The 57,416-nt window shown below is 72.4% G+C and carries 44 protein-coding genes, 3 tRNA genes and 2 pseudogenes (1 of these 49 only partly in view); 28 read left to right on the top strand and 21 right to left on the bottom strand.

The window, feature by feature from the left end; all coding sequences use genetic code 11:
• Positions 1-341: the start of a nitrite reductase large subunit NirB gene (gene nirB, locus ACFVDP_RS26160; protein WP_383494232.1), read on the bottom strand. The gene continues 2,212 nt to the left of window position 1, outside the view; only the first 341 of its 2,553 coding nucleotides appear in the window; it begins with the start codon at positions 339-341; its stop codon lies off the left edge, out of view.
• Positions 342-942: 601 nt separating this feature from the next.
• Between nirB and ACFVDP_RS26155 the strand changes: the two genes are divergently transcribed.
• Genes ACFVDP_RS26155 through ACFVDP_RS26145 form a run of 3 tightly spaced genes read left to right on the top strand, consistent with a single transcriptional unit; the run spans position 943 to position 3,450 of the window.
• The gene (locus ACFVDP_RS26155; protein WP_383494574.1) at positions 943-2,397 is read left to right on the top strand and encodes a ferric reductase-like transmembrane domain-containing protein; all 1,455 of its coding nucleotides are present in this window, start codon (positions 943-945) and stop codon (positions 2,395-2,397) included.
• Between the two features lie 20 nt (positions 2,398-2,417).
• Positions 2,418-2,654 carry a hypothetical protein gene (locus ACFVDP_RS26150; protein WP_383494229.1) on the top strand — a complete coding sequence of 79 codons (237 nt, stop codon included), beginning with the start codon at positions 2,418-2,420 and terminating at the stop codon, positions 2,652-2,654.
• Positions 2,655-2,664: 10 nt separating this feature from the next.
• The gene (locus tag ACFVDP_RS26145; RefSeq protein WP_383494226.1) at positions 2,665-3,450 is read left to right on the top strand and encodes a sulfite exporter TauE/SafE family protein; all 786 of its coding nucleotides are present in this window, start codon (positions 2,665-2,667) and stop codon (positions 3,448-3,450) included.
• 46 nt (positions 3,451-3,496) lie between these two features.
• On the opposite strand, the gene ACFVDP_RS26140 is transcribed toward ACFVDP_RS26145, so the two are convergent.
• The 3 genes from ACFVDP_RS26140 to ACFVDP_RS26130 form a co-directional block, all read right to left on the bottom strand.
• The gene (locus ACFVDP_RS26140; protein WP_383494223.1) at positions 3,497-4,198 is read right to left on the bottom strand and encodes a class F sortase; all 702 of its coding nucleotides are present in this window, start codon (positions 4,196-4,198) and stop codon (positions 3,497-3,499) included.
• 165 nt (positions 4,199-4,363) lie between these two features.
• Complete coding sequence (locus ACFVDP_RS26135) at positions 4,364-4,885, bottom strand: hypothetical protein (RefSeq protein ID WP_383494220.1); 522 nt, start codon at positions 4,883-4,885, stop codon at positions 4,364-4,366.
• 253 nt (positions 4,886-5,138) lie between these two features.
• Positions 5,139-6,776 (bottom strand): M4 family metallopeptidase, encoded by a 1,638-nt coding sequence (locus ACFVDP_RS26130; protein WP_383494217.1) that lies wholly within the window; start codon positions 6,774-6,776, stop codon positions 5,139-5,141.
• A gap of 113 nt (positions 6,777-6,889) precedes the next feature.
• Between ACFVDP_RS26130 and cutA the strand changes: the two genes are divergently transcribed.
• Positions 6,890-7,225, top strand: a complete 336-nt coding sequence (gene cutA / locus ACFVDP_RS26125) for a divalent-cation tolerance protein CutA (protein ID WP_383494214.1) — start codon at positions 6,890-6,892, stop codon at positions 7,223-7,225.
• Between the two features lie 462 nt (positions 7,226-7,687).
• On the opposite strand, the gene ACFVDP_RS26120 is transcribed toward cutA, so the two are convergent.
• A complete protein-coding gene (locus ACFVDP_RS26120) occupies positions 7,688-8,359 on the bottom strand; it encodes a vancomycin high temperature exclusion protein (protein ID WP_383494211.1) in 672 nt (223 codons plus the stop codon).
• 325 nt (positions 8,360-8,684) lie between these two features.
• Here ACFVDP_RS26120 and ACFVDP_RS26115 point away from each other — a divergent pair, with 325 nt between their 5' ends.
• The 5 genes from ACFVDP_RS26115 to ACFVDP_RS26095 all read left to right on the top strand — a co-directional run bounded on the left by ACFVDP_RS26115 (position 8,685) and on the right by ACFVDP_RS26095 (position 16,046).
• Positions 8,685-9,500: a sirohydrochlorin chelatase gene (locus tag ACFVDP_RS26115; protein WP_383494571.1), complete on the top strand. Its 816-nt coding sequence runs from the start codon at positions 8,685-8,687 to the stop codon at positions 9,498-9,500.
• A gap of 73 nt (positions 9,501-9,573) precedes the next feature.
• Positions 9,574-10,860 (top strand): deoxyguanosinetriphosphate triphosphohydrolase, encoded by a 1,287-nt coding sequence (locus tag ACFVDP_RS26110; RefSeq protein WP_383494208.1) that lies wholly within the window; start codon positions 9,574-9,576, stop codon positions 10,858-10,860.
• Between the two features lie 205 nt (positions 10,861-11,065).
• A complete protein-coding gene (locus ACFVDP_RS26105) occupies positions 11,066-12,331 on the top strand; it encodes an NAD(P)/FAD-dependent oxidoreductase (protein WP_383494205.1) in 1,266 nt (421 codons plus the stop codon).
• Positions 12,332-12,376: 45 nt separating this feature from the next.
• Positions 12,377-14,275, top strand: coding sequence for a DNA primase (gene dnaG / locus ACFVDP_RS26100; protein ID WP_383494202.1), 1,899 nt, complete (start codon positions 12,377-12,379; stop codon positions 14,273-14,275).
• A 454-nt stretch (positions 14,276-14,729) separates the two neighbouring features.
• The gene (locus ACFVDP_RS26095) at positions 14,730-16,046 is read left to right on the top strand and encodes an RNA polymerase sigma factor (protein ID WP_383494199.1); all 1,317 of its coding nucleotides are present in this window, start codon (positions 14,730-14,732) and stop codon (positions 16,044-16,046) included.
• A gap of 111 nt (positions 16,047-16,157) precedes the next feature.
• Here the strand turns inward: ACFVDP_RS26095 and ACFVDP_RS26090 are convergent, their stop codons facing one another.
• The 4 genes from ACFVDP_RS26090 to ACFVDP_RS26075 all read right to left on the bottom strand — a co-directional run bounded on the left by ACFVDP_RS26090 (position 16,158) and on the right by ACFVDP_RS26075 (position 21,781).
• Positions 16,158-18,086, bottom strand: coding sequence for an ABC transporter ATP-binding protein (locus tag ACFVDP_RS26090; protein ID WP_383494196.1), 1,929 nt, complete (start codon positions 18,084-18,086; stop codon positions 16,158-16,160).
• Positions 18,086-19,825: an ABC transporter ATP-binding protein gene (locus tag ACFVDP_RS26085; RefSeq protein WP_383494194.1), complete on the bottom strand. Its 1,740-nt coding sequence runs from the start codon at positions 19,823-19,825 to the stop codon at positions 18,086-18,088. Before ACFVDP_RS26085 ends, ACFVDP_RS26090 begins: the two co-directional genes overlap by 1 nt.
• Positions 19,826-20,003: 178 nt before the next feature.
• Positions 20,004-21,440, bottom strand: a complete 1,437-nt coding sequence (locus ACFVDP_RS26080) for an FGGY-family carbohydrate kinase (protein ID WP_383494191.1) — start codon at positions 21,438-21,440, stop codon at positions 20,004-20,006.
• A 38-nt stretch (positions 21,441-21,478) separates the two neighbouring features.
• Positions 21,479-21,781, bottom strand: coding sequence for a YtxH domain-containing protein (locus tag ACFVDP_RS26075; protein WP_383494188.1), 303 nt, complete (start codon positions 21,779-21,781; stop codon positions 21,479-21,481).
• A 190-nt stretch (positions 21,782-21,971) separates the two neighbouring features.
• Here ACFVDP_RS26075 and ACFVDP_RS26070 point away from each other — a divergent pair.
• The 3 genes from ACFVDP_RS26070 to ACFVDP_RS26060 all read left to right on the top strand — a co-directional run bounded on the left by ACFVDP_RS26070 (position 21,972) and on the right by ACFVDP_RS26060 (position 22,377).
• Positions 21,972-22,044: transfer RNA gene (locus ACFVDP_RS26070), tRNA-Asn, on the top strand.
• A gap of 5 nt (positions 22,045-22,049) precedes the next feature.
• Positions 22,050-22,122: transfer RNA gene (locus tag ACFVDP_RS26065), tRNA-Asn, on the top strand.
• A gap of 178 nt (positions 22,123-22,300) precedes the next feature.
• Positions 22,301-22,377 (top strand) — tRNA-Ile (locus ACFVDP_RS26060).
• Between the two features lie 113 nt (positions 22,378-22,490).
• Here the strand turns inward: ACFVDP_RS26060 and ACFVDP_RS26055 are convergent.
• Complete coding sequence (locus ACFVDP_RS26055) at positions 22,491-23,807, bottom strand: hypothetical protein (protein WP_383494185.1); 1,317 nt, start codon at positions 23,805-23,807, stop codon at positions 22,491-22,493.
• A gap of 113 nt (positions 23,808-23,920) precedes the next feature.
• On the opposite strand from ACFVDP_RS26055, the gene ACFVDP_RS26050 reads away from it, so the two are divergent.
• Complete coding sequence (locus ACFVDP_RS26050; protein WP_383494182.1) at positions 23,921-25,183, top strand: molybdopterin-dependent oxidoreductase; 1,263 nt, start codon at positions 23,921-23,923, stop codon at positions 25,181-25,183.
• A 307-nt stretch (positions 25,184-25,490) separates the two neighbouring features.
• Here ACFVDP_RS26050 and ACFVDP_RS26045 read toward each other — a convergent pair whose 3' ends face one another.
• The 3 genes from ACFVDP_RS26045 to ACFVDP_RS26035 all read right to left on the bottom strand — a co-directional run bounded on the left by ACFVDP_RS26045 (position 25,491) and on the right by ACFVDP_RS26035 (position 27,660).
• Complete coding sequence (locus ACFVDP_RS26045; RefSeq protein WP_383494179.1) at positions 25,491-26,255, bottom strand: class I SAM-dependent methyltransferase; 765 nt, start codon at positions 26,253-26,255, stop codon at positions 25,491-25,493.
• A complete protein-coding gene (locus ACFVDP_RS26040; RefSeq protein WP_383494176.1) occupies positions 26,252-26,881 on the bottom strand; it encodes a DUF2064 domain-containing protein in 630 nt (209 codons plus the stop codon). The genes ACFVDP_RS26045 and ACFVDP_RS26040 overlap by 4 nt, the downstream gene beginning before the upstream one ends.
• An 89-nt stretch (positions 26,882-26,970) precedes the next feature.
• The gene (locus ACFVDP_RS26035) at positions 26,971-27,660 is read right to left on the bottom strand and encodes a glycosyltransferase family 2 protein (RefSeq protein WP_383494568.1); all 690 of its coding nucleotides are present in this window, start codon (positions 27,658-27,660) and stop codon (positions 26,971-26,973) included.
• A 115-nt stretch (positions 27,661-27,775) separates the two neighbouring features.
• Here ACFVDP_RS26035 and ACFVDP_RS26030 point away from each other — a divergent pair.
• A pseudogene (locus ACFVDP_RS26030) lies at positions 27,776-28,498 on the top strand (response regulator transcription factor); the annotation flags it as partial.
• A 302-nt stretch (positions 28,499-28,800) separates the two neighbouring features.
• A complete protein-coding gene (locus tag ACFVDP_RS26025) occupies positions 28,801-29,913 on the top strand; it encodes a sensor histidine kinase (protein WP_383494173.1) in 1,113 nt (370 codons plus the stop codon).
• On the opposite strand, the gene ACFVDP_RS26020 is transcribed toward ACFVDP_RS26025, so the two are convergent.
• The 3 genes from ACFVDP_RS26020 to ACFVDP_RS26010 form a co-directional block, all read right to left on the bottom strand.
• Complete coding sequence (locus ACFVDP_RS26020) at positions 29,905-30,906, bottom strand: NAD-dependent epimerase/dehydratase family protein (protein ID WP_383494170.1); 1,002 nt, start codon at positions 30,904-30,906, stop codon at positions 29,905-29,907. The genes ACFVDP_RS26025 and ACFVDP_RS26020 overlap by 9 nt on opposite strands.
• Positions 30,907-31,219: 313 nt before the next feature.
• Complete coding sequence (locus tag ACFVDP_RS26015; RefSeq protein ID WP_383494565.1) at positions 31,220-32,575, bottom strand: GAF domain-containing protein; 1,356 nt, start codon at positions 32,573-32,575, stop codon at positions 31,220-31,222.
• Between the two features lie 151 nt (positions 32,576-32,726).
• Entirely contained in the window at positions 32,727-33,764 is a 1,038-nt protein-coding gene (locus tag ACFVDP_RS26010) for a rod shape-determining protein (RefSeq protein WP_383494167.1), read from the bottom strand.
• Positions 33,765-34,181: 417 nt separating this feature from the next.
• On the opposite strand from ACFVDP_RS26010, the gene ACFVDP_RS26005 reads away from it, so the two are divergent.
• Positions 34,182-37,853 carry a S8 family serine peptidase gene (locus ACFVDP_RS26005; protein WP_383494164.1) on the top strand — a complete coding sequence of 1,224 codons (3,672 nt, stop codon included), beginning with the start codon at positions 34,182-34,184 and terminating at the stop codon, positions 37,851-37,853.
• A 355-nt stretch (positions 37,854-38,208) separates the two neighbouring features.
• On the opposite strand, the gene ACFVDP_RS26000 is transcribed toward ACFVDP_RS26005, so the two are convergent.
• Both ACFVDP_RS26000 and ACFVDP_RS25995 read right to left on the bottom strand, forming a co-directional pair.
• Positions 38,209-39,555 carry a carboxyl transferase domain-containing protein gene (locus ACFVDP_RS26000; RefSeq protein ID WP_383494161.1) on the bottom strand — a complete coding sequence of 449 codons (1,347 nt, stop codon included), beginning with the start codon at positions 39,553-39,555 and terminating at the stop codon, positions 38,209-38,211.
• Complete coding sequence (locus ACFVDP_RS25995) at positions 39,548-41,008, bottom strand: acyl-CoA synthetase (RefSeq protein ID WP_383494158.1); 1,461 nt, start codon at positions 41,006-41,008, stop codon at positions 39,548-39,550. Before ACFVDP_RS25995 ends, ACFVDP_RS26000 begins: the two co-directional genes overlap by 8 nt.
• A gap of 157 nt (positions 41,009-41,165) precedes the next feature.
• Here ACFVDP_RS25995 and ACFVDP_RS25990 point away from each other — a divergent pair, with 157 nt between their 5' ends.
• The 3 genes from ACFVDP_RS25990 to ACFVDP_RS25980 all read left to right on the top strand — a co-directional run bounded on the left by ACFVDP_RS25990 (position 41,166) and on the right by ACFVDP_RS25980 (position 44,191).
• The gene (locus ACFVDP_RS25990; RefSeq protein ID WP_383494155.1) at positions 41,166-41,876 is read left to right on the top strand and encodes a FadR/GntR family transcriptional regulator; all 711 of its coding nucleotides are present in this window, start codon (positions 41,166-41,168) and stop codon (positions 41,874-41,876) included.
• 116 nt (positions 41,877-41,992) lie between these two features.
• Positions 41,993-42,781, top strand: coding sequence for a DUF4239 domain-containing protein (locus tag ACFVDP_RS25985; RefSeq protein WP_383494152.1), 789 nt, complete (start codon positions 41,993-41,995; stop codon positions 42,779-42,781).
• A 201-nt stretch (positions 42,782-42,982) separates the two neighbouring features.
• Complete coding sequence (locus ACFVDP_RS25980) at positions 42,983-44,191, top strand: MFS transporter (protein ID WP_383494149.1); 1,209 nt, start codon at positions 42,983-42,985, stop codon at positions 44,189-44,191.
• 326 nt (positions 44,192-44,517) lie between these two features.
• Here the strand turns inward: ACFVDP_RS25980 and ACFVDP_RS25975 are convergent, their stop codons facing one another.
• The gene (locus tag ACFVDP_RS25975; protein ID WP_383494146.1) at positions 44,518-45,114 is read right to left on the bottom strand and encodes a hypothetical protein; all 597 of its coding nucleotides are present in this window, start codon (positions 45,112-45,114) and stop codon (positions 44,518-44,520) included.
• Positions 45,115-45,228: 114 nt separating this feature from the next.
• On the opposite strand from ACFVDP_RS25975, the gene ACFVDP_RS25970 reads away from it, so the two are divergent.
• The 9 genes from ACFVDP_RS25970 (at position 45,229) to ACFVDP_RS25930 (ending at position 54,809) form a co-directional block, all read left to right on the top strand.
• Complete coding sequence (locus ACFVDP_RS25970; protein WP_383494143.1) at positions 45,229-46,002, top strand: IclR family transcriptional regulator; 774 nt, start codon at positions 45,229-45,231, stop codon at positions 46,000-46,002.
• Positions 45,999-46,838 carry an SMP-30/gluconolactonase/LRE family protein gene (locus ACFVDP_RS25965; protein ID WP_383494140.1) on the top strand — a complete coding sequence of 280 codons (840 nt, stop codon included), beginning with the start codon at positions 45,999-46,001 and terminating at the stop codon, positions 46,836-46,838. Before ACFVDP_RS25970 ends, ACFVDP_RS25965 begins: the two co-directional genes overlap by 4 nt.
• 236 nt (positions 46,839-47,074) lie before the next feature.
• A complete protein-coding gene (locus tag ACFVDP_RS25960; protein ID WP_383494137.1) occupies positions 47,075-48,424 on the top strand; it encodes an extracellular solute-binding protein in 1,350 nt (449 codons plus the stop codon).
• On the top strand, positions 48,421-49,365 hold the full coding sequence (locus ACFVDP_RS25955; protein ID WP_383494134.1) for a carbohydrate ABC transporter permease: 945 nt from the start codon (positions 48,421-48,423) through the stop codon (positions 49,363-49,365). The genes ACFVDP_RS25960 and ACFVDP_RS25955 overlap by 4 nt, the downstream gene beginning before the upstream one ends.
• A complete protein-coding gene (locus tag ACFVDP_RS25950; RefSeq protein ID WP_383494131.1) occupies positions 49,362-50,222 on the top strand; it encodes a carbohydrate ABC transporter permease in 861 nt (286 codons plus the stop codon). The genes ACFVDP_RS25955 and ACFVDP_RS25950 overlap by 4 nt, the downstream gene beginning before the upstream one ends.
• A 41-nt stretch (positions 50,223-50,263) precedes the next feature.
• On the top strand, positions 50,264-51,769 hold the full coding sequence (locus ACFVDP_RS25945; protein ID WP_383494128.1) for an alpha-N-arabinofuranosidase: 1,506 nt from the start codon (positions 50,264-50,266) through the stop codon (positions 51,767-51,769).
• Positions 51,770-51,994: 225 nt separating this feature from the next.
• Entirely contained in the window at positions 51,995-53,290 is a 1,296-nt protein-coding gene (locus ACFVDP_RS25940; RefSeq protein ID WP_383494125.1) for a peptidase S8, read from the top strand.
• Between the two features lie 137 nt (positions 53,291-53,427).
• A complete protein-coding gene (locus ACFVDP_RS25935) occupies positions 53,428-54,354 on the top strand; it encodes a sulfite exporter TauE/SafE family protein (protein ID WP_383494562.1) in 927 nt (308 codons plus the stop codon).
• Positions 54,351-54,809 carry an RrF2 family transcriptional regulator gene (locus ACFVDP_RS25930; RefSeq protein ID WP_383494122.1) on the top strand — a complete coding sequence of 153 codons (459 nt, stop codon included), beginning with the start codon at positions 54,351-54,353 and terminating at the stop codon, positions 54,807-54,809. Before ACFVDP_RS25935 ends, ACFVDP_RS25930 begins: the two co-directional genes overlap by 4 nt.
• An 18-nt stretch (positions 54,810-54,827) precedes the next feature.
• On the opposite strand, the pseudogene ACFVDP_RS25925 reads toward ACFVDP_RS25930, so the two are convergent.
• Positions 54,828-56,048, bottom strand: a pseudogene (locus ACFVDP_RS25925) (pyridoxal phosphate-dependent aminotransferase); the annotation flags it as partial.
• A 72-nt stretch (positions 56,049-56,120) separates the two neighbouring features.
• Positions 56,121-57,269: an aldose epimerase family protein gene (locus tag ACFVDP_RS25920; RefSeq protein ID WP_383494119.1), complete on the bottom strand. Its 1,149-nt coding sequence runs from the start codon at positions 57,267-57,269 to the stop codon at positions 56,121-56,123.
• Positions 57,270-57,416 lie beyond the last annotated feature (147 nt).

The raw sequence follows: 57,416 nt of genomic DNA, 5'->3' as shown, positions 1-57,416 counted from the left end.
AGGACGAGCGTGTCGTACGTGAGCGTCAGGCCGGAGCGGGCGCGCACGGTCCGCGCCGCCCGGTCGACGGCCTCGGCCGGGTCCCCGACATGCAGCTCGATGCCGTGCCGCTCGATGAACTCCGGGTCCGTCATGGACAGCTCCTCGGGCGTCGTGCCCGAGAAGTAGGAGGTCAGATGGACGCGGTCGTAGGCCGGCCGGGGCTCCTCGCACAGCACGACCACGCGGTGCGAGGCGGTGAGCCCGCGCTCGGCGGCCGCTTCGAGGAAGCGCTGGCCGACCATGCCGTGGCCGACGAGAACGAGGGTGGGCTGTGCCGTGTCGGCCGAGTCTGGCGCCATGTCAGAGGCCTCCGTCGTGGGTGCGGTGCGATGCCTGCTCCGCAGCGTGCGGGGTGGAGGTTTCTCGGGGGCGTCCCGTCAGTTTCGGCGGGGGAACGGTGGGCTCAGCGGGGTGGTTCGGACGGTGTGAGGGCCTTTGCGGGGTGCGTCGTGGCTGGTCGCGCAGTTCCCCGCGCCCCTTTTCGGGTTGTCGGTCGGGTGCGGGCCGGTGGCCGCTTCTCGCGCAGTTCCCCGCGCCCCTGAGATGCGCACTTCGTGCGGCATCTCATCATGGGCGCGCCCCCCATCAGAGGCGCACCCCTACCCTTCAGGAGAGGCGTGCCCCGCCCCTCATCAGAGGCGCGCGAAGCGCAGCCTCAAGGGGAGGCGGCGCGAAGCGCCTGCCTCAGGGGCGCGGGGAACTGCGCGAGAAGCGGCCACCGGCCGTCAGGTGAAGGTCAACCCTTCAGGGGCGCGGGGAACTGCGCGGCCAGCCACGACGCGACCTGCACCCGCTGACGGACCGTATCGCTTAACCCGTGTTCAGGCCCTCCTGAAGGGGACCTTAAGGATCTCCCCGGCGGTGCTGACCAGCCGAATTTCCGGGCCGGCGGCGCCTAGTGTGCCGGGCGTGACCACCGAGGCCGTCGAACCCGAACTCACCCGCTACCCCGCCCTGTCGGCCTACCGGAGGCAGACGGAGGGCCCGGCGCGGACCCCGCTGATCCCGCCACTCCCCAGGAAAGCCCCGCGCATCCGCCCCGCCACCCCCCTGCGCGTCACCCCGAACGCCCTGCGCGCGGGAATAGCCACCGGCGCCGGAGCCGTGACCGTGCTGTGGGCCGCCCAGGCCACCCCGTCCCCGCGCCTGGACGTGCTGTTCGCGGGCGGCGCGCACCTGACGGGACTGCTCGCCGGGTACGGGATCCTCGTCATGCTCTTCCTGATGGCCCGGGTCCCCGCGGTCGAGCACGGCGTCGGCGCCGACCGCCTGGCCCGCCACCACGCCCGCGGCGGCCGCCACGTCCTCACGCTCTGCGCCGCCCACGTCGTCCTCGCCCTGCTCGGCTACGCCGCGCACACCGGCACCGACCTGGTCACCACGGCCACGGACCTGCTCGGCTACCCGGGGATCGCCGCCGCCGCGGCCGGCACGCTGATCCTCGTCACGGTCGGCGTGAGCAGCGCCCGCGCCGTCCGCCGCCGCGTCGGACACGGCACCTGGCAGGGCCTGCACCTGCTCACGTACGTCGCCGCGGGCCTGGCCTTCGCGCACCAGCTGGCCGGGCCCGACATCGCGTACAGCCCGGCCGGTCTCGGCCTGTGGTCGCTGCTGCACGCCACCGTCGCCGTCCTGCTCGTCTGGTACCGGCTGGTCGTCCCGGCGCGGCAGGCGCTCCGCCACGGCCTGCGCGTCGTCGACGTACGCGTCGAGGCCCCCGGTGTCGTCTCCGTCGTCATGCGCGGCCGCGACCTGGGACTGCTGCACGCCGAACCGGGACAGTTCCTGCGCTGGCGGTTCCTCACCCGGCGGCTGTGGCACACGGCGCTGCCGTTCTCGCTGTCCGCGCCCGTCGACGGCGACCACATCCGCATCACCGTGCAGGCCGTCGGCGCCCACACCCGACGCGTGCGCAGGCTGCGCCGGGGCGTACGCGTCGTCGCCACCGGCCCCTTCGGCGCGCTCACCGCCCACCGGCGCACCCGCCGCAAGGTGCTGCTGCTCGCCGGGGGAGTGGGCATCACGCCGCTGCGTGCCCTGTTCGAGACGCTGCCGGGCGGTCCGGGCGACATCACGCTCCTCTACCGCGCGAGCAACGCCGAACGGCTCGTGCTGTGCGAGGAGCTGGAGTCCATCGCCCGCACCCGCGGGGCCGCCCTGCACTACCTCCTCGGCCCCTCCGACGCCGCCTTCGACCCGCTCGCCCCGCAGGCCCTGCGCAACCTCGTGCCCGAACTGGCCGACCACGACGTCTACTTGTGCGGCCCACCCGGCATGACGGCCGCCGCGACGAGAGCCCTCGCCCGCGCGGGTGTCCCCGAGGACCGCGTCCACGCCGAGTCCTTCACGTACTGAAAGAGCCGGAGAACCGCCCCATGGGCCGCCACAGCAGACCCGCCCGCACCACCCACGTCCCCACCGTCCAGGCCCGCCGCAGACTCACCGCCGGGCTCGCCTCGGCCAGCGCCCTGGTCGCCGCCTGCATCGCCCTGACCGTCGACCCGGCCGCGCCGCCCGCCCCCGACCGGGCCGTCCCGCGATCCGGGACGGCAAGCTCAGAAGACCCTCAACTCGCCAGTCATTCGTGGACGGCACACGTATCTCGTCCATAGGCTCGCGATCATGCCTGACATATCCCTGACCACCACCGTTGTCCTGTGCCTCGCCGCACTCGCGGCCGGCTGGGTCGACGCGGTGGTGGGCGGCGGCGGACTGCTGCTGCTCCCCGCGCTGCTGCTCGGCCTGCCCAACGCCGCGCACGCCGGCCCGTACGCGCTCGGCACCAACAAGGCCGTCGCCATCGTCGGCACCACCGGCGCCGCCGTGACCTACGCCCGCAAGGCCCCCGTCGACGTACGCCTCGCGGTCCGCATCGGCCTCGCGGCGCTCGCGGGCTCGACGGGCGGGGCGGCGCTCGCGGCCGGACTGAGCACGGACGTCCTCAAGCCGATCGTGATGGTGGTCCTGGTCGCGGTCGGCGCCTTCGTCATCTTCCGCCCGTCGTTCGGCACGGCCCCGTCCGCGGCCCCCGCCTCCGCCCGCCGGATCCTGGCCGCGATCGGCTTCGCGGGCCTCGGCATCGGCTTCTACGACGGCCTGATCGGCCCGGGCACCGGCACCTTCCTGGTGCTCGCCCTCACCGCGATCCTCCACCTCGATCTGGTGACCGCCTCCGCCACCGCCAAGATCGTCAACTGCTGCACCAACGCGGGCGCGCTCGCGATGTTCGCCTGGAAGGGCACGGTGTACTGGCAACTGGCGGCGCTGATGGCCGTGTTCAACCTGGCGGGCGGCATGGTCGGCGCGCACACGGCGCTGAAGCGCGGCGCCGGGTTCGTCCGGATCGTGCTGCTGACGGTGGTGTGCGCGCTGGTGGTGAAGATGGCGTACGAGCAGTGGATCGCCTGAGAACCTCAAGACGGGCCTGAGCGCCTCAAGGCCGGGGAGCCGGGGCTCAGCGGCTTCCCGTCAGGTGGGCGAAGACCACGACGTTCCCCTGGTAGCCGGTGCGCCGCGAGTACGGCCCGCCGCACGTGATCACCCGCAGCTCGGGCCGCGCGGCCGCCCCGTACACCTTCTCGTCGGGGAAGGCGTCCGCCTCGTAGACCTCGACGGCGTCGACCGTGAACACCGCCACCGAACCGTCGCGGCGGTCGATCTCGATGGTGCGGCCCCGGGTGAGGGCGCCGAGGTCGTAGAAGACGGCGGGGCCGTCGGCGTTGTCGACATGGCCGGCGACGACCGCCGTGCCGCGTTCGCCGGGCCGGGTGCCGGCCTCGTACCAGCCCGCGAGGTTCTTCTTCCGCGGCGGCGGGACGTCCAGGCTGCCCGCGCGGTTCAGGCCGAGGCCCATCAGCGGGGCGTCCACGTGGATCGAGGGGATGCGGACACGGTCGGGCGGCGACGGGGACATCGGGGCGGCCCCGGGCGCCTCCCGCGCGGTGCCGCCACGGGCCTGCGCCGCGGACGGCTGCGGCGGCGGATGCCCCTCGGAGCCGCTGGCCAGGAGCCAGCCGCCCGCGCACAGGGCGAGCGCGGTGACCGCCCCTATGGCCGCGTTGACCGGGTTGACACGGGTGACGGGTTCGACGCGGTTGCCGTGACCGGCCCGGCGGTGGCGGGCACGGCGGTCGGCGAGATCGCGCAGGCGACGCATGACGACTCCTGAACACTCCTGACGCGGCCTGCCCCGGCCCCTCCGGTCCGCGAGGGGGCGCGGCCGGAGGGGCGGGGAGGTGGCGGTACCGGTGGACGACGGACGGGGTCGAGGACGGGCGCGCGGGCGGCGGAGGGAGCCCGCGCGGACCGTCGGAGCCGTCCGTCAGATCCCATCGCCTCTCGCCCGGCGATGCAGGAGCCAGGTACCGCCCGCGGCGGCGACGGCCAGCGCCGCCACACCCGCCGCGGTCTGCACGGGGTCGGGACCGAGCGCGCCGCCGACCCCCGTCTCTACGTGCCCTCGGGGCATCTGGGCGCCCGGCGAGCCGCCCGCCCCGGCGAGGGACACGATCAGATCGCCGGTGACCAGGGTGCCGCCGGAGCAGCGCGCGACGATCTCGTACGTGCCCGGCTGCGCGGACGCCGGGACGGTGAAGCGGCCCGCGGAATCGGCGTCCGCGGCCTTCGGCGCGAGGGTGAAGGTGCCCGCGCCGACCGCGCTGGCGTCGCCCGAGGCCGTCCCCTGCGCGCCGCAGGCCGTGGTGTCCACGGTGACCGTGCCTCCCGGTGCCGTGGTCGCCGGATAGACCTCGAGGCCGCCCTGCGAGGCAGCCGCGGGGACGACCGCGAGCCCGGTGAGGGCGACGGCGAACGCGACGGCGGTCAGCGGTCTGCCTGTGCGCATCGTTGCTTGCTCCTTGTGCGTCCAGCTCGGGCGGCGGACGCGCCCTGCAAGCACGAGGTAAGTGGCAGTCGCACCGCCGCGCCTCCTGATATGCCGTCAGAAAGGCGTTTCGGGGCGTGTTGCTGACGGTGTGACGGCAACGTTCCAGCAGGTCATCGGCGTGTCGGAGAAGAATTGCCCGAAAGGCGGCGCCCGGCGTGCGACCGGGTGATCCGATCGCCCACCGGGCGCCGCCGACGGGATTGGCGGAGCGTCAGTTCACGGACACCGCCGACCAGGCGGCGGCCACGGCCGCGTACTCCGTGCTGCCCGCCCCGTAGAGATCCTTCGCCGCGCTCAGCGTCGCGGTGCGAGCACCCGCGTACTTCGTCGACGACGTCATATAGACCGTCAGGGCCCGGTACCAGACGGCCCCGAGCCTGTCCTTGCCGATCCCGGTCAGGGACGAGCCGTCGCAGGTGGTGCCGTTGTGCCGGACCCCGCCGATCACCTTCGGGCCGCTGCCCTCGGCGAGCAGGTACGCGAAGTGGTTCGCGACGCCGGAGGAGTAGTGCACATCGAGATTCCCGACGCCCGAACTCCAGCAGTCCGCCGAGTTCCCGTCCTTGCTCGGCTGGTCCATGAAGCGCAGTGCCGCCTTCCCGAACCCGGGTTTGACGATCTTCTCGCCGATGAGCCAGTCGCCGGGGTCGGCGGTGTTGGCCGCGTGGAACTCGACCAGGGTGCCGAATACGTCGGAGGTGGCTTCGTTCAGCCCGCCGCTCTCACCCGAGTAGGCGAGCGCGGCCGTCGACGAGGTCACGCCGTGCGACATCTCGTGTCCCGCCACGTCGAGCGCGACCAGCGGCCCGAAGGTGCTTCCGTCGCCGTCCCCGTACGTCATGCAGAAGCAACTGTCGTCCCAGAAGGCGTTGTTGTAGTCGCTGCCGTAGTGGACGCGGTTGTACGAGCCCTTGCCGTCGCCCGCTATGCCGTTGCGCCCGTGGACCTGGCGGTAGTAGTCCCAGGTCTGGTCCGTGCCGTACTGCGCGTCGACGGCGGCCGAGGCGCGGTCCGCCGTCGTGCCGGTGCCCCAGTGGTTGTCGGCGTCGGTGAAGAGCGTCGCGGGGGCGCGGCTGAGGCAGATGCCGAGGATGCACAGGTCGGTCTTGTTCTGCGCGTCGCCCGTGTACGTGCCGCCGCGGGTGGCGTCCTTGAGCTGGTACGAGGTTCCCTGCCCGGTCGTCTCCAGCGGGACCGTGCCCGAGTAGAGGGAGCGGCCGTCTCCGGTCACCGTCTCGATGCTGTCCCACGCGTCGATCTGCCGACCGGTGACGGCGTCGGTGAGGACGGTACGGGCGACGGGGTTGCCCAGCGAGTCCTGCGCCACGGCATTGGTGCGCCAGGCGAGGGCGGGGGAGCCGTGGGCCGCGTCCACGACGAGTTCCGGGCGGGCCGTGAGGCTGCGCAGGGCCGCCCCCGGGTTCGCGGAGCGCAGCGCGTCGGCGGCCAGGTCGGCCGCGCGCGGGGCGGCGATCTTCGGGGTGACGCTGGGGACGCTCGGCGTGCCCCGCGTCGCCCGGTCGGCGCTCTCGTAGCCGCCGTCGGGCCCGAGATGGACGACGAAGTCGCCGCCGAGCACCGGGAGCTGACGGTAGGTGCGGTCGTAGCGGACGTGCTGGGTGCCGTCCTTGTCGACGATCACGTCCCGTACGGAGGTGTCCTGGGCCTTCGTCAGGGAGAGGATGTCCGCGTGGTCGGCCAGGGCGGTCGCGGCGTGGGCGACGGCCTCGGCGCGGGTGGGGCGCGGGGTGTCCGTGACGGCCGTGGCGTGCGCGGTGGGGGACAGGGTCGCGACGAGCAGGGTGGCTGCGGCCGTGGCCGTCATGGCCAGTGCGGCGGTGGGTCTCATCGGTCTCCTCTGCGGAGGGCGGCGACTCGCTGATGGCGTTTCAGTTTTAAGCGGTCATGACAACTGCCGTCCAGGGTGTCGATGTGCCGGAGCTGTGAAAGCACAATGGCCGCATGCCGAATCCCGAATCCGCCGGCTCAGTGCTGGCCGTCCTGACCACGACCGACGACGCCGACCGCGCCGAGTCCCTGGCCCGCGGCGCCGTGGAGGCCCGCCTGGCCGCGTGCGCGCAGATCAGTGCGCCGGTCACGTCCGTGTACCGGTGGGAGGGGGCCGTGGAGACGGCGCGCGAGTGGCAGGTCCTGCTGAAGACGACCGTCGCGCGGTATGCCGAGCTGGAGGCGTGGCTGAGGGAGCATCACGGGTACGCGGTGCCCGAGATCGTGGCTTTGCCGGTGGTTCGGGGGTCTGCCGATTATTTGGGGTGGGTCGAGACGGAGGTCGACTGACGGTTGGCCGGGGTCGATCGCGCAGTTCCCCGCGCCCCTTTTCGGGTTGTCGGTCGGGTGCGGGCCGGTGGGGGCTGGTCGCGCAGTTCCCCGCGCCCCTGGAGATGCGCACTGCGTGCGCTATCTCCATCGGGGAGGCGCGCCACCTGCCCAAGGCGGAGGTGCGGCCCTGCCCCGGGTGGAGGTGCGGCCCTTGTCCCGGGTGGAGGTGCGGCCCTTGCCTCCGGTGGAGGCGCGCCCCTCGTCTTGGGTGGAGGCGCGCCCCTTGCCCCCGGTGGAGGCGCGCGGAGCGCAGCCTCTGGGGGAGGCGGCGCGAAGCGCCTGCCTCAGGGGCGCGGGGAACTGCGCGAGAAGCGGCCACCGGCCCGCACTCAACCGACAACCCGGGGCCAGCCCCCACCGGCCGTCAGCCGACCGACAACCCGGGGCCGGCCCCCACCGGGCCGCAGGCGAGCGGCAAGGTCAACGGCCCAGCGCCGCACGAACCCCGTTCTCCTGGCGCCCCAGGAAATGCGGATCGGGGCGGAACGCCGCGTCCGCAAGCGCCTTGGTCGCGGCCAGAACCTCCCGCGCACCCCCGGCATACCAGGTCACATCATGCACCTCATCAACCCCGACCCCGTAGGAAGAAACCCCCGCCGCCTCGCACAGAGCCACGGCCCGCCGCACATGAAACCCCTGAGTGACCAGCACGGCCCGGTCGACCCCGAAGATCTTCTTGGCGCGCACGCACGAGTCCCACGTGTCGAACCCGGCGTAGTCACTGACGACGGCCCGCGACGGAACCCCGTGCCGGGTCAGATACGTACGCATGGCGTCGGGCTCGTCGTACTCGGCGCGACTGTTGTCCCCGGTGACGAGCAGCACCCGGACCCGCCCGGAGCGGTACAGCTCGGCCGCCGCGTCGAGGCGATGGGCGAGATACGGCGACGGCTCCCCGTTCCACAGCCCGGCGCCGAACACCACCGCCACATCGGTACGGGGCACGTCCGCCACCGACCGCAGCCGATCGTCCGACGTCGTGAACAGCCAGGTCGCAGGCAGCAGCGCCAGCACGCACAGCGCCATCACCACCTGCACCGTCCGCCGCTGTTCCTGGCGGGTACGGGGCAGACGCGGGCGGGGCAGGCGCATCAGAAGTGACCTCCGGGCAGACAGCGGCTCTCGCAGGCAGAGGACGCCGCCGCGGCCCCCGCGGTTCACGCTCACCGCGCCCGGTACCGCACGGTGAACCCCGTGCAACCACCCGTCACCACCCCGCAACAGCCCGGCAACCCCGCTCCGGCAGGATCGCTCCATGACGGACAAGTCGTACGGCACCCACCATCCCCGCACGACAGAACTCGACGGCACGAGGGAAGCTGAAGGCACCACAGAGCTCGCCGCCACCACAGAACTCGCCACCACCACAGGTCCCGCCCCCGCGGCGGACCTGGACAGCACAGCGGGACTCCTCACCATGATCAGCAATCAACTCGGCACCCAGCTCAGCAACCGCCGCCCCCTGCGCGAGCGCCCCCGCCCCCCGGCCCTGGTGCTGGTGGCGCACGGCAGCCGCAACCCGGGCGCCCTCGCCACCGTCACCGAGCTGGTGGAACGGATCCGCGAGCTGCGCCCCGCGCTGACCGTCCGCCTCGGCCACATCGAGCTGAACGCGCCGCTGCTCGACGACACCCTCGCCGCCCTGCCCGCGGGCCGCGCCGTCCTGGTACCCCTGCTGCTGTCCCGCGGCCACCACGTCAAGCGGGACATACCCGCCGCGGCCGACGCCGCCGGCCATCTCCTCACCCGGGTCGCCGCCCCGCTCGGCCCGCACCCGCTGCTCGTCGACGCGCTGCACGACCGGCTCACGGAGGCGGGCTGGCCCGAAGGGCCGCTGCCCGAGCGCGAGCGCCGCCGCACCGGAGTCGTCCTCGCCGCCGCCGGATCCCGCGCCCCGCAGGCCGCCGTCGACACCCGCCGCACCGCCGACCTCCTCGCCCGGCGCCTCGGCGTCCCCGTCGTCCCCGCCTACGCCTCCGCGGCCGCGCCCGACGTGGCCACGGCCGTCCGCGCCCTCACCGCACGCGGCCGTGACCGGATCGCCGTCGCCTCCTACTTCACCGCGCCCGGCCGCTTCGCCGACGAGTCCGCCGCAGCGCTCGCCCCCGGCCAGGGGATCGCCGCGGCCCCGCTCGGCACCCACCCGGCGATGGCCCGCCTCGTCCTGCACCGCTACGACAGCGCGCTCGCGACGTCCGGGACCGCCCGCACCCCGTACCTCGCGTCGGCCTGAACACACCGCCCCCTTCGCCGGTGGCCCCTTCGCCAACTGCCCTTTTGTCAGTGCCTGCGTCTACTGTCAGTGCATGGAAGGCAGCGAGACGTACGACGGGGACGCGACCGGGCGCTGGGCCCCCGAGCCCGACAAGCGCCCGGGCCGCACCGCGTTCCAGCGCGACCGGGCCCGGGTCCTGCACTCGGCGGCGCTGCGCCGCCTCGCGGGCAAGACACAGGTCGTCACCCCGGGGACCACGAGCCGCCATTGGGACGCCAGCCCGCGCACCCGCCTGACCCACTCCCTGGAGTGCGCCCAGGTCGGCCGGGAGCTGGGCGCGGCGCTCGGCTGCGACCCGGACCTCGTCGAGACCGCCTGCCTCTCCCACGACCTGGGCCACCCGCCCTTCGGGCACAACGGCGAGCAGGCGCTCAATGAAGTGGCCGAGGACTGCGGCGGCTTCGAGGGGAACGCCCAGTCGCTGCGTCTCCTCACCCGCATCGAGCCCAAGCGCTTCGTCCGCGCCGAGGGCTCGGGCGAGCTGATCAGCGTAGGACTGAACCTGACGAGGGCCGCGCTCGACGCGGCGACCAAGTACCCGTGGCCGCGCGGCGAGCACCCCACCGACCCGCACTCGGGGAAATTCGGGGTCTACGAGGACGACCGGCCCGTCTTCGACTGGGTGCGCAAGGCGTCGCCGGGCCGCCGCACCTGCTTCGAGGCGCAGGTCATGGACTGGGCGGACGACGTCGCGTACTCGGTGCACGACATCGAGGACGGACTGCACGCCGGCCACCTGGACCCGATCGTGCTCCACTCCGAGCAGGAGAGAGCCGACATCTTCGCGGTCGCCATCGGACGCTACGTCCCCGCGGACACCGACCCCGCCGAGCTGGCCGCCGCCCTCGACCGCCTCCTCGACCAGGAGTGGTGGCCGCACGGCTACGACGGCACGGCGGTCGCCCAGGCCCGCCTCAAGGACGCCACGAGCCAGCTCATCGGCCGGTTCTGCCTGGCGGCCGAGGGCGCGACCCGGGCGCGGTACGGCACGGGGCGCCTCACCCGGTACGACGCCGAGCTGGTCGTCCCGCGCGCCGCCCGGTACGAGTGCGCCGTGCTCAAGGCGGTCGCCGACCGGTACGTGATGCAGCGCCCGCAGCAGGAGCGGCTCCGCGCCGACCAGCGGATCGTGGTCGCCGAGCTGGCCGAGGTCCTGACCGCCCGCGCGCCCGACGGCCTCGACCCCCAGTTCCGCGCCCTGTTCGACGACGCCCCCGACGACCGCACGAAAAAGCGCGTCATCGTCGACCAGATCGCCTCCCTCACAGACGCATCAGCCCGCACATTGCACGCACGGCTGACGCAAGGCGCCCCGTAAGGGGCGCGGGGCTGTATCGATGTGCGGCTCCGCCGCGTGAGCGCGAGCAACCACCCACAACCAGCACCCGCCGTACAAGCGATCCGGCTACGGCGAGTAGGCAAAAGTAAGTGGGGGCATGCCCCGATAGGGCCACGCCCCCTTCCCCCATCACGCTCCGTGCGGGACGCTCGCATATGACGGCAGCGCAACGAGGAGGCATCAAGTGGTCGACGCGGACCAGACGTTCGTCATCGTCGGAGGAGGGCTCGCCGGCGCGAAGGCCGCCGAGACACTCCGCTCGGAGGGCTTCACCGGCCGAGTGATCCTCATCGGGGACGAACGGGACCACCCGTACGAGCGTCCGCCCTTGTCCAAGGGCTATCTGCAGGGCAAGGAGGAGCGGGACAGCGTCTTCGTCCATGAACCGGCCTGGTACGCGAGTCACGACATCGAGCTGCACCTCGGCCAGACGGTGACCGCCGTCGACCGCGCGGCGAAGACGGTCCGGCTCGGCGACGCGACCCTCATCCGCTACGACAAGCTCCTGCTGGCCACCGGCGCCGAGCCGCGCCGCCTCGACATCCCCGGCACCGACCTCGCGGGCGTCCACCACCTGCGCCGCCTCGCCCACGCCGAGCGCCTGAAGCACGTCCTGGCCTCCCTCGGCCGGGACAACGGACACCTGGTGATCGCCGGCGCCGGCTGGATCGGCCTGGAGATCGCCGCCGCCGCGCGCGAGTACGGCGCCGAGGTCACCGTCGTCGAGCCGGAGGCCACCCCGCTGCACTCCGTCCTCGGCCCCGAGATCGGCCAGATCTTCACCGAGCTCCACAGCGACCACGGCGTCCGCTTCCACTTCGGCGCCCGGCTCACCGAGATCACCGGCCACGACGGCATGGTCCTCGCCGCGCTCACCGACGACGGCGAGGAGCACCCGGCGCACGACGTGCTGGCCGCGATCGGCGCGGCCCCGCGCACCGCGCTCGCCGAGTCCGCGGGCCTGGACCTGGTCGACCGCGAGCACGGCGGCGGCATCGCGGTCGACGCGGACCTGCGCACCTCGGACCCCGACATCTTCGCGGCCGGCGACGTGGCCGCCCTCCAGCACCCGCTCTACTCCCGGCGTCTGCGCGTGGAGCACTGGGCGAACGCGCTGAACGGCGGCCCGGCCGCGGCCCGCGCCATGCTCGGCCGCGACGAGACGTACGACCGGGTGCCCTACTTCTTCTCCGACCAGTACGACCTGGGCCTGGAGTACTCGGGCTGGGCGCCCCCGGGCAGCTACGACCAGGTGATCATCCGCGGCGACGCGGGCAAGCGCGAGTTCATCGCCTTCTGGCTGCGCGACGGCCAGGTCCTCGCGGGGATGAACGTGAATGTGTGGGACGTCACGGACCCGATCCAGCAGCTCATCCGCACCGGCGCCAGGCCCGACACGGAGCGCCTGTCGGACCCGAGCGTCCCGCTCGGTGATCTTCTGGAGGAGTGACGGCGGGGGGACGGGAGTGTCGGTGGGGGACCGTAGACTTGCCGCGTGGCTGGCAGGATCAATGACGAGGACGTGAAGGCGGTTCGGGACGCGGTCCCGATCGACGCCGTGGTGTCCGAGTACCTGCAACTGCGCAACGCGGGCGGCGGGAACCTGAAGGGCCTGTGCCCCTTCCACGACGAGAAGTCACCGTCCTTCCAGGTCAGTCCGAGCAAGGGGTTCTTCCACTGCTTCGGCTGCCAGGAGGGCGGCGACACCATCACGTTCGTGATGAAGATCGACCACCTCTCCTTCTCGGAGGCGGTCGAGCGCCTGGCCGGCCAGGCGGGCATCACGCTGCGCTACGAGGAGGGCGGGTACAACCCCACCCACCAGCGCGGCGAGCGCATCCGCCTGGTCGAGGCGCACAAGGTCGCCGCACAGTTCTACGTCGATCAGCTGGAGTCCCCGGAAGCCGAGATCGGCCGGAAGTTCCTCGCCGAGCGCGGCTTCGACCAGGCCGCCGCCGCGCACTTCGGCGTCGGCTACAGCCCGGCGGGCTGGGACCACCTGACCCGCTTCCTGCGGGGCAAGGGCTTCAGCGACAAGGAGCTGACCCTCTCCGGGCTCTCCCAGGAAGGCCGCCGCGGCCCCATCGACCGCTTCCGCGGCCGGCTGATGTGGCCGATCCGCGACATCGGCGGCGAGGTCGTCGGCTTCGGCGCCCGCCGCCTGCGCGACGACGACAACGGCCCGAAGTACCTGAACACGCCCGAGACGCCGATCTACAAGAAGTCGCAGGTCCTCTACGGCATCGACTTGGCGAAGAAGGACATCGCCAAGTCCTCCCACGCCGTCGTCGTCGAGGGCTACACCGACGTCATGGCCTGCCACCTCGCGGGCGTCACCACCGCCATCGCCACCTGCGGCACGGCGTTCGGCGGCGACCACATCAAGATCCTCCGCCGCCTCCTGATGGACAACGGCTCGGCGCGCGTGATCTTCACCTTCGACGGCGACGCCGCCGGGCAGAAGGCCGCCCTGCGCGCCTTCGAGGACGACCAGAAGTTCGCCGCCGAGACCTACATCGCGATCGCGCCGGACAACATGGACCCGTGCGACCTGCGCCTGGCCAAGGGCGACGACGCGGTCTCCGACCTCGTCCAGCCCCGCACCCCGCTCTTCGAGTTCGCGCTCCGCCAGATCGTCGCGCGCTACGCCCTGGAGACCCCGGCGGGCCGCGCCGCCGCGCTCGACGAGGCGGCGCCCGTCGTCGCCCGCATCAAGAACAGCGCCTCCCAGCACGAGGTCGCCGTCCAGCTGGCCGGCATGCTCGGCATCCTCGACACCCAGTTCGTCGTCAAGCGGGTGGCGCAGCTGGCTCGTTGGGCCCGCGACCGGGGCGGCAAGGGGCCGGCGCCGGCCAGCTCCCCGCAGTCCGCGCCGCTCGGCGCCGCGCAGCACGCCTTCGGCGGACCCGCGCTCACCCTGCGCAACCCGGTGTTCACCACCGAGCGGGAGCTGCTCAAGCTGGCGCTGCAGAACCCGGACCTGGTCTCCCCGACGTTCGACGCGTACGGGGTCGACGAATTCACCGCCGCGCCGTACGCCGCCGTGCGCGCCGCGATCCTGGACGCCGGTGGCGCCGAGCAAGGGGTACACGACTCGCACGCCTATCTCGTCGCGGTCCGTGAGGCCGCGCCCGACGACGCGGTGCGCGCGATGGTCACCGAGCTGGCCGTCGAGGCGATCCACCGCAAGACCGTCGACCAGACCTACGCCGACATGCAGCTCGTCGCCGTGCGCCGCCGCGCCGTCGAGCGGCGCATCCGCGACGTCCAGGGCACCTTCACCCGCCTCCACTCCGCGGGCGACCCGGCCCAACTGGTAACGGTCCAGAACGAGTTGTGGGTCCTCCAACAGTACGACCAGGCCCTCCGCGAGCGCGGCGCCGACGCGCTCTGACTGGGCTTCGCCCGCCTCGGGCGACCTGCCGGCCGCCAACCCCGCCGCCGCCTCCGCCGCCTTGGGCAATCTGCCGCCTGGGGCGGCAGGGTGGGCAAGGCGGCACCCACGGCGCGGGGTGAGCGCCTATTGGGCGGCCAGTTCAGCGCCGTTCGCGGGTGTGGCCCCGGTGGGGGCTGGTCGCGCAGTTCCCCGCGCCCCTGGCGGGGCTGGTAGTAGCCCGCGCCCACAGCGTCCCTGGCGGGGCTGGTAGTAGCCCGCGCTCACAGTGCCCTGGCGGGGCGGACAGCAGCCCGCACTACCCCCGGCGCCAACGCGCGCCGTTTGCCCCCGTTCGGGGACGGGAAGCCCGGGTACCCGTACAGCTCGGTAACCGAGCGGTCACGCACCGGACTCAAAAAGTCATCGCACGCCCCTCGTGGCGGCACTGTGTCGTACTCCACACTGGGTGGCGGTGCCTGAGTCCTCGGAGCGCGGCCGGAGCCCGGACAGCAAAGGGTCCGAAACCCCCGCGGTTCCGCTCATCGCGTACGGGACGGACAGCGGCGTGGCTGCCGCTGCCGCCCCCCTGCCGCACGCCTCAGAAGCGATCACCTTGGAGGTCGCCCCCGTGCAGACCCAGACCCTCACCCAGAGCGACAGCACAGCGCAGGCCCTGTCCGATCCCGATACCGCGGAGGACACCGACGTCCTCGCCACGGTGCCGCCACAGAGCCGCGTCACGCACCACCCCGAGTCGGACGAACCCCCGGCGTCCGAGTCCACGGAGCCCCCGGACCCCACGGAGTCGCCGGAGAGCGAGCCCGCCGGGACCGTGGAGCCGCCCGAACCGGTACGCGCCGCCCGCGCCGACACCAGCGGCCCGTCGTCCGACCTCTTCCGCCAGTACCTGCGCGAGATCGGCCGCATCCCGCTGCTCACCGCGGCCGAGGAAGTGGACCTGGCCCGGCGCGTGGAAGCGGGCCTGTTCGCCGAGGAGCGGCTCACCAGGGCGCCCGATCTCGACTCCCAACTCGCCCTCGACCTGGACAAGCTGGTCGTCATGGGCCGGATGGCCAAGCGCCGCCTGATCGAGGCGAACCTGCGCCTGGTCGTCTCCGTGGCCAAGCGCTACGTCGGCCGCGGCCTGACCATGCTCGACCTGGTCCAGGAGGGAAACCTCGGCCTGATCCGCGCGGTCGAGAAGTTCGACTACGCCCGCGGCTACAAGTTCTCGACGTACGCGACCTGGTGGATCCGGCAGGCGATGAGCCGCGCCCTCGCCGACCAGGCACGCACCATCCGGGTCCCGGTCCACGTCGTCGAGCTGATCAACCGGGTCGTCCGCGTCCAGCGCCGCATGCTCCAGGAGCGCGGCTACGAGCCCACCCCCGAAGAGGTGGCCGCCCACCTCGACCTGGCCCCCGAGCGCGTCAGCGAAGTCCTGCGCCTGGCCCAGGAACCGGTCTCGCTGCACGCCCCGGTCGGCGAGGAGGACGATGTCGCGCTCGGCGACCTGATCGAGGACGGCGACGCGACGAGCCCCGTGGAGTCGGCGGCCTTCCTCCTCCTGCGCGAACACCTGGAGGCGGTCCTCTCCACCCTCGGCGAACGCGAACGCAAGGTGGTCCAGCTCCGCTACGGCCTCGCCGACGGCCGCCCCCGCACCCTGGAGGAGATCGGCCGCATCTTCGGCGTCACCCGCGAACGCATCCGCCAGATCGAATCAAAAACCCTGAACAAACTGAGGGACCACGCCTTCGCCGACCAACTCCGCGGCTACCTGGACTGAGGAGGCGCCCCGCAGGGGCGCGGGGCAGTGCCGATATGCGGCTCCGCCGCGTGGGCGCGACCAGCCACGTACGACCGGCACCCGACGCGGCACCCCACACCCCTACGGCGACTAGTCCACCTCGGCCACGGCCTGCGCGAACTGGGCCTCGTACAACCGCTGATAAGCCCCGCCGGAGGCGACCAGCGCCTCGTGCGAGCCCTGCTCGACGATGGCCCCGTTCTCCATGACCAGAATCGTGTCGGCATCGCGGATCGTCGACAGACGGTGCGCGATGACGAACGACGTACGGCCCGAGGCGAGCCGCGCCATGGCCTTCTGGATCAGTACCTCGGTCCGGGTGTCGACGGAGGAGGTCGCCTCGTCGAGGACCAGGATCACCGGGTCGGACAGGAACGCCCGCGCGATGGTGATGAGCTGCTTCTCACCGGCGCTGACACCGGTGCCCTCGTCGTCGATCACAGTGTCGTAGCCGTCGGGCAGCGTCCGGATGAACCGGTCGGCGTGCGCGGCCTTCGCCGCCTCCTCGACGTCCTCGCGGGACGTGGACTTGGCGGCGCCGTACGCGATGTTCTCCGCGATGCTGCCGCCGAACAGCCAGGTGTCCTGGAGCACCATGCCGATCCCGGCCCGCAGGTCGTCGCGGGACATCTTCGCGATGTCGACGCCGTCGAGGGTGATGCGTCCGCCGCTGACGTCGTAGAAGCGCAGCAGCAGGTTGACGAGCGTGGTCTTGCCCGCGCCCGTCGGCCCCACGATGGCCACGGTGTGGCCCGGTTCCGCGGTGAGCGACAGGTCCTCGATGAGCGGCTTGTCCTCCTCGTAGCGGAAGGCGACGTGCTCGAACTCGACGTGCCCGCGCAGGTTCTGCGGCTTCTCGCCGACCGTCGGGTCGGGCGACTGCTCCTCGGCGTCGAGCAGTTCGAAGATCCGCTCGGCGGACGCGACCCCGGACTGCACCAGGTTCGCCATCGACGCGACCTGCGTCAGCGGCATCGAGAACTGGCGCGAGTACTGGATGAACGCCTGTACGTCACCGATCGACAGGGTGCCGGAGGCCACCCGCAGACCGCCGACCACGGCGACCAGCACATAGTTCAGGTTCGAGATGAAGAACATCAGCGGCTGCATGATGCCGCTGTTGAACTGCGCCTTGAACGCGGCCTCGTACAGCGCCTCGTTCTGCTCGGCGAACAGCTCCGCCGACTCCTTCTGCCGCCCGAACACCTTTACCAGCGTGTGGCCGGTGTACATCTCCTCGACGTGCGCGTTCAGCCGGCCGGTGGTCTTCCACTGCTGCACGAACTGCGGCTGCGACCGCTTGCCGACCTTCGCCGCGACGAGCACCGACAGCGGCACCGTGACGAGCGCGACCAGCGCGAGCAGCCACGAGATCCAGAACATCATGGTCAGGACGCCGATGATGGTCAGCAGCGAGTTGAGCATCTGCCCCATCGTCTGCTGGAGCGTCTGCCCTATGTTGTCGATGTCGTTGGTCGCCCGGCTCAGCACCTCGCCGCGCTTCTGCTTGTCGTAGTACGACAGCGGCAGCCGCGACAGCTTGGCCTGCATGTCCGTGCGGAGCTTGGCCACGGCCAGGTTGATCGCCCGGTTGGCGAGCCGGGTGCCGATCATCATCGCCAGGCCCGCGCAGGCGAACACCGCGAGCCCGATCAGCAGCACCTGCCCGATCTTGTCGAAGTCCACGCCCTGGCCGGGCGTGAAGTCGACGCTGCCGAGCATGTCGGCCATACCGCCGTCACCCTTGGCCCGCAGGCCCTCGATGACCTGTTCCTTGGTCTGCCCGGCCGGCGTCTGCCCGCCGATGATCCCGCCGAACAGCAGGTCGGTGGCGTGACCGAGGATCTTCGGCCCGATCACCGACAGGCCGACGCTGATCACCACCGCGACCAGGACGGCCGCCACCGACGCGCGGTGGGCGGCCAGCCGCTTCAGCAGCCGTTTGCCGGACACCTTGAAGTCCATCGAGCGCGAACCGGGCGCACCGGCCGCCATCCGCGCCGCCATCGGCCCGCTCATCAGGCGGCCTCCGCTTCCGTCAGCTGGGAGAGAACGATCTCCCGGTACGTCTCGTTGTCGGCCATCAGCTCGTGATGGCGTCCGGTGCCGACGACCCGGCCCTCGTCGAGGACGATGATCCGGTCGGCGTCGCGGATGGTGGCCACGCGCTGGGCGACGATCACCACGGTCGACTCGGCGGTCTCGTCGCCGAGCGCCCGGCGCAGCGCCGCGTCGGTGGCGTAGTCGAGCGCGGAGAACGAGTCGTCGAAGAGATAGATCTCCGGGCCCTGTACGAGCGTGCGCGCGATGGCGAGCCGCTGGCGCTGGCCACCGGAGACGTTCGTCCCGCCCTGGGCGACGGGCGCGTCGAGCCCGCCCTCCAGCCTGCTGACGAACTCCTTGGCCTGCGCCACCTCCAGGGCGTGCCACAGCTCGTCGTCGGTCGCGTCGGGACGCCCGTACCGGAGGTTGGAGGCGACCGTCCCGGAGAACAGATAGGGCTTCTGCGGGACCAGTCCGACCGTCCGGGCCATCAGCTCGGGGTCGATCCCGCGGACGTCCTCGCCGTCCACGTACACGACACCCGCCGTGGTGTCGTACAGCCGGGGGACCAGGCCGAGCAGCGTCGACTTGCCGCTGCCGGTCGAGCCGATGATCGCCGTGGTCTCGCCGGGGCGCGCCACCAGGTCCACCGACCGCAGCACCGGCTCCTCGGCGCCCGGGTAGCCGAACTCGGCGCCGCGGATCTCCAGGTGCCCGCGCCGGCGCAGTTCCCGTACGGACGTGTCGGCGGCCGGCGGGACGACGCTGGACTCGGTGTCGAGCACCTCGCGCACCCGCTCCGCGCACACCTCGGCGCGCGGCACCTGCATGAACATGAAGGTGGCCATCATCACGCTCATCACGATCTGCATGAGATACGCGAGGAACGCCGTCAGATCGCCGATCTGCATCCCGCCGCTGTTGATCCGGTGGGCGCCGAACCAGACGACGGCGATGGAGGCGACGTTCACGATCGTCATCACGAACGGGAACATCAGTGCCATGATCCGGCCGGTGGCCAGCGAGGTCTTGGTCAGGTCCCAGTTGGCCTCGCCGAACCGGTCCTTCTCGAAGTCGTCCCGCACGAAGGCGCGGATCACGCGGTTGCCGGTGATCTGCTCGCGCAGCACCCGGTTCACGGTGTCCAGCTTGACCTGCATGGACCGGAACAGCGGGCGCATCCTGCGGATGATCAGCGTCAGCACGATCGCCATGACGGGCAGCACGGCGAGCAGCACACCCGACAGCGGCACGTCGAGGCCCAGGGCCAGGATCACACCGCCGACGCACATGATGGGCGCGGACACCATCAGCGTGAAGCCCATCAGCACCAGCATCTGGATCTGCTGCACGTCGTTCGTGGTGCGGGTGATCAGCGAGGGCGCCCCGAAGTGGCCGACCTCGCGGGCCGAGAAGGACTGCACCCGGTCGAAGACACCGGCCCGCACGTCGCGGCCGAGCGCGGCGGCGGTGCGGGCGCCGAAGTACACGGCGCCGGTGTTGCAGACGACCTGGACGACCGTGACGCCCAGCATCAGGGCGCCGAACGTGAGGATGTAGCCGGTGTCGCCGTCGACGACACCGTTGTCAATGATGTCCGCGTTCAGAGTGGGCAGATACAGGGAGGCACAGGTCTGCAGGAACTGCAGGAGGACCAGCAGCCCGATCGGTTTCTTGTACGGACCGAGATAGGTCCGCAGGAGTTGTATGAGCACGCTCTGTCTCTCGGTGGTCGGCGATCTGGGATGAGAGCGGTTGGGGAGAGGGAAGCGCCCCGCCGGAACGAAGACGCATGGACCCCTATCGTCGGACACTCCACCCGCGTTACCTCAACCGATTAACCCAAGAGTGCTCAAAGACCGGCCACGTACAGGCCACCTGTCGGTCACGCTGCTACGGCTGTGCGAACGCCCCGGGATGGATCTGCTCGCGCACCGCCCGGAACTGCTGGCGCACCGCCTGCCCCACGGGCAGCTCGTCGCCCGGCTCGAAGACCTGGGTGGCCGCGCCCTGCCACATCGGCAACCGGCCGCTCATCGCCCAGGCGGCCTGCCGGGCGGCGCCGATCGCCGCGTAGTCGGCGGGCTGCGGCACCACGACCTGCGTGCCGAACAGCATCGGCGCCACGGCCTGCACGGCGTGCAGCTCGGCGGCCGCCCCGAGCAGGAACACCCGCCGCACCTCGACCCCGCGCCCGCGCAGCACGTCCAGGGCGTCGGCGAGCCCGCACAGCATGCCCTCGAAGGCGGCCCGCGCCAGATGCTCGGGCTTCATCGACTCACGCCTGAGCCCGCTCAGGGTGCCCGCCGTGTGCGGCAGATTCGGCGTCTTCTCGCCCTCCAGATAGGGCAGGAGTACGAGTCCGTGGGCGCCCGGCGTCGACTTCATGGCCAGCTCGGACAGCTCCTCGAGCCCTCCGTCGAGGCCCAGCATCTCCGTCGTGCCGCGCAGCGTGCGCACCGCGTTCAGCGTGTGCACCACCGGCAGGTGCAGTCCGGTCGCGTCGGCCAGTGAGGTGATGGAGCCGCTGGAGTCCACCAGCGCCTCGTGGTGCACGGCCATCACCGACCCGGACGCGCCGAGCGAGACCACGGCGTCGCCGGCGGAGACGCCGAGCCCGAACGCGGCGGCCATGGTCTCCCCGGTGCCGGCCGAGATGATCAGCCCCTCCGGGGTCGTCCCCGCGGCGTCGCCGGGGCCGAGCACCTCCGGCAGCGCGGCCCGCTGCCCGAGCGCGAGCTCCACGAGGTCGGGCCGCCAGGAGTCGGTGGCCGCGGACCAGTAGCCCGTACCCGAGGCCCCGCCGCGGTCGGTGGTCCGCCGGGCCGGCCGGCCGAGCAGCTGCCACACCAGCCAGTCGTGCGCCTGCATGAGGAACGCCACCTGCTGCGCGTTCTCCGGCTCGGTCCGCGCCAGCCAGCGCAGCTTGGTGACCGGCTGCGCGGACTGCGGCACACAGCCCACCGCCTCGGCCCACGCCTCGCGCGAGCCGAGCCGGTCGATCAGGTCCGCGGCCGCCACCTGCGCCCGCTTGTCGGCGCCCACCAGCGCCGGGCGCACGGTGTTGCCCTGCGAGTCCAGCGGGACCAGCGCGTTCTGCTGCGACGACACGCCGATGGCCTGCACGCCCTCCAGGAGCCCGCCGCCGGCCGCCTCGCCGAGCGAGAGCAGCCAGGCCTGGGGATCGACGTCGCTGGGCCGTCCGCCGCCCTCCGCGGTCTCCAGCGGATGGGGTGCGTACCCCTGCCGGAGCACGGCTCCGGTGTCCGCGTCACAAACGACAATGCGCGTGAAATCGGGCGAACTGTCCAGCCCGGCGACTATCCCCATGCCGGAAAGTCTGCCGCACCGCCGAGGTCCGCGTGGCCTCAGGTGTTGCTGGTGCCCCAGTCGTCGTCATCGCCGCCGCCGCTGCGCTCCCGCAGCGAGCGGACCCGGTCGGCCACGGAGTCCGGAACCTTGCCCTCCACCTTGGCGCTGACGGAGTGGAACGCCTTGCCGGCGTACTCGCGCGTCTGCTGCGCGGCGGACTCGGCCGTATTGCGTACGGCGGGGTTCTGGGAGATCTCGCGAGCGGTCTTCTTGAGCTTCTCGTACCGCTCCCGCCCGGCCCTGGTGCCCAGTACGTAACCCAGGGCCAGACCGGCGATGAATGTGAGCCGGTAGCGCATGTCGGCCACCCTTTCCCTAGCGAGGCGTCATGGACGATGCGGTCGTCGTGGCGGTCATCGTCGTGCTCGATGATCGCCGGGGGATACCGATTGGCGGAGCACCCCCCTGCTTGCGCTAATGTATGTGTCGCAGCGAGCGCACGCCGCCTGGCAAGTACCCGGGTAGCCGCGTTCGAAGCAATGAGGTCATTCCCCTGTAGCTCAATTGGCAGAGCAGCCGGCTGTTAACCGGCAGGTTACTGGTTCGAGTCCAGTCGGGGGAGCTCGATCTCCTGTAGCTCAATTGGCAGAGCAGCCGGCTGTTAACCGGCAGGTTACTGGTTCGAGTCCAGTCGGGAGAGCTGTCGAACAAGCCCCCTCGGAGTTCACTCCGGGGGGCTTTTTCGTGCCCGGTGGAACCGACCGGCCACAGGCGATGTCCTCAAGGTCGTGCAGAGCCGAACCATCCGAGGCAGGAGATCGTATGAGCGGCTATGCTGCGGCAGACGGCGCGCACAAATGTGCGCGGCGCGCCGTTACGGGGCGGTAGCTCAGCCGGTTAGAGCAGCGGACTCATAATCCGTCGGCCGTGGGTTCGAGTCCCACCCGCCCCACCAAGCCTTCAGAGCGCAGAAACGATGCAGCCAGCCTGAACGTAACCTGATGACCCGTCACGTAAACCGTGGCGGGTCTTCTGTCACTCAGGAGGCTGCTTTCTGGGGCCCCGTGTTCACCAACCCGTCAACAGCAGATGGTTCAGCAGCAGGGCGAGAACGGCCTGCGCGGCGAGCCAGGCGCGCGGGGACGGCAGGAAGGCGCAGGAGGCCGGGAGCCAGGCGGCGAAGGGGAGCCAGATGCGTTCCGTCTCCGCTTTGCTCATGCCGGAGAGGTCGGCCAGGATCAGGGCCGTCAGGGCGGCCGCCACGAGGAGCGCCAGGCGGCGGGGCGGGCCCGTGGGGGCGGTGGCCGCGCGGCGCAGGCCCGCGACCGTGGCCGGGCCGATCAGCAGGACCGTGCACGCGAGGTTGGCCCAGATCCAGTAGGCGTAGGGACGGATGCCGCCCGCGCCCTCGTAGTAGCGGGTGGTCAGCAGGTGGTACGCCTCCCACCAGTCGAAGCCCAGGAGCGTGAACAGCGCCGGGACCACGACGAGGCCCGCCAGGGCGTAGGGCAGCGGGCGCAGCCGGTGGGTGCCGAGGAGCAGGATCACGGCCCCGATGAGCGCGAACAGCGTCAGGCCGTACGAGAGATAGCAGGTCAGGCCGAACAGCAGGCCCGCCGCGAAGCCGGTGAGGCGGGGGCGGCGGCCCGTCACCGCCAGCGCCAGGCAGGCCAGGGACCAGGCGGCGACCGCCGTGAAGTAGCCGTCCCCCGACGTGCCCATCCAGACGGCCGCCGGGGTCATGGCCAGGAACGGGGCGGCCCGGCGCGCCAGTTGCTCGGTCGCCAGCGCGCGCACGGTGACCAGGACCGCCACGCAGGCCGACGCGCCGACGGTGATCACCCATGCGCCCGCCCAGGCCCCGCCGCCCAGCCCCACCCGGTCCAGGAGGACGAAGGTGAGGGTGGCCGCCGGGGGGTGGCCCGCCACGTGCGGGGGCCAGTGGTCGGGGGAGTGCAGCAGGATGTGCGCGGTGAAGTCGCGCAGGGTCGCCGGGATGTCCTGGAAGCGGTCGATGACCTGGAGGTACTCGTACTTCGTGGTCAGGCGGTCGGCGATGCCGCGCCGCCAGCCGTCGATCAGGGCCAGCGACCAGGTCCACGCCATGGCCGTCGCCCAGGCCGTCGCGAGCAGCCCGCGCCAGGGCAGACGGTCGGCGAGGCGCGGCCCGTAGGCGATGACGGCCGCGGCGACGACGAGGGCGGCCGGGGTGCCCGGGCCGACGTGCGGCAGCCACTTCGCGTACAGCGGAGGCCACCCCACGTGCAGGGTGCCGTGCTCCCGTTCGATCCAGGTGCCGACGACCGCGGCCGCCGTGACGAGGAGGGCGGCGGCCCCGACGGCGTACAGGTCGCGGCGGGCGGCAGGGGAGAGGGAGCGGATCACATCTGAACGCTAGGCGGCGGAGCCCGCGGAAACGGCGCGGCGCGGGCCGACGTCAGGGTTTCGTCATGTGTCGCGGGCCCCGCGCGCGGGGTGGTGCGGCCTACGGTCGGCGCATGTCACGGAAGTTCGACCCGGCCGTCCTGCCGACCTCCCCTGCGTTCTGGCGCAGCCCGCTGCGCGGCCCGTGGTTCACGTCGGTGCTCGGTGTGGTGCTGCTCTTCGGGATCACGGTGCTGTTCGTGACGGGGCTGCTGTCCTACGCCGCGTACAACCCCGGCCTCTCGCCGGTCAACGACAAGACGCCCGACAAGGGGCTGCTCGGCTTCTACCTCTTCGGCTGGCCCACCCGCCCGTACTGGCTGTACCGGCTCACGCAGGGCGTGCACGTGACGCTCGGGATCACGCTGATCCCCGTACTGCTGGCGAAGCTGTGGTCGGTGGTGCCCAAGCTGTTCGCGCTGCCGCCCGCGCGCTCGCTCGCCCACGCGCTGGAGCGGATCTCGCTGCTGACGCTGGTGGGCGGCGTGCTCTTCGAGTTCGTGACGGGGGTGCTCAACGTGCAGCTGGAGTACCTCTTTCCCGGCTCCTTCTACCCGCTGCACTTCTACGGGGCGTGGGTGTTCTTCGCGGCGTTCGCGCTGCACGTGGTGCTGCGGGCGCCGGCCGCCGTGCGGAATCTGCGCCGGGGTGCGCTCCGTGACACCGGCGAGCTGGTCGCGGTTCGGCCCGCCGCGCCGACCGTGTCGCGGCGCGGCGCGCTGGGCGTGGTCGGGGGCGCGTCGGCGCTGCTGTTCGGGACCACGGTGGGGCGCGGGTTCGACGGTCCGCTGCGGCGCACCGCGCTGCTCGCGCCGCACGGGTGGGCGGATCCGGGGAGCGGGCCCGGCGGCTTCCAGATCAACAAGACCGCCGCGTCCCGGGGGATCGACCCGCGCGAGACGACTGATGAGGCGTGGCGGCTGGTGCTCGACGGGCCCGCCGGAACCGTGCGGCTGAGCCGGCCGGAGCTGCTGAAGCTGCCGGTGCACAGTGCCGCGCTGCCCATCGCCTGCGTGGAGGGCTGGTCGACGTCCGACCAGACGTGGCGCGGGGTGCGGCTGCGGGATCTGGCGGAGCTGGCCGGACACGCGGCGGACGCGGTGCCCGATCTGCTGGTGGAGTCGTTGCAGCGGCACGGCGCGTTCCGGCGGGCCGCCCTGAGCGCCGCCCAGGTACGCGACCCGCGCTCGCTGCTCGCACTGGAGGTCAACGGGGCCGCCCTGACACCCGATCACGGCTATCCGGCCCGGATCATCGTGCCCGCGGCGCCCGGCGTGCTGAACACCAAGTGGGTCGCCCGGCTGACCTTCGGCGATCTTCGGGAGGCGGTCCGATGAAGCTGGGCAGCCCTTTCTCTCTCGTCCTGCTGCTGTGCTCGTTCGCGCTCGCCGCCTACGCGGGGGTGCGGCTGCTGGCCGGGGACTGGTTCCTGATCTGCGTGTGGTTCGTCGGGGCGGCGCTCGTCCACGACCTGGTCCTGCTCCCGCTGTACGGGGCCGTGGACCGCGGCGTCGTCCGGGCGTTCGATGCCGTGGGCGCGGGCGGGCGGCGGGAGTGGGCCGGGCACGTGCGCGTACCGGCGATGCTGTCGGGGCTGTTGCTGCTGGTGTGGTTCCCCATGATCAGCGGCGCCGCCGCCGATCACTACACGTCGGCCACGCGGCTGTCGGCGGACGGGTTCCTCGGGCGCTGGCTGCTGATCACCGCCGCGCTCTTCGGCGGTTCGGCGCTGCTGTTGCCGGTCCGGCTGCGCAGGGCGGCGAAGCAGCGGCCGCCCGCCGACCACTGAGCGACGGGCCGCCAGTGGGCGGCGCGGGCGGCCCGCAGCAGGGCCGGGGTGCCGATCCTGGCCCAGGGGAACGGCGCGCTCTGCGTCCAGGACGGTCCGACGATCGTCACGCTGACCCGCTCGTCGACGTCGAGCGGAGCCGTCTCGGCGATCAGCAGACCTCCGGGTGACAGGAGTTGGGCGGCGCGGGCGAGCAGGGCCGTCGGGTCGCCGCCGATGCCGAGGTTCCCGTCGGCCAGCAGCACCGTGCCCCAGCGGCCCTCGCCGGGCAGCGGGGCGAACACGGAGCGCAGGAGCGCCGGGCCGCCGAGCCGCGCGGTGTGGGCGACGGCGGCCGCGCTGATGTCGATGCCGAGGGCGGGGGTGCCGCGGGAGGCGAGTTCCGCGACCAGCCGGCCCGGTCCGCAGCCGACGTCGAGGACGGGGCCCTCGCACCGGTCGAGCAGCGCGCGGTCCACCGCGTCGGCGCCGGTGCACCAGCGCTCCACGTCGAGGGGGAGCAGCCAGCCGTCGCCGCGGCGCAGATAGAGGGGGCCGCGGCCGGTGCGCAGGGCGTCCGCGTACGGGTCGGCGGACCAGGCGCGGTGCGGGGCCTTGTCGAGGCCGTGCGCGAGGGTCATCGGGCGGTCGCCGCCCGACACCGGTCGAGCCGCGCGGCGAAGCGGGAGTGCGGGGCCTCGGCGGCGACGGCCCGCGCGTCGGCGGCCGTGTCCACGTCGCGCAGGGTCGGCAGCTCCTTGACGCGCAGGCCCGCCGCGACGAGCCGGGCGTACTGCACCGCGCCCGTGTCGGGGGCCGACATCGGCACCCCGAGCAGCAGCGCCGGGTCGGGGTCGCTCAGGCCCAGCGCCCAGAAGCCGCCGTCGGCGGCCGGGCCGAAGCAGGCGTCGTACGCCGCGTCGGGCGTGCCGAACTCCATGGTCAGCAGCTCCGGGGTCACCTGCGGGGTGTCCATGCCGATCAGCAGGGTCGGGCCGGAGCAGGCGGCGAACGCGGCCGCGAGCCGCTCGTCCAGGCCGCCCACGCCCTGCGGCACGACGTCGAAGCCGGGCGGCAGCCAGGGGCCCGGCGCGCCGTCGAGCGCGAGGACCCGACGGCGGGCGGGCGTGGCGGCCACCGTGTGCAGGGTGTCGGCGAGCGAGGCCTCGGCGAGCGCCGCCGCCTCCTCGGGAGTGAAGGGCGGGGTGAGCCGCGTCTTGACCCGGCCGGGGCGCGGTTCCTTGGCGATGACGAGGAGGGTGGTCATGGGGGTGGGGTCCTCTCGGGAGAGCGGGCAGGGCCGAGCGGGGCAGGGCGGGCGGTTGGGGGCGGGCTCACGGCCGGGCGCCCGGCGCTTCACGGCTGCGGGGCCTCGGACAGGACGTGGCTCATGTCGCGTACCGCCTGCCAGGTCCCGCGCCAAGTGCCCGTCACCTTCGAGGCGCCGGTGCGAGGGCGGTAGGGGACGTCGTGCTCGGTCACCCGCCAGCCCGCGTCGGCGGCGCGCACCACCATCTGGAGCGGGTAGCCGCTGCGCCGGTCGGTGAGGGCGAGGGCGAGCAGGGACTCGCGGCGCGCCGCGCGCAGCGGGCCGAGGTCGTGCAGGCGCAGGCCGGTGCGGCGGCGCAGCATCCGGGCGAGCGCGAGATTGCCGGCGCGGGCGTGCGCGGGCCAGGCGCCCCGGCCCTGTGGACGGCGGCGGCCGAGCACCAGGTCGGCCTCGCCGTCGCGCACCTCGCGGACGAACGGCACGAGCAGCGCCGGGTCCAGCGAGGCGTCGCAGTCGCAGAAGCAGACGTACGGGGCCGTGGCCGCGGTCAGTCCCGCGTGACAGGCGGCGCCGAAGCCGCGCCGCGCCTCGGTCACGACGGTGGCGCCGAGCTCGCGGGCGAGGTCCGCGGAGCCGTCGGTGGAGCCGTTGTCCACGACGAGCGCGCGCCAGCCCGGTGGGATGCGGGACAGGACCCAGGGGAGCGCCCCGGCCTCGTTCAGGCAGGGCAGCACGACGTCGACGCCCTCGGCGGACGGGGGCGGTGAGGAGATCAGCACGGCGTCCACCCTACGAGCGCCAATAGGGCAAAACGGGCATGAGCTCCTTACGAAACACGGACGTCCGAGGTGCCGGGGCGATACGGCCCCCGGGCGGTGCGACGCTGGAGGCATGGAGCAGCGACAGCCGCAGGAGCAGGCACCCGGCCGGGTTCTCGTCGTCGACGACGACCCCACGGTCGCCGAGATCGTCACCGGGTACCTGGAGCGCGCCGGGTACCGGGTGGACCGGGCCGGGGACGGCCGGGGCGCGCTCGCCGGGGCCGCCGCGCACTGGCCCGACCTGGTCGTCCTCGATCTGATGCTGCCCGGCATGGACGGCCTGGAGGTGTGCCGCAGGCTGCGCGAGACCGGGCCCGTCCCGGTCGTCATGCTCACCGCGCGCGGCGACGAGGACGATCGCATCCTCGGCCTGGAGGTCGGCGCCGACGACTACGTCACCAAGCCGTTCAGCCCGCGCGAACTGGTGCTGCGCGTGGAGTCGGTCCTGCGCCGGTCCCGCCCCGCCGTCGGCGCCCGGGTCCGTCCGCTTGCCGCGGCCGGCCTCACCGTCGACCCGGCGGCCCGCCGCGCCACCAAGGACGGCGCCGAACTCGCTCTCACCCTGCGCGAGTTCGACCTCCTCACCTTCTTCCTGCGGCACCAGGGACACGCGTACAGCCGCGAGGACCTGATGCGGGAGGTGTGGGGCTGGGACTTCGGCGACCTGTCGACCGTCACGGTCCATGTGCGCCGCCTGCGCAACAAGATCGAGGCGGATCCGGCGCGCCCGCGTCTGGTGCAGACGGTGTGGGGGGTCGGGTACCGGTTCGACTCCGCGGGTTCTGCGGGCTCGGAGGGTTCTGCGGACTTGGCGGGTCCGGCGGGTCCGGTGGACTCGGTAGATCCGGTAGATCCGGTGGGCTCGGCAGCCCCGGCGGGTCCGGTGGGCTCTGCGGATTTGGCGGATCCGGTGGCCTCGGTTAATCCGGCAGCTCCGGCAGCTCCGGCAGCTCCGGCAGCTCCGGCGGCTCCGGCGGCTCCGGCGGCCCCGGCAGCTCCGGCGGCTCCGGCGGCTCCGGCGGCCCCGGCGGCCCCGGCAGCTCCGGCGGCCCCGGTGGCCCCGGCCGACCCGAGTGGCCGGAGGGGGCGGTAGCCGTGCGCGACACCCTTCTCATTGCGCTTTTCGCCTTTCTCGGCGCCGCCGCCGCCGGGCTCTGCGGTGCCGGTGCGCTGTGGCTGCTGCGGCGGCGGTCGTTGACCGCGTCGGTCACCGTGGTCGCCGCCGTCGCCGTCGGGGCGATGCTCGCGGGGACACTGGCGGTGGCGCAGGCGATGTTCCTGTCCGCGCACGACCTCAGCGTCGTCACGACGGTGGTCGCCATGGCGGCGGTCGTCTCGCTGGGGACCGCGCTGCTGCTCGGCCGGCGTGTCGTCGCCCGCAGCCACGAACTCGCCCTGGCAGCGCGCTCGTTCGGCGACGACGGCGGCTTCACCGTGCCCGCGCAGCCGGCCACCGCGGAACTGGCCGCGGTCAGCCGGGAGCTGGCCGCCACCAGTGCCAGGCTCGCCGACTCGCGGGAGCGGGAACGGATGCTGGAGACCTCCCGGCGCGAGCTGGTCGCCTGGATCTCGCACGACCTGCGCACTCCACTGGCCGGGTTGCGCGCCATGTCCGAGGCGCTGGAGGACGGCGTCGCCACCGACCCCGACCGCTATCTGCGCCAGATCCGCACCGAGGTGGAACGCCTCAACGACATGGTCGGCGACCTCTTCGAACTCTCCCGGATCCACGCCGGCGCCCTCACCCTCGCCCCCACCCGGATCTCGCTGTACGACCTGGTGGGCGACGCCCTCGCCGGTGCCGACCCGCTCGCCAGGGAGCACGGCGTGCGGCTCGTCGGCGACGACATCGCGCGGGTCCCGGTGGACGTGGACGGCAAGGAGATGAGCCGGGTCCTGGGAAACCTCCTGGTCAACGCGATCCGCCGGACCCCGGCCGACGGCACCGTCGCGATCGGCGTCGAGCACTCGCCCGACGGTGTGGTGCTGTCCGTGTCCGACGGCTGCGGCGGCATCCCGGAGGCCGATCTGCCCCGGGTCTTCGACACCGGCTGGCGCGGCACGCACGCCCGTACCCCACCGGCGGGCGCGGGCCTCGGACTCGCCATCGTGCGCGGGATCGTGGAGGCCCACCAAGGGCGCGCCGCCGTGCGCAACATCCCCGGCGGCTGCCGCTTCGAGGTGACCCTGCCCGCCGCCTCAGGCTGAGACGCCGGCGAACTCCCGCATCCCCGCGACGAACTCGACCTCCGGCCGCCAGCCGAGCTCGGCCCGCAGCCGCGCCGAGTCCGCCGTGATGTGCCGGACGTCGCCGAGCCGGTACTCGCCGGTGACCGTGGGGACGGGACCGCCGTGCGCGTCGGCCAGCGCGCGGGCCAGTTCGCCCACGGTGCGCGGGGCGCCGCTCCCGGTGTTGTACGCGGTGAGCGCACCCGGCGCGACCGCGCCGCCCAGCGCCTCCAGGGCCGTGACGTTGGCCCGCGCCACATCCCGTACGTGCACGAAGTCCCGCCGCTGCCGTCCGTCCTCGAACACGCGCGGCGCCTCACCGCGCGCCAGGGCCGAGCGGAAGAAGGAGGCGACACCGGCGTACGGGGTGTCGCGCGGCATCCGGGGCCCGTACACGTTGTGGTAGCGCAGCGACACGGCCGTGCCGTCCGTCGCGCGCGCCCACGCCGCGGCCAGATGCTCCTGGGCGAGCTTGGTCGTCGCGTACACGTTGCGCGGGTCGACGGGCGCGTCCTCGGTGACCAGACCCGGCGTCAGCTCGAGCCCGCAGTCGGGACAGAGGGGCTCGAACAGTCCGGCGTCGAGCGCGGCGACGGCACGCGGCCCCGGCCGCACCACCCCGTGCCGCGCACACTCGTACCGTCCCTCTCCGTACACGACCATCGACCCGGCGAGCACCAGCCGCCGCACCCCCGCCTCGGCCATCGCGGTCAGCAGCACGGCGGTGCCGAGATCGTTGCGGGAGACGTAGTCGGCCGCGTCGGCGAACCCGGTGCCGAGGCCGACCATCGCCGCCTGATGACACACCGCGTCCACGCCGTCGAGGGCGCGGGCGACCGCCTCCGCGTCCCGGACGTCCGCCGCCGCCTCCTGCCGTACGTCGAACACCACGGGTTCGTGCCCGCGCTCCGTCAACGCCTCGACCACATGGGACCCGATGAACCCGGCACCGCCGGTGACCAGTACACGCATGCGCCCACGGTAGGCAGACACACCGGCGCCGACCGAGCGCATGGGCCGCCGTGTCACCGGACCGTAAGACACCACGCGCGCATCGCGCTCCAAGAGCTTGCGTTTCGCGGACAACGGTGCGTTTTGGGGAGGGACTCGCGAGGGAAGGGCCCTCTAGACTCGCCAGGACCGCAGTCGGTCCCCTCGGATCGGGCTCTCCCCCCGGAGCAGGCGTCCGAGCGGTGATCGAGCGGTGTGCGTACGGGGATGAGCGGAGTCGGCGCCGGTCATCCCCGATGTACCGGAAGAGGGCCGCGCGGGCTCCCCGGGCCCCTCACTGCCGCAGCGGCGACTGCCAGGTCACGGTCGTGCCCGTCCCGCCCGCACCGCTCCCGGCGCCCGGCGCACCCCCTTGCTCCCCGTTGTCGAACACGGTCAGCCGCACCCCGGGGCGGCCGTCCGGCAGCGTGGCCCGCGCGTCGACGGTCACCTCGATCCGGGAGACCGCGCGCCGCCGGGACGCGGTGGCCAGCGCGCGCCGCAGGGCGGCCAGCAGATGGCCCTCGACCGCGTCGTCCAGCACTCCCTCCACCGGTCCGGTGAACCGCGCCGACGGTGCGAAGCCCAGGACCGCGGCGGCGCCCGCCGTCTCGCGCAGGACCCGGCCGCGGAACGTCGCAGGGGCCTCCGCGGGCGGCTGCTGCAACGCGAAGATGGTCGTACGGACCTCCTGGATCGTCGACTCCAGCTCGTCGACGGCGAGCGCGAGGGTCTCGCGTACGTCGCCGACCTTGGCCCGGCGCTGGGTCGACTCCAGCATCATGCCCGTCGCGAACAGCCGCTGGACGACCAGATCGTGCAGGTCGCGGGCGATCCGGTCGCGGTCCTCGAAGACGGCGAGCCGCTCGCGGCCCGCCTGCGCGTCGGCCAGGACCAGGGCGAGCGCCGCCTGCGAGGCGAACTGGGTGGCCAGCAGATGATCCACGGAGGTGTAGGGGCGGGCCCCGCGGGAGCGCGGCAGGGCGAGGGTGCCGATCAGCTTTCCCGAGGCCTTCAGCGGGAGCATCATGCTCGGCCCGAAACGGGCCCTGACCTCGGTCGTCATCCGCGGGTCCGTCGCCGAGTCGTCGATGAACACCGGCTCACCGGTCAGCAGTTGCGCCAGCACCGCGCTGCCCGGCTGGATCGTCGCACCCAGCAGCGCGTGCGGGTCGTCGTCCGTCGCGGAGGCCGCCACGATCGACATGCCGCCCTCCTCGGTGGGCTGGAGGACCACCCCGGCCGCGGCGTCGGCCAGCAGCCGGGCCCGCTCGGCCACCGTCGTCAGGGCGTCCTCGGCGCGGCCGGTGAGCAGCGCCGTGGTGACCGCGGCGGCGCCCTCGATCCACCGCTCGCGCTGCCGTGCGGTCTCGTACAGCCGGACGTTGCCGATGGCGATCCCGGCCTGTGTCGCCAGCACCCGCAGCAGGGCGTGATCGTCGACGGTGAAGGTTTTTCCGGTCAGCCGCAGCCTGCCGAACTCCGTCTCCTGTACGCGGATGGGGACGGTCAGCGAGCCCTGCGGGTCCTGCGCGGCCTGCCCGGTGCCGACCGATTCGAGGAGGCTGCCGTGCCCCGGATCGATCACGTCGAGCACCCCGTGCGGGGCGCCGGTCAGCTCGGCCGCGCTGTCCACCAGGTGCTGGAGCATGCTGCGCAGTTCGAGCTCGGTCCCCACGCTCAGCACCGCCTCCAGGAGGACGGGGAGACCGGTGTCCGGTGGTCCTGGTCGCACGGTTCGCACGCCCCCCTCGGCGGTCCGGGGCCCGTGGCGCACGGCCCCGGGCCCGCTCGACGGGATGTCAGCCGGCCAGCGGGTCGAGGACCAGCGGCTGGATCTTGCCCTCCATCATCGCGCCCAGGCCCTGCACCGCGCACACGTCGGGCCGCTCGGCGATGTGCACCGGCATGCCCGTCGCCTCACGCAGCATGTGGTCGAGGCCGGGCAGCAGGGCCGAGCCGCCGACCATCATGATGCCCCGGTCCGCGAGGTCGGCGACCAGGTCGGGAGGGCAGTCCCGCAGCACCTTGCCGATGCCGTCGAGGACCGCGGTCAGCGGGGTGTGGATCGCGCGGCGCACCGCGGAGGTGTCGACGTGCACCGAGCGGGCGAGACCGGTCGCCACGTCGCGGCCGTGGATCTCGGTCTGCTCCGGGCCGTGCGGGGTCAGGCCGTTGCCGCTCAGGGCGAGCTGAAGGGGCCGCACCGACTGCGACGGGAGCATCAGCTCGTGCTGCTGGCGCAGGTGCTGGACCACCGCGTGGTCGATGGCGTCGCCGCCGACCGGGATCCGGTCGGCGGTCACGATCGCGCCGAGCGAGAGCACGGCGATCTGGGTCGTGGCCGCGCCGCAGACGATGATCATCGTCGCCTCGGGCTGCTCCACCGGCAGCCCGCAGCCGACGGCGGCGGCGATCAGCGTGTCGACCAGCTCGACGCGGCGCGCGCCGAGCCCGACCAGGGTCTCCACCGTGGCGCGCTGCGCCAGCGGGTCCGCGTCGTGCGGCGTGCAGGCCGCGGCGCGCAGCCGGGGCTTGCGGCGCAGCGTGCGCCGCAGCTTCTCGCCGAGCAACTGGCGCAGCATCCGCTGGGCCATCTCGATGTCGACGACGGTGCCGCCGGAGACGGGCCGGACGACGCGGATGTAGCCCGGGGTGCGGCCGGTCATCCGCTCGGCGAACTCGCCGACCGCGATGAGCGCCCCGGTGCGGGTGTTGACCGCGGCGCAGCTCGGCTCGTCGACGACGAGACCCGCGCCCTTCACATACACGCGCGTGCGCGCGGCACCCAGGTCGACGGCGAAGTGGCAGCGGCGCAACTGCTCCAGACTGACGGTCATGGCAGATCCTCCCGAGAGCGCGGCCCTTGGACGGACCGCAGGGTCGCGGGTCCGCGGCCCTTTTGGCATCGTGCTGCGGAGTGCGGGATTCCGCTCGCTGGAGTAGGCCGGACGGGGCGCAAGCGGCCGGGGGAGGCCTTCGAGGCGCGCCGGGCGGGCCGTTCCGGGCGTCCGTGGTACGGGGCGCGACCGCGAACAGGCCGGTCCGCATACCACTTCTGACGCAGTACCACCTACGCGGGCCGGGGGTTCCCGGAGCGGGCCGCGTCGCCGCTTCCTTGGGGCTTCCGGTGGCGGGAAAGCGCCAGTGCAGCATCCGCCATCCCTCGGCAACTTCCCTGCAACACAAGCCTCCTGAGACTCTTCCCAGCACTTGGGCGACACCCACTGACCCCGAGGCACGGAAGAGAGGCGACGATGACCAGAGGAACTGCCGCGAGACGTGGCGCGACCCTGTTGTCCGCAGGGTTGGCGTTCGCGCTGCTGCCCGCCGGGGGCGCGTACGCCGGTCCCGCGAAGACTCCCGCCACGCCCCCCATGAAGGCCGCCTCCGCCGCGCACACGGTCACCCTGGTGACCGGTGACAAGGTGACCGTCACCGACCTCGGGGGTGGCAGGAGGACCGTCACCGTCGACCGGGCGAGGGGCGCCACGGGTGCCGTGCGCACCCGGGTGTCGAACGGCGATGTCAGCGTCGTGCCCGACGAGGCCCGGCGGTATCTCGCCGACGGGAGCCTCGACGCACGACTGTTCGACGTCAGCGAGCTGATACGCCAGGGGCTCGCGGACGGGAAGGCCGACGCGACGCCCCTCATCGTCACCTACGACGGCAAGAGCGCCCGCAGCGCCGCCGCCGTGCCCGAGGGCGCCGAGCGGACGCGAACCCTGCCCAGCATCGGCGGCGCCGCCGTCGACGCCGACAAGGGGCGGGCTTTCTGGAACGACCTCACCACCAAGAGCGGCTACACCGGCGGTCTCGGCAAGGTGTGGCTCGACGGCCGCGTCACCACCGACATGGCGGAGTCGAACGCGCAGATCGGCACCTCGAAGGCGTGGGAGGCCGGGTTCACCGGCAAGGGCGTGAAGGTCGCCGTCCTGGACACCGGGTACGACGCCTCCCACCCCGACCTCGCCTCGCGCGTCACGGAGTCGAAGTCGTTCATCGAGGGGCAGGAGGTCGCCGACGCCAACGGGCACGGTACGCACGTCACGTCGACGGTCGGCGGGTCCGGTGCCGCCTCCGACGGCAAGGAGAAGGGCGTCGCCCCTGATGCGACCCTGGCCGTCGGCAAGGTCCTCAGCAACGAGGGTTCCGGGTCGGAGTCGCAGATCATCGCCGGTATGGAGTGGGCCGCCAAGGACGTCAAGGCGAAGGTCGTCTCCATGAGCCTCGGCTCGGACGAGGGCAGCGACGGCACCGATCCGATGGCCGTCGCGGTGAACACCCTGTCGAAGGAGACCGGCGCCCTCTTCGTCATCGCCGCGGGCAACTACGGCGCCCCCGGCACCATCGGCTCGCCCGGGGCCGCCGACTCCGCGCTCACCGTCGGCGCCGTCGACTCCGCCGACCAGGCCGCCTACTTCTCCAGCCAGGGCCCGCGCCTCGGCGACGACGCCCTCAAGCCCGACGTCTCCGCGCCCGGCGTCGACATCCTCGCCGCCCGCTCCTCGCTGGTGGAGGGTTCCGGCAGCTACACCACCATGAGCGGTACGTCGATGGCGACGCCGCACGTCGCGGGCGTCGCCGCCCTCCTCGCGCAGGAGCACCCCGACTGGACCGGCGCCCAGCTCAAGGACGCACTGATGTCCAGCAGTGCACAACTCGACGCTTCCGCCTACGCGTTGGGGGCAGGGCGGGTGAGCGTGCCGGACGCCGTCGGTGCCGACATCACCGCCACCGGCAGCGCCGACCTCGGCTCCTACAAGTGGCCCTACGACAGCAACGCGCCGGTCACCAAGACGCTCACCTACTCCAACTCCTCTGACACGGCTGTCGAGTTGGATCTCGCGGTGCGGGGTGCCGCCGACGGTGTCGCCACGCTCGGCGACTCGCGGTTGACCGTGCCCGCCCACGGAACCGCCTCCACCACCGTCACCGGCGACGGCTCGAAGGCGGCCATCGGTACCAACAGCGGGCAGATCGTGGCCAGTTCCGGGGGCAAGCCGGTCGCGCACACCGTGTTCGGGCTCGTGAAAGAAGAGGAGCGGTACACGCTCACCGTCCATGTGAAGGACCGCGACGGCGCCCCGGCCGACGCCGGACTCGCCGTGCAGCAGCTCGTCGCGAACACGGACCCGGCGAGCTACTCCACCGGCGACGACGGCACCGTGGAACTGAGGCTGAAGCCGGGCACGTACTACGTCGACACGTTCCTCGACGTCCACGGCAGCCACGGCAAGGACTCCCTCGGCCTCGGCTATCTCTCCGACCCCGAGGTCACGCTCGACCGGGACCGGGAGATCACCCTCGACGGACGGAAACTGAAGGAGATCACCGCCGACGTCGGGCGGACCGCCGAGACCCGGCAGCTGATCATGGAGGCCGACCGGAAGGCGAACGGCGCCGAGATCACCAATATCGTGCAGGTCCCCCTCGCCTACGACAGCGTCTTCGCCGCCCCCACCCGCAAGGTCACCGAGGGCAGCTACGCGTACCGCACCGTCTGGCGGCTCGGAAAGCCGCTGCTCCAGGTCGACGGGGTGCGCGACGCGGTCGTGCAGTCCGGCGGCACACTCGCCGAGGGCCGCAGCAGGCTCGTCGTCGACGCCGGTGCGGGCGCACCCGCCGACTACGCGGGCAAGAACGTGCGCGGCAAGGCCGTCCTCGTCCGTGCCGACGGTACGACGGCGCCGGGCGCGCTCGCCCAGGCCGCGCAGGACGCGGGCGCCGAGGCGCTGTTCGTCACCGACGACACGGCCGGCCGGCTGAGCGCCTACTTCGGCACCGACGACTACACCGACCGCCCGCTGACGATCGCGACCGTCGACGCGCGCGACGCCGCGGTCCTCGCCGCCGCCGCGAAGTCGGGCCGCAAGCTCGACGTGACCGGCACCCGGTACACGCCGTGGGTGTACGACCTCGCCGACGAGCACACCGGAGCGGTCCCCGGCGGCTCACTGGCGTACCGTCCCGGCAGCCGTGAACTCGCCGTCCGCGACGTCCGGTTCCACGCGGCGAAGGCCCAGGACGGCGGGGAGTTCCGCTACTCGCTCAGTGACGCCTTCACCCTCGGCCTCGGCTTCCTGGAGAAGGTCGCGTACCCGGCCGAGCGCACCGACTACGTCTCCACGGGCGCGCGCCAGAAGTGGACGGAGTCCGTGTTCGCGGGCCCCACGCTCGCCTGGGAGGAGCGCAGCGGCCTGACCGCGTACAAGGGCGGCTCGCACGAGAAACTCGACTGGTTCGGGCCGGTCTGGCACCCGTGGCTGGGCACCGGCCTCGGCTGGGGGCAGGAGCGCTCCGGCAACACCTTGCAGTTCAACACGCCGGGCTGGGGCGACTCGGGCCCCGACCACACCGGCTTCGGCGACGCGTACAGCACCGACTCCGGCATGACGCAGGAGACGGCCGTGTACGTCGACGGCAAGGAGGCCGACCGCAAGGTGAGTTCGGGGGTGTACGTCTGGGACGCCGATCCGGCCGAGCACACGTACAAGGTCACGACGGACACCGCGCTCGACGCGGCGCTGTGGGGCGTGGCCACCGAGGGGCACACCGAGTGGACCGTGAAGTCGGCCGAGACACCGGCGGACTCCTGGTCGCCGCTGGCGATGATCAACCTCGGCTTCGACCTCGACACCGACCTCAAGGGCACCGTTGCCGCGGGCGCGCGGCTCCCGGTCGGGATCCACGCCGAGTACGTGGCGGGCGCGAAGGCCACCGGCACCATCGGCGGCGGCACGCTGGAGGTGTCGTACGACGACGGCGCCACCTGGAAGACCGTGTCCCTGAAGGGCGGAAAGGCTTCCTGGAAGGGTGAGTTGAGCGTGCCGCGCGGCGCGAAGTCCGTGTCCCTGCGGGCGGCGGCCCATGACGACAAGGGCGGCAGCGTCCGTCAGGAGATCGTCCGGGCGGTGGCCGTGCGGTAGTCGGAGGGTCGGTCCGGACAACGCGACGGCGCCGCCTCCCCGTGGGACCGGGGGAGACGGCGCCGTGTGCGTGCATCCGACGGTGTGTCACACCGTGGCGTCGCGCCTGGTGTTACACGAGCCAGCCGACGAAGTGGACGATGCCGGCGAGGATGTCGGTGAGCAGGTTCATGGTGGGACGTTCTCCTCGGTATTGCGTGTTGCATGTGTGTGGGACGTGCACTGCATCGCGATGCGTTCGCTACGGTCTGCAGCCCGTTGCTTGCGCCCTGTAAGCATCGTTGGTGCTGCGTGCCCTATGCAAACTCTGGAGCGACGACCACCTGTTCGAGGGAACAACTGCGCCCTTGTTCGTTTATGAAGGTGGCTCCGCGATCCCGCGCACCACGCCGAGTGCCACCAAGTCCTGGGGTCTGAGACGTAGTTGGTCCGCGGTGTGTTCTGCCTGGTCGGGGGATCTTTTGAGGATGGCCGCCGCCATCTCGGGCGCGATGACGGAGAAGTACGCGTCCGGCGCGACCCAGGTGTTCCCGGGCGCCGACAGGGCGAGCGCGCCGCCCGAGCCGCCCTCGCCGATCGCCAGCGTCGTGACCGGCACCGGGGACTCGGCGACCGCGAGGAACACCTCGGCGATCGCCGGACCCGCGCCCGCGCGCTCCGCCGCCGCGTCGTTCGCCGCCCCCGGGGTGTCGACGAGGGTGAGCACCGGAATGCCGAGCCGGCCCGCGAGCCGGATCAGCCGGGCCGCCGTCCGATAGCCCGCCGGGGTCGTCGCCGTGCCGCACTGGGCCGCGTACGCGACGGTGACGGCCGCGTCCCCTTCCCCGCGCGCGCCGAACCCGCAGAGCATCCCCGGGTCCCGGCCGCCCGCGCGGTCGCCGCTCAGCTCCTCGCGGCCGTCGAAGTAGGCGTCCAGATAGGCGCGGGCGCGCGGGCGCCCCGGGTCGCGGGCGCGCAGCACCGCCGACCAGCCGGTGGGCGGCGGCTCCACCCGGCCCCGGGCGGCCGGGACCGGGGCGGCGTCGGGGGCGGGCCGGGTCAGTAGCCGCAGCCACCGGCCCAGGGCGCCGCGCAGCTCGCCGGGCTCCACGATCGCGTCGATGGACCCGGCGTCGAACTGGCCCTCGGCGGTGTACGCGGCCGGGTCGGCGTCCGCCGGGCGGACCCGGGAGCCCGCGAAGCCGATCTGGGCGCCGGGGCAGGCGAGGGTGACGTCGGCGCCCGCGCCCAGGGTCGCCCAGCCGCCGCCCGTCGTCGGGTCGCAGGCCACCGTGAGCTGCGGCAGCCCTGCGGCCCGGGTCAGCGCCATCTGGCCCGCCACGCGCTGGAGCTGGGTCAGCGCGATCATGCCCTCCTGCATCCGGCTGCCGCCCGTCGCGACCAGCGCCACCACCGGCAGCCGGTGCCGCCGGGCGTGCTCATGCGCGGCCTCGACGCGGTCGCCCGCGCGGCGGCCCAGGGAGCCGCCCAGAAAGGTGAAGTCGAAGGCGAGGAGGACGACTTCGGTGCCGTCGACCGTGGCGGTCGCGGCGGTGACGGACTCCGTCCCGCCGCGCTCGGCAGCCCGGGACAGCACCTTGTCGTAGTCCGGCCAGTCGAGCGGGTTCGGATCGACGGGCGGCGGCGGGTGGGGGAGTTCCCGGAAGGAGCCGGGGTCGGTCACGCCCCGGGTCGTGTCGTGACCGCTGTTCGTGTCACGCATCGCCGAGGGCCCGCTTGAGGATCTTGCCCATGTCGTTGCGCGGCAGGGCCTCCAGGTAGTGGACCGTGCGGGGACGCTTGTGCGGGGACAGGCGGGCGGCCACATGGTCCGCGAGCTCCGCCTCCGCCGGCGGCCGCGCGGCGTCCGCGGGGACGATCCACGCCACCACGCGCTCGCCGAGATCCGGGTCGGGGGCGCCGGTGACCGCCGCCTCGCGCACGCCCGGGTGCTCCAGGAGCGCGTTCTCGATCTCGCCCGCGCCGATCTTGTACCCGCCGCTCTTGATCAGGTCGGTGGCCTTGCGGCCGATGATGCGGACATAGCCGTCGGCGTCGCGGACCGCCACGTCCCCCGTACGGAACCAGCCGCCCGGCGCGAACGCCGCCTCGGTGGCGTCGGGGCGGTTGAGGTAGTGCAGGAACAGGTTCGGCCCGCGGACCTGGATCTCGCCGACCCCCTCCGGGTCGTCGGACGGCACCTCCGTCACCCCGTCGTCCTCCGTGAGCCGCAGCTCCACGCCCGGCAGCGGCACGCCGACCGTGCCGGGGCGCGGCTCGCCGTCCGCGCGCACGCTGGTGTTCATCAGCGTCTCGGTCATCCCGTACCGCTCGATGACCCGCTGCCCGGTGGCCGACGTGATCCGCTCGTGGTCGTGGACCGGCAGCGCCGCCGAGCCCGAGACGAGCAGCCGCGCCGAGGCGAGGGCCTTGGCGAGCGCCGGGTCGTCGGGCAGGGACTCCGCGATGCGGTGGTACATGGTGGGTACGCCGAACAGCATCGTCGCGCCCGAGGACAGCTCGCGGGTCACGCCCTCCGTGCTGAACCGGCCCAGGTGACGCACCGCGCCGCCGCGCCGCAGCGGGCCGATGACGCCGAGGATCAGACCGTGCACGTGGAACAGCGGCAGGCCGTGCACCAGGGTGTCCGCCTCCGTCCACTGCCAGGCGTCCTGGAGCGCGTCGAGGGTGGAGCTGACCGCGCGGCGCGGCAGCACGGCACCCTTGGGCGGGCCCGTCGTGCCCGAGGTGTAGACGACGAACGCCGGGGTCTCGGGGGCGGCCGGCTCCGGCGGCAGGGACGGCACGACGGCCGGGACCGCGGCGTCCGCGTCCACGTCGATGCGCGGCAACCCGGCCAGCGCGGGCGGCAGTTCGGCGTCCGCCGCCGCCAGGACCGCCTCCGGGGCGCTGTCCTTCAGGATGTGCCCCAGCTCGCTGTCGCCCGACTTCGGGTTCAGCGGTACGGCGGCCACCCCGGCCAGCAGCGCCGCGACCACGCCGACCGCGGTCTCCAGCGTCGGCGTCGCCCACACCGCGACCCGGGACGACCCGCTGATCCGGGACGCGAGCGGGCCCGCCACCGCAGCCAGCTGCCCATGGGTCATGGCGCGGTCGCCGAAGCGCAGGGCGGGGCGGGCGGGGGTGTCGAGCAGTGCGGGCAGCAGACGTGGCACGGGGGCGCTCCTCGGTCGTACCTCAGCGATGAGAAAATTGGCTGATTGGCTCAGCCAATCCGAGCCTGCCGTGTGGCAGGCGCCCGCGTCAAGGACGTACGCTGCGGCGCAAGCGCACGCCAGTGGCGCACGCCAGTGAAGGGCGGAGAAGGACCGGATGACCGACGCGACCGACGCACTGCGGCCGATGGGGGCGCGCCCGCGCCTGTACGAGCAGGTGCTCGGCCGACTGCGCGCGTACGTCGCCGAGGGCGGCCTGCGCGCGGGCGACCGGCTGCCCACCGAACGGGACCTCGCGGCGCGGCTCGGGGTGAGCCGGGCCTCCGTGAAGCAGGCCATCGTCGTCCTCGAAGTGCAGGGACTCGTCGAGGTGCGGCACGGCGGCGGTACGTATCTCGTGCGCGACGGACTCGACGTCGCCGAGCCCGTCGAGCGGCTCGTCGAGCGCAAGAAGCGGCTGCCGGACGTTCTTGAGGCGCGCGAGGCACTGGAGACGAAGCTCGCCGAGCTGGCCGCCGAGCGCCGCACCGACGCCGATCTCGCCGCGCTGCGCTCCGCGCTGGATCTCATGGCCGAGGACATCGGGGCCGGCGGGCTCGGTGTCGAGGGGGACCGGCTCTTCCACGCGGCGGTGACCGCGGCCGCGCACAGTGCGCTGCTCGCCGCGTTCATGGCCGAGATCGACGGGCCCATCGCCGAGTCGCGCAACGAGTCGTTGCGGCAGCCTCGGCGGCCCGGGCGGTCGCTGGCGCAGCATCGGGCGATTCTGGATGCCATCGAGGGTGGGAGCGGGCGGGGTGCTGCCGCGGCGATGCGGAGGCATGTGCGGGCTGTTGCCAAGGTGCGGTTGCTTGATTGGGAGCCTTAGCGCCATTGGGGTTGCGACGCGTTGGCTGCTTGCGGTGCGTCGTGGCTGGTCGCGCAGTTCCCCGCGCCCCTTACGGGGCGCCGTAACTCGGGCTGCGATTGACGGGTTAGGTCGCCGTGGGAATTTGGCTGCTCAATAATTTCAGTACGTTCGCTCTTGCCGTGCTGCTCGGGGGCGGGGCTGTTGTTCTCGCGCTCGTGGGGTGTGTCGTGGTGCGGCGGAGGTTTCCGCGGCTGTCGGCGGGGGCGTACAACGACATGATCGGGGTCGTGCTCGGCATGTATGCCGCGATCTACGGCATCATCCTCGCCTTCGTCGTCGTCGCCGAGTGGGAGGGGCTCAACGAGGCGGGTACCAATGTCGCCGCCGAGGCCAGCCAGACCGCCGAAGTGCTGCGCGACGCCTCCGCGTTCCCGCCGGAGCAGCAGCGCAAGGTGTCCGACGCGATGGGCGCGTACGTGCACGCCGTCGTCGACAAGCAGTGGCCGCTGATGCGCGAGGGGCGTCCCGACCCCGGGCTCACCAATCCTGAAGTCGTGCGACTCTACACCGTGTTCCAGGACTACGAGCCCAAGAGCAATGCGCAGCAGGCGTATTACGAGCAGGCCGTCGCCACGCTCGGCCAGGTCGCCGAGGCCCGCAGGACCCGGCTCGCCGACTCCGAGCAGTCCCTCCCGATGCTCCTCGACCTCCTCGTCTACGGCGGCGCCCTCGTCATGCTGCCGCTGACCTTCCTCTACGGCATGGAGAGCACCCGCGCCCAGTTGATGTTCGTGGCGTCGGTCGCCGCGCTGATCGGGGTGAGCCTGCTGCTCTGTCTGACCCTCGACCATCCCTTCGCGGGGGACATGGCGGTCTCGCCGCAGCCGTTCAAGGAGGGTGTGCTCGCGCAGTTCTGGCCGTAACATCGCGCCTGTATCTGTATCTGTATCTGTATCTCTATCTGTATCGATCAGAGACTCTGCCCGGTGACGGAGTTGGCGTGGGGCGCGCGTTCCCACTCCACGCCCGCACTGGAAGGCTCCAGTCGCGATCACGGGCCGGCCCCTCCGGACGCCGACGGCCCCGCTGTGACGCGGCCCGCCGGGCGGCGAAAGGGACGCGCCGTGTCCTCGACACCGGCCAACTACCGCATTCTGCTGCGCACTCCGGGCGCGGCCGCCTTCTTCCTCGCCGGGTGTATCGGGCGGATCGGGCTCGCCATGACCGGGCTCGGCATCGTCTGGCTGGTGCACGCCCGCACCGGCTCCTACGCGACCGCGGGCCTGGTCACCGGCTGCTTCGCCGTCACCGACGCGCTGGCCGGGCCGCAGATCGGGCGGCTCGTCGACCGGTTCGGGGAACGGCGCGTCGTGCCGTACGCACTCGCCGCGCACGCGGCGGCCGTTGCCCTGCTGTTCGCGGGCGGCCCGGTGCCCGTCGCCGCCGGCGCGGGGGCCCTCGCGGGGGCGACCCTGCCGCAGATCAGCGCCCTGTCCGCGGCCCGCTGGGCGGCCCTGCTGCGCCGCACCGGACAGGACGCCGCGCTGCCCGGCGCCTTCGCCCTGGAATCCCTCGCGAACGGTCTGTCGTTCCTCATCGGCCCCGCCCTCGTCAGCACCGTCGGCGCCGCCGGGCATCCCGGCCTGGGCAGCGGGCTCGCCGCCGCGCTCGTGATCGGCGGCGGCCTCGCCTTCACCCTCCAGCGCCGCACCGCGCCGCCGGTCGCGGACCCCGGCGAGCGGCGGCACGCGGGGCGGGCGCTGCGCGGGCCGGCTTTCGTGGGCCTCGTCGCGAGCACCCTCGCGCTGGGCGTGTACTTCGGTGCGATGCAGGTCTCCGTCTCCGCGTACGCGGTCGAGCGCGGCACCCCCGATCTGGCGCCGCTGCTGTACGCGGTCTCCAACTGCACCAGCCTGGTGGGGGGTTGGGCCTACGGGGCGCGGCGGTGGCGGGCGGCGCCGGTGCGGCAGCGGGGGGTCGCCGCGGCGGGGCTGCTGCTGGCCTGCCTGCCGTTGACCGTGCTGGACGCGCCGGTGCCGCTGGCCTGCGCGCTTGCCCTGACCGGGCTTGCGGTGCCGCCGTTGCTGGCCGTCACGTCCGTCCTGACCGAGGCGGTGGTGCCTCGGGCCGTCCTCACTCAGGCCTTCACCTGGCTGGGGTCGGCGAGTGCCGCGGGGGCGGCGGGGGCGGCTGCCCTTGCCGGGCGGGCCGTGGATGTCGGGGGTGCCCATGGGGGGTTCATGGTTGCTGCCGGGGCTGCTGCCGGGGTGGTGGTGCTTGCCGTGGCTGGTCGCGCAGTTCCCCGCGCCCCTGATGGGTTGTCGGTCGGCTGACGGCCAGTGGGGCTTCTCGCGCAGTTCCCCGCGCCCCTGAGATGCGCACTTCGTGCGCCATCTCATCAGAGGCGCGCCCCCTGCCCAAGGTGGAGTCGCGCCCCCGCCCCTCAGCGCAGCCTCAAGGGGAGGCGGCGCGAAGCGCCTGCCTCAGGGGCGCGGGGAACGGCGCGAGAAGAGGCCACCGGGCCGCGGGCGAACGTCGACCTGATCAGGGGCGCGGGGAACGGCGCGAGAAGAGGCCACCGGGCCGCAGGCAGACGTCGACCTGATCAGGGGCGCGGGGAACTGCGCGAACGGTTCCGGGCAGCCATGGTCGGCCCGAGTTACAGATGCGTCCAGCGCTGCAAAAGCCCGTACGTGAACTCGGCCCGGACCTCGCGGAGCGTCCCGGTCGCGTCCGGTGCCGTGAAGGCCAGGCCCCAGCGGGTCGGCGCCGAGCCTTCGAGGGGACGGGCCGGGGCGAAGGCGCGGGCCGCCTCGTCGACCGTGCACGACCACGGGGTCAGATCGGCGAGCGTGCGCAGCTCCGGGCCGGGGACGCCGGGAGCGCGGATCAGCCAGTCGTTCCAGACCGCCCCCTGCGGCGAGAGCAGCACCTCGAAGCGCAGGTCGGCCCAGAGCGGCACCGGCCACAGCAGCGCCTCGCACTCCATGTCGCCGATCCTGCGGATCAGAGTGCGCTCGGGGGCGCCCAGGACCGAGCGGTAGCGGGAGACCGCCGCCCGCGCCCGGGGCGAGCGGACCATGGCCTGCCAGCGCCGGTTCGCCTCGCGCATGTCGGCGACCGAGACGCCGAGGTCGGCGCGGGCGGTCTCGACCAGCTCCGGGTTGTGGTCGGCCATCCTGCGCAGCAGCACCAACTGGAAGTGCAGCGGGGTGAAGGGCTCGGCGGGACCTGCGGACGGTGTGGGACGCGGCATGCCCTCCATGGTCGCGCAGCGCCGACCCATTGCCCGGTCAACGGCACTGTGCTTAGCCTGTGTTCGCCATACCGACCGTCTGTTGAAATATCGAACATAGGGAGGGGATCGGTCGTGGGACGCCTCGTACCAGCCGTGACCCGGGCTCTGGACATCCTGGAGCTCTTCCTCGACGGGGACGGCACGCTGTCCGCCCCCGACATCGTCCGCAAGCTACAGCTGCCGCGCACCACGGTCCACGAGCTGGTCACCACGCTCGCCGCCCGTTCGTACATCGTGCAGGTACCCGGCCAGCCGGGCCGCTACCGCCTCGGGGTGCGCCCCTATCAGCTCGGCAGCCGGTACGCGGAGCAGCTCGACCTCGCCGCCGAGGGCCAGCAGGTCGCCCGCTCGGTCGCCGAGACGTGCGACGAGACGGTACACGTGGCGATCCTCGAAGGCACCGATGTCATCTACATCGCCAAGGTCGACTCCACGCACGCGGTGCGGATGGTCTCGGCCGCGGGCCGCAGGCTGCCCGCCCACTGCACCTCGGTCGGCAAGATGCTCCTCGCGTCCCTGCCCGAGCCGGAACTGACCGCCCGCGTCCCCGACGACACCCCGCTCACGGCCATGACGGAGAACTCGATCACCGACCCGGCCGCCCTGCGCGAGGTCCTGCACACGATCCGCGAGCGCGGGGTCGCCGTCGAGAGCCGCGAGTCCAACCCGGACGTGAGCTGCGTCGCCGCGCCGGTGCGCGACCGCACCAACCGGGTCGTCGCCGCGCTCTCCATCTCCGTACCGATGATCCGCTGGACGGACACCCGCGAGCAGGAGCTGGCACAGCTCGCCGCGAAGGGCGCGGCGGACCTGTCCGAGCGCCTCGGCCACCGGGCCGCGCCGTGAGGGCCGAAGTGGCGGTGCGGGAGAGCGCCGAGCTGGGGGAGGGCCCCACCTGGGACCCGGCCGCCGAGCGCCTGATCTGGGTCGACATCCTCGGCTCGCGCGTCCACACCTACGAGCCCGGCAGCGGCCGCCGCACGGTCCTGGCCACCGAGCAGCACGTGGGCGCCGCCAAGCCGCGCGCGGACGGCGGACTGGTCGTCAACCTCCGTGACGGCGTGGGCGGTTACTCCGCCGAGGGCGCCTTCTCCTGGCTGCACCGCGAACCGGTGCCCGGGCGCCGCGGGAACGACGCGGCGGTCGCCCCCGACGGCGCCCTGTGGGCGGGCACGATGGCGTACGACGAGACGCCCGGCGGCGGCAATCTGATCCGCCTCGCCCCCGACGGCACGGCGACCGAGATCCTCGACGACGTCACCGTCTCCAACGGCACCGGCTGGAGCCCCGACGGCACGCTCATGTACTACGTCGACACGGCGACGGGCCGGATCGACGTCTTCGACGTGGACGGCGAACACGTCGCGAACAGGCGGGAGTTGGCGTCCGTGGAGAAGGGCGCCGGGGTCCCCGACGGGCTCACCGTGGACGCCGACGGCTGCGTCTGGGTGGCCTTGTGGGACGGGGGCGCCCTGCGCCGTTACACCCCCTCCGGCGCCCTGGACCGGGTGTTCCCGCTCCCGGTGACCCGCCCGACGTCCTGCGCCTTCGGTGGCCCCGACCTGCGAGACCTGTACATCTCGACGGCCCGAGTGGGCCTAGACCACCCGACCCCCTTGGCCGGATCGCTCCTGGTCCTCCCGGAAGTCGGCCAGGGCCTCCCAACCCCCGCCTTCGGCTAGCCCCGCCAGGGGCGCGGGTCTGTATCGATTTGCGGCTCCGCCGCGTGGGCGCGCTCAGCCACGACGAAAGCCGCGGACGCATCTGCTCCTGCACCAGGCAGACGCGTCTGCGGCTTTCGCAGTGCGCCGGGCCGCGCCAATTACTGCGCGACCCATTGACGTCGAAGCGCTTCGAATCTACGGTCCCGTTCGAAGTTACGGGCATCATTCGACATTTCGAACAGTAAGGGCAGGGCATGGGACGACCTGGCCTGAGTCGCAGGCAACTTCTCGCCACGGCAGGCGGGTTGACCGTCGCCGGCAGCGCCGCCTTCGCGGCGCTCGGCACCGGGGCCGACGCGCTCGCCTCCGGCGCCGACACCCGCGTGCGCTACTGGAACCTCTTCAGCGGCGGCGACGGCTCCAACATGATCGCGATGCTGGACGCCTTCCGGAAGGAACACCCGGACATCGCGGTGAAGGACTCCACGCTCCAGTGGGGCAACCCCTTCTACACCAAGCTCGCCATGGCCGCCGCGGGCAACCGGGCCCCCGAACTCGGCGTCATGCACCTGGGCCGCGTCGCGGGCTTCTCGCCGGGCCGGCTCCTCGACCCGTGGGACGAGAACCTGCTCGCCAAGTACGGCGTGCGCAAGGCGGACTACAACCCGGCGCTGTGGAGCCGCGGCGTGATCGACGGCAAGCTCTACGCCCTGCCGCTCGACATCCACGTACAGCTCTGCTTCTACCGCAGGGACGTCCTGGAGAAGGCGGACCTGCTCGGCGACGACGGCCGGATGATCGACGTCACCTCCACCGCCGACTGGTTCGACGTGCTGAAGAAGGCGAAGAAGGTCCAGAAGAAGGGCCTCCAGACCATCGGCCTGTGGACCAACGACCAGAACTTCCAGTGGTGGTTCTTCGTCGCCTTCTACACCCAGCTCGGCGGCCAGTGGTTCAACGGCGAGAACACCGAGGTGCTCTTCGACGCCGACAAGGCCACCGAGGTCCTGGAGTTCTTCCGCAAGCACGTCACCGACGGGTACGTGATCCCGGGCGCCCCGACCGGCGAACAGTTCATCAACGGCGCCCCGTTCACCTGGGAGGGCAACTGGTCGGTGCCCGTGTTCTCCGGCGCCGAGCTCGACTACGGCGCGACCCCGCTGCCGCCCGTCTTCGGGAATCGGGCGACGCACGCGGAGTCCCACTCGTTCGTCCTGCCGCACCAGAGCGGCCGTGGCGGCGCCACCAATGAGGCCGCGCACGAACTGGCCGCCTACGTCGTCACCCACGCCCTGCAATGGGCGGCCGGCGGCCACATCCCCGCGTACACGCCGACGCTGTCCACGGCCGCGTACAAGAAGCTCACCCCGAACAACGAGTACGTGTCCGCCATGGACCACCAGGCCACCGAGCCGAAGGTCTGGTTCGCGGGCTCCACCGGTGTGCTCGCGCAGGACCTCGGCCCGATGGTCGTCTCCTCGACGATGGGCTCAGCCAAGCCCGCCGCGGTCGCCCAGCGCATGAAGAAGGAGCTGGGCAAGCTCCTCGCCTCGAAGAATCCGATGGACGGCACGACTGCCGCGCAGGGAGGTGCGGTCGCATGACGACGACCGGGCTCGGGACGACCGTTCTGCCGCCGTCACGGGCGAGAAGCGCCACGGCGACGGCCACCGTCCGCCGCAAGCAGGGCTTCCAGCACGGGGGCTGGTTCATCGCCCCGTTCCTGCTCCTGTTCGTCCTGTTCGTGATCTGGCCGCTGCTGCGCGGCGTCTGGCTCAGCTTCACCGACGCCAACATCTCCGGCGACGGCGCGAGCTTCGTCGGCCTCGACAACTACCGCGAGGCGCTGCACGACTCGGCGATGTGGGACGCGCTCGGCCACAGCGCGTACTTCACGCTCCTCGTCGTGCCCTGCATCACCGTCCTCGCCTTCCTCCTCGCGATGCTCGCCCACCACATCGAGCGCGGGAAATGGCTGTGGCGGCTCTGCTTCTTCGTCCCGTTCCTGCTCCCGTCGACGGTCGCGGCCAACATGTGGCAGTGGCTGTTCACCCAGGGCATCGGCCTGTTCAACGAGACCTTCGGACTCACCACGCCCTGGCTCACCGACAAGTCGTACGCGATGCTCGCCCTCGTCATCGAGACGCTGTGGTGGACCGTCGGCTTCTCCTTCCTGCTCTTCCTCGCCGCGTTGCAGGGCATCCCCGCCCATCTCTACGAGGCCGCGAAGCTCGACGGGGCCAACGCCTGGCACCGGATCGTCCACATCACGCTGCCGATGCTGCGTCACATCACCGGGCTCGTCATCGCGCTCCAGGTCCTGGCCTCGCTCCAGCTCTTCGACCAGGCGGTCGTGATGATGGACTTCGGCCCCGGACCGGAGCTCAGCACCCGCTCCTTCGTGCAGTACACCCTCGAACAGGGCTTCACCAGCTACCGCGTGGGCTACGCCTCCGCGATGTCCATCATCTTCTTCGTGATCATCGCGGCCGTCGCCCTCGGCCGGATGGTGCTGCTGCGCAACCGTGAGGAGGGCGCCCGATGAGCACTGCTCAGATACGGGTGGTCAAGTCCCGCAAGCCCTGGACGCCCAGCCAGATCGTGCTGACCCTCCTCGGCGTCGCCGTCTCCGCCGTCTTCGTGGCACCGATCGCCGCGGCCCTGTTCACCTCGCTGAAGTCCGAGGCGGAGGCCGCCGAGATCCCGCCGCACTGGCTGCCGAAGGTCTGGACGCTCCAGGCGTGGAAGTCGCTGTGGAACAGCGGCAACATCAGCGACTGGTTCCTGAACTCCCTCGTCGTGTCCGTCCTGGTGACGGCCGTCGTGCTCACCGTCGCCGCGCTCGCCGGATACGGCTTCGCCCGGACCGAGTTCCGGGGCAAGTCGGTCCTCATGGGTGTGGTGATGGCCGGGCTCATGGTCTCCCCGGCGGTCCTCGGCGTGCCGCTGTTCACCACGGTCCAGCAGATGGGGATGGTCGACACGTACTGGGGCATGATCCTGCCCCAGTGCGCGCCCGCGGCGATGGTCTACATCCTCTACAAGTTCTTCCAGGGCATCCCGCGCGAACTGGAGGAGGCCGCCTTCATCGACGGCGCCGGCCGCTGGCGGGTCTTCTTCACGATCGTCCTGCCGCTGTCCCGCCCCTCCCTCGCGGCGGTCGGCATCTTCACCTTCATCAGCTCGTGGAACAACTTCCTGTGGCCGTACATGGTCACCAACAACCCCGACCTGATGACCATGCCGAACGGCATCGCGACCGTCATGAACTCCTACGGCATCCAGTGGGCCCAGCTCATGGCCGGCGGCCTGATGGCGGGCCTGCCCCTGATCGTCGTCTTCGTCTTCTTCCAGCGGCAGATCGTGACGGGCGTCGCCCACACGGGACTCGCGGGCCAGTGAAGGCACGCGCCGCAGACCCCACCCCCGATGAAAGGAACGCATTGAGCACCGCACGCTTCACCCTCGACCCCGCCTTCACGATCGGCACGGTCGACCCGCGCCTGTTCGGGTCGTTCGTGGAACACCTCGGCCGCTGCGTCTACACCGGCATCTTCGAGCCGGACCACCCGAGCGCGGACGAGGCAGGACTGCGTACCGATGTCCTGGATCTCGTACGGGAGTTGGGCGTCACCGCCATCCGCTACCCCGGCGGCAACTTCGTCTCCGGCTACAAGTGGGAGGACTCGGTCGGTCCCGTCGAGGACCGCCCGCGCCGCCTCGACCTCGCCTGGCGCACCACCGAGTCGAACCGCTTCGGCCTGTCCGAGTACATCGCGTTCCTGCGCAAGATCGGCCCGCAGGCCGAGCCGATGATGGCGGTGAACCTGGGCACGCGCGGCGTCGCCGAGGCCATCGAACTCCAGGAGTACGCCAACCACCCCTCGGGCACCGCGCTTTCGGACCTGCGCGCCGAGCACGGCGACAAGGATCCCTTCGGCATCCGCCTGTGGTGCCTGGGCAACGAGATGGACGGCCCCTGGCAGACCGGCCACAAGACGGCCGAGGAGTACGGCCGGATCGCCGCCGAGACGGCCCGCGCCATGCGCCAGATCGACAAGGACGTGGAACTCGTCGCCTGCGGCAGCTCCGGCCAGGGCATGGACACGTTCGCCGCGTGGGAGTCGACGGTCCTCCAGGAGACGTACGACCTCGTCGACTACGTGTCGCTGCACGCCTACTACGAGGAGCACGACGGCGACCGCGACTCGTTCCTCGCCTCCGCGGTGGACATGGAGTCGTTCATCGAGAACGTCGTCGCGACCTGCGACCACGTCGGCGCCCGCCTCAAGTCGAAGAAGAAGATCAACCTCTCCTTCGACGAGTGGAACGTCTGGTACATGACGCGCACCGAGGCTCAGGTCTCCGCGCTCGACTGGCCGGAGGCCCCGCGCCTGCTGGAGGACGTCTACTCAGTCACCGACGCGGTCGTCTTCGGCTCGCTGCTCATCGCGCTGCTGCGGCACGCCGACCGCGTCACGGTCGCCTGCCTCGCCCAGCTGGTCAACGTCATCGCCCCGATCATGACCGAGCCGGGCGGCCCGGCCTGGCGCCAGACGACGTTCTTCCCGTTCGCGCAGGCCGCGAAGTACGGGCGCGGCGAGGTTCTCGACGTGCGCGTCGACTCACCGACGTACGACACCGAGCGCCACGGCACCGCCGACCTGCTGCACGCCACGGCGGTCCGCGCCGAGGACGGCACGGTCACCGTCTTCGCGGTCAACCGCAGCCAGACCGCGTCGCTGCCGCTCGAAGTCACCCTCAACGGACTGGGGTTGACGTCCGTCACCGAGCACTCGGTGCTGGCCGACGCCGACCCGGACGCCCGCAACACCCTCACCGACCCCGAGCGGGTGGCACCGCACGCGGCGACCGGGACCGTCCTGGCCGACGGGGTGCTGAAGGCTGGGCTCGAACCGCTGTCCTGGAACGTGATCCGGCTGCGGTGACTCCGTGGCGACAAACCATGAGATTCCTGTGACCACGGTCAACTACCGGCTATCTATGGCCCGTTGAAGGGGACGGATTCGGTAAAGCGGAGCCCTGGAGTCCCCGCTGCCCCTTGTTGAAGTGTGCGCAACAAAGCAAGCATCGTCGCGGCCGCCGGGGACACAGGACCGGCGGCCGCACAGCACCCGCACCGCCCCTGTCCACCCTTCTCAGGAGGCAGTACGTTGCGCGACACACACCCCCACAGATGGCACTTCGGCCGGATGGGCGCCGGGATCCTCGGCGCCGCGGCCCTCGTGTTCGCCGGATTCGGCACGGCGGCCCAGGCCGACGCCGCCGCTTCACTCACCCCGCACGTCACCTGGAAGCGGGCCTGTTCGCAGCCCGCAAAGGCCGGCGAGATGGCCTGCGGCGCGAAGCGGGTGACGAGCGGCACCACGGCGTACGCCGTCCAGCGCGCCAAGGCCGGGCACGCCGCCCCCGACGCGGCCGACGCGTCCACCCCGTCCGGCTACGGGCCGACCGATCTCCAGGCCGCCTACGGCCTGACCTCGGCGGCGGCGTCGAAGGGCGCCGGTGAGACCATCGCCATCGTCGACGCCTACGACGACCCGAACGCCGAGGCGGACCTCGCCAAGTACCGCTCCTTCTACGGGCTTCCGGCCTGCACCTCGGCGAGCGGCTGCTTCAAGAAGGTCAGCCAGACCGGCTCCACCACCTCGCTGCCCACCGCCGACAGCGGCTGGGCGGAGGAGATATCCCTCGACCTCGACATGGCGAGCGCGGTCTGCCCCAAGTGCAACATCCTGCTCGTCGAGGCCAAGTCCGCGACGATGGCCAACCTCGGCACCGCCGTGAACCGGGCCGTCACCCTCGGCGCCAAGTACGTGTCCAACAGCTACGGCGGCTCCGAGTCCTCCTCGGACACCTCCTACGACTCCTCGTACTTCAACCACCCCGGCGTCGCCATCACCGTCAGCGCGGGCGACGAGGGCTACGGCGCCGAGTACCCGGCGGCCTCCCGCTACGTCACCGCGGTCGGCGGCACGGCCCTCACCAAGGCCACCTCCACCACCCGCGGCTGGACCGAGTCGGTGTGGAAGACCAGCAGCACCGAGGGCACAGGATCGGGCTGCTCGGCCTACGACACCAAGCCGGCCTGGCAGACCGACACCGGCTGCGCCAAGCGGACCATCTCGGACGTCGCGGCGGTCGCCGACCCGGCGACCGGCGTCTCCGTCTACGACTCGTACGGCATCACCGCCGGCTGGTACACCTTCGGCGGCACCAGCGCCTCCTCGCCGATCATCGCGGCGGTCTACGCGCTCGGCGGCACCCCGTCGGCGAGCTCGTACCCGGCGAAGTTCCCGTACGCCGTGGCCGGGACCTCCGCGCTGAACGACGTCACGACCGGCAACAACGGCAGCTGCTCCAGCAGCTACCTGTGCACCGCGAAGACCGGCTACGACGGTCCGACCGGCTGGGGCACCCCGCAGGGTGTGTCCGGCTTCACCGGCTGACAGCCGCTCAACGGGGGGTGCGGGTCGTGGCGCGAGGGCGCCGCGGCCCGCACCGCTGTGCCACCCGCCGTTCCACCGACTGAGACCGGACCGCTATTCATACCTTTTCCCTAGGGAAGGTGTGCATAGTGGCCGCCATGGATTTCTCCTGGACGATCGTCGTCGCCGGCGCCCTGGTCGGGCTCGCCGTGGGACTCACCGGCATGGGCGGTGGCGCCCTGATGACCCCGATCATGGTCATGTTCTTCGGGGTCAACCCCACCGCCGCCATCGGCAGCGACCTGGCCACGTCCCTGTTCATGAAGCCGTTCGGCGCCGCCGTCCACCACAGAGCGGGCACGATCCGCTGGGACATCGTCCGCTGGCTGCTGCCCACCGCCCTGCCCGCCGCCTTCGGCGGAGCCCTGCTGCTCCAGGCGCTCGGCGACGGCGACACCCTCCAGACCCGGGTCAAGTACGTCATCGGCGGCGCCCTGCTGCTCGCCGTCACCGGCATGCTCGCCCGGATGTGGCTCGACCGGCGCCGCGGCCTCGCGGCGGCCGACGCCGAGGAGGCGGACGTCCGGGTCAGGCCCGTCGCCACCCTGCTGATCGGGCTCGTCGGCGGCGTCGTGGTCGGGATGACCTCGGTCGGCTCCGGCTCCCTGATCATCGTGATGCTGATGCTCGCCCACCCCCGGCTCCGGGCGAACCACCTGGTCGGCACCGACCTCGTGCAGGCCGTCCCGCTGGTCGGCGCCGCCGCCCTCGGCCACCTCCTCGTCGGCGACGTCTCCCTCGGCCTCGCCGGCACGCTCCTGATCGGCGCGATCCCCGGGGTCGTGACGGGCGCCGTGCTCTCCACCCGGGTCTCCGGGCCCGCCCTGCGCTGGGCCCTGATCGTGCTGCTCACCGGCTCGGGACTCGCCATGTGGGGCGTGTCCGGCACCCCGCTGGTGCTGGTCTGCGTGGCGCTCGCGGCCGTCGGCACCGCCGTGACCCTGCGCACCCGCCGCACCGCCCCCGCCCGCCCCGACGACGAGCGGACGGAGGAACGCGAGACGTCCCCGACAATGACGGCATGAGGATTTCAGCCCGAGCCGACTACGCCGTGCGCGCGAGCCTGGAACTGGCCGTCCGCGGCGGCGACGAACCGGTCAAGGCGGAGGCCGTCGCCGCCGCCCAGGACATCCCGCACAAGTTCCTGGAGGGCATCCTCAGCGATCTGCGGCGCGGCGGCATCGTCATCAGCCGCCGCGGCGGCAACGGCGGCTACCTGCTGGCCCGCGCCGCCGACACGATCACCGTCGCCGACATCGTGCGCGCCGTCGAGGGACCCATCGTCTCGGTGCGCGGCGAGCGGCCCAGCGCCCTCGCCTACAGCGGCGCCGCCGAACCGCTGCTCCCGCTGTGGGTGGCGCTGCGCGCCAACGTCCGCAAGATCCTCGAAGGCGTCACCCTCGACGACCTCGCCCACGACCGGCTCCCGGATCCGGTGCGGCAGCTGGCCGAGGACCCGGCGGCCTGGCACAACCCCTGACCCGCCCGGCCGGACTCACCCGGCGGACCCGGTGACGATCCGGTCCACCGCCGCCGTGCCCGAGCTGTACGCGGTCCCTCCGCCCAGCTCGGGCACGACGGCTCCTCTCCCCGCGCCGAGGACGCCCTCCAGACCCGACACCAGGCGCATGACGTCGGTCTGCGGGCGCACCACGAGACGCAGGAAGCCACTGGACGATCCGATCTTGTTGCCGCACTCGCGGACCAGCACGCCGTGCCGTTCCAGGAGGCGGTCGCGGACCACCGCCCCGTCGACGCCGTCCGGCAGCCGCACGTACAGGAAGTTCCCCTGCGACGGATAGACGGTCAGTCCGGGCAGCCGCGACAGGTGCCAGCGCATGTCCTGGCGGTCGCGGCACACCTGGCGGATGCTGTCGGCGTACTCCTGGCGGTGGTCGCGCAGCATGAACACCACGGTCTCCGCGAAGGAGTTGAGGTTCCACTTCGGCAGGGCCGCCCGCACCCGTCCGGTCAGCCCGGGGTTCGCGACCAGGTAGCCGAAGCGGATGCCGTGCAGCCCGAAGTTCTTGCCGAGGCTGCGCAGCACGATGACGTTCGGCCGCAGCACCGCCTCGTGGACGACGCTCGGGGAGCCGCCGTCGACCGCGCCGTCGGCGAAGTCCAGGAACGACTCGTCGACGACCACCAGGTCCAGATGACGCAGCTCGTCGAGGAGGGCGAGCAGCGCACGGCGCGGGAGCAGCCCGCCGTCGGGATTGTTGGGGTTGCAGATCACCGCGACCCGCGAGCCCCGCGCGTGGATGAACTCGGCGTACGCGGCCGGGTCCAGGGCGAAGCCGTCGCGCTCCGGCAGCGGGAACATGTCGACCCGCTTGCCCGTCTCCATCGGCTGGTCGGTCCACCGGCCGAACGTCGGCACGGGCACGGCCAGCGACTCCCGTACGAGCAAGTGGTCGATCCACGTGATGAGTTCGGTGGAGCCGTTGCCCATCGCGACGGTCTGCGGGTTCAGACCGAGGACCTGGCACAGCTCGGCCGTGATCGTCGCCGCGTCGCTCGGGTAGTACGTGAGGATCTCGTGCAGCCGTCCGCGCAGCGCGTCCAGCATCGCGGGCGTAGGAAAGTACGGGTTGCAGGGGATGCAGAAGTCGGTGACGGCCCCGCCGGTCCCCGCCGCCGCCCCGGCCCGCGTGAGCTGGCCGTAGGAAGGGGAATGGGCCGTGCTGCCCTGGAACAGCGAAACGACGCTCGCGCTCATCAACTGCCTCCGCCCGTATCCGTGTTGTGTGGAGATACGGATACGGGCGGGGCCGTGTTCAACGGCAGGTGCTCACGTGGCGCTGAACGAGTGCACGGTCGTCGTCCGGTACGTCTCGCCGGGCCGCAGGACGGTCGACGGGAACGACGGCTGGTTCGGCGAGTCCGGGAAGTGCTGGGTCTCCAGGCACAGACCGTCGCCCTGCCGGTAGGTGTGCCCGGACGGTCCGACGAGGGTGCCGTCGAGGAAGTTGCCCGAGTAGAACTGAAGGCCCGGCTGGTCGGTGGCGATCTTCAGGGTGCGACCGTAGCCCGGGTCGCGCAGCGTCACGATGTGCCGCGGCCCGGACGTGACGCCCTTGTCGAGCACGAAGTTGTGGTCGAAGCCCTTGGCGGTGATCAGCTGGGCGTGACCGGCGCGGATGTCCTTGCCGATGGACTTGGCGCGCCGGAAGTCGAAGGGGGTGCCCGACACGCCGGCCAGTTCGCCGGTCGGGATGAGCCCGGTGTCGGTGGGCGTGTAGCGGGAGGCGGCGATCGTCAGCTCGTGGCCCTCGATCGAGCCGCTGCCCTCGCCCGCGAGGTTGTAGTACGTGTGGTTCGTCAGGTTCACGACCGTGGCCCGGTCGGTCGTCGCCCGGTAGTCGATCCGCCAGTCCCCGGCCGCCGTCAGCGTGAAGGTGACCCGGGTCCGCAGCGTGCCGGGGTAGCCCATCTCGCCGTCGGCCGAGGTGTAGTACAGGTGCAGGCCGACGTCCGGCCCCGACGTGAAGCCCTCCACGTCGAACACCCGGGTGTTGAAGCCCTTGGCGCCACCGTGCAGCGAGTTCTCGCCGTCGTTCACCGACAGCTGGTACGCCGTGCCGTCGAGAGTGAACCGCCCCTTGGCGATGCGGTTTCCGTAGCGGCCGATGGTCGCCCCGAAGAACGTGGTGCCCGCGACGTAGGCCGCGATGTCGTCGTAGCCGAGGGAGACGTTCGTGTACCGGCCGCGCCGGTCCGGGATCTCCAGCGACTGCACGATTCCGCCGTAGGAGAGGACCTTGAGGCGGGTCCCGCCGTTCTCCAGGCTCCAGCGGTAGATCTTCGTGCCGTCGGCGAGCTTGCCGAACAGCTCCTTCGTGGGCTTCTTGCGGTCGTGGGCGACCGCGGTCCCCGCGGCCGACATGGCGAGGCCCGCGGCAGCGGCCCCGGCCAGAACTGCACGTCTACTCGTACTCATGAAGCGGCTCTCCATTCGACGAAAGTGCAATCAAGGGCCCCCGCGCCCCCCCCAGGGGGCGGGGGAACGCGCGACCCGCCCCAACAGAGCGTCCGCCAAAAAGCGAAAAGTCGTTTGTGCCCCCAACAAAGAAGAACTATCTACCCC

The organism is Streptomyces sp. NPDC057694, from assembly GCF_042799415.1.
Classification (GTDB): domain Bacteria; phylum Actinomycetota; class Actinomycetes; order Streptomycetales; family Streptomycetaceae; genus Streptomyces.
Note: the sequence above shows the minus strand (reverse complement) of the source record. Positions and strands in the feature narration are given on the sequence as shown.

What these genes read in the sequence shown, in the direction of transcription:
- ACFVDP_RS26150 (WP_383494229.1), top strand. Translation starts at nt 2,418, where the DNA reads ATGGGCCGCCACAGCAGACCCGCCCGCACCACCCACGTCCCCACCGTC.
- ACFVDP_RS26145 (WP_383494226.1), top strand. Translation starts at nt 2,665, where the DNA reads ATGCCTGACATATCCCTGACCACCACCGTTGTCCTGTGCCTCGCCGCA.
- ACFVDP_RS26140 (WP_383494223.1), bottom strand. Translation starts at nt 4,198, where the DNA reads ATGCGTCGCCTGCGCGATCTCGCCGACCGCCGTGCCCGCCACCGCCGG.
- ACFVDP_RS26135 (WP_383494220.1), bottom strand. Translation starts at nt 4,885, where the DNA reads ATGCGCACAGGCAGACCGCTGACCGCCGTCGCGTTCGCCGTCGCCCTC.
- ACFVDP_RS26130 (WP_383494217.1), bottom strand. Translation starts at nt 6,776, where the DNA reads ATGAGACCCACCGCCGCACTGGCCATGACGGCCACGGCCGCAGCCACC.
- cutA (WP_383494214.1), top strand. Translation starts at nt 6,890, where the DNA reads ATGCCGAATCCCGAATCCGCCGGCTCAGTGCTGGCCGTCCTGACCACG.
- ACFVDP_RS26120 (WP_383494211.1), bottom strand. Translation starts at nt 8,359, where the DNA reads ATGCGCCTGCCCCGCCCGCGTCTGCCCCGTACCCGCCAGGAACAGCGG.
- ACFVDP_RS26115 (WP_383494571.1), top strand. Translation starts at nt 8,685, where the DNA reads ATGATCAGCAATCAACTCGGCACCCAGCTCAGCAACCGCCGCCCCCTG.
- ACFVDP_RS26110 (WP_383494208.1), top strand. Translation starts at nt 9,574, where the DNA reads ATGGAAGGCAGCGAGACGTACGACGGGGACGCGACCGGGCGCTGGGCC.
- ACFVDP_RS26090 (WP_383494196.1), bottom strand. Translation starts at nt 18,086, where the DNA reads ATGAGCGGGCCGATGGCGGCGCGGATGGCGGCCGGTGCGCCCGGTTCG.
- ACFVDP_RS26080 (WP_383494191.1), bottom strand. Translation starts at nt 21,440, where the DNA reads ATGGGGATAGTCGCCGGGCTGGACAGTTCGCCCGATTTCACGCGCATT.
- ACFVDP_RS26075 (WP_383494188.1), bottom strand. Translation starts at nt 21,781, where the DNA reads ATGCGCTACCGGCTCACATTCATCGCCGGTCTGGCCCTGGGTTACGTA.
- ACFVDP_RS26050 (WP_383494182.1), top strand. Translation starts at nt 23,921, where the DNA reads ATGTCACGGAAGTTCGACCCGGCCGTCCTGCCGACCTCCCCTGCGTTC.
- ACFVDP_RS26045 (WP_383494179.1), bottom strand. Translation starts at nt 26,255, where the DNA reads ATGACCCTCGCGCACGGCCTCGACAAGGCCCCGCACCGCGCCTGGTCC.
- ACFVDP_RS26040 (WP_383494176.1), bottom strand. Translation starts at nt 26,881, where the DNA reads ATGACCACCCTCCTCGTCATCGCCAAGGAACCGCGCCCCGGCCGGGTC.
- ACFVDP_RS26020 (WP_383494170.1), bottom strand. Translation starts at nt 30,906, where the DNA reads ATGCGTGTACTGGTCACCGGCGGTGCCGGGTTCATCGGGTCCCATGTG.
- ACFVDP_RS26015 (WP_383494565.1), bottom strand. Translation starts at nt 32,575, where the DNA reads ATGCTCCAGCACCTGGTGGACAGCGCGGCCGAGCTGACCGGCGCCCCG.
- ACFVDP_RS26010 (WP_383494167.1), bottom strand. Translation starts at nt 33,764, where the DNA reads ATGACCGTCAGTCTGGAGCAGTTGCGCCGCTGCCACTTCGCCGTCGAC.
- ACFVDP_RS26005 (WP_383494164.1), top strand. Translation starts at nt 34,182, where the DNA reads ATGACCAGAGGAACTGCCGCGAGACGTGGCGCGACCCTGTTGTCCGCA.
- ACFVDP_RS26000 (WP_383494161.1), bottom strand. Translation starts at nt 39,555, where the DNA reads ATGCGTGACACGAACAGCGGTCACGACACGACCCGGGGCGTGACCGAC.
- ACFVDP_RS25990 (WP_383494155.1), top strand. Translation starts at nt 41,166, where the DNA reads ATGACCGACGCGACCGACGCACTGCGGCCGATGGGGGCGCGCCCGCGC.
- ACFVDP_RS25975 (WP_383494146.1), bottom strand. Translation starts at nt 45,114, where the DNA reads ATGCCGCGTCCCACACCGTCCGCAGGTCCCGCCGAGCCCTTCACCCCG.
- ACFVDP_RS25960 (WP_383494137.1), top strand. Translation starts at nt 47,075, where the DNA reads ATGGGACGACCTGGCCTGAGTCGCAGGCAACTTCTCGCCACGGCAGGC.
- ACFVDP_RS25955 (WP_383494134.1), top strand. Translation starts at nt 48,421, where the DNA reads ATGACGACGACCGGGCTCGGGACGACCGTTCTGCCGCCGTCACGGGCG.
- ACFVDP_RS25950 (WP_383494131.1), top strand. Translation starts at nt 49,362, where the DNA reads ATGAGCACTGCTCAGATACGGGTGGTCAAGTCCCGCAAGCCCTGGACG.
- ACFVDP_RS25935 (WP_383494562.1), top strand. Translation starts at nt 53,428, where the DNA reads ATGGATTTCTCCTGGACGATCGTCGTCGCCGGCGCCCTGGTCGGGCTC.
- ACFVDP_RS25930 (WP_383494122.1), top strand. Translation starts at nt 54,351, where the DNA reads ATGAGGATTTCAGCCCGAGCCGACTACGCCGTGCGCGCGAGCCTGGAA.
- ACFVDP_RS25920 (WP_383494119.1), bottom strand. Translation starts at nt 57,269, where the DNA reads ATGAGTACGAGTAGACGTGCAGTTCTGGCCGGGGCCGCTGCCGCGGGC.